Annotated in this window: 52 protein-coding genes and 1 pseudogene (2 of these 53 only partly in view); 29 read left to right on the forward strand and 24 right to left on the reverse strand. The window is 73.1% G+C overall.

Going from position 1 to position 56838, the window contains the following annotated elements:
- Both GCU69_RS16380 and GCU69_RS16385 read left to right on the forward strand, forming a co-directional pair.
- A protein-coding gene (locus GCU69_RS16380) for a cytochrome P450 (protein ID WP_235978515.1) crosses the window boundary here: on the forward strand, positions 1-202 show its end. The gene continues 989 nt to the left of window position 1, outside the view; the window shows 202 of its 1191 coding nt (coding positions 990-1191); its start codon lies off the left edge, out of view; the stop codon is at positions 200-202.
- A 15-nt stretch (positions 203-217) separates the two neighbouring features.
- Positions 218-406: a ferredoxin gene (locus GCU69_RS16385; protein ID WP_156206469.1), complete on the forward strand. Its 189-nt coding sequence runs from the start codon at positions 218-220 to the stop codon at positions 404-406.
- Positions 407-634: 228 nt separating this feature from the next.
- Here the strand turns inward: GCU69_RS16385 and GCU69_RS16390 are convergent, their stop codons facing one another.
- Positions 635-1219, reverse strand: coding sequence for a TetR/AcrR family transcriptional regulator (locus GCU69_RS16390; RefSeq protein ID WP_098750824.1), 585 nt, complete (start codon positions 1217-1219; stop codon positions 635-637).
- A 116-nt stretch (positions 1220-1335) separates the two neighbouring features.
- On the opposite strand from GCU69_RS16390, the gene GCU69_RS16395 reads away from it, so the two are divergent.
- A complete protein-coding gene (locus GCU69_RS16395) occupies positions 1336-2013 on the forward strand; it encodes an NADPH-dependent F420 reductase (RefSeq protein ID WP_098750823.1) in 678 nt (225 codons plus the stop codon).
- A gap of 49 nt (positions 2014-2062) precedes the next feature.
- On the opposite strand, the gene GCU69_RS16400 is transcribed toward GCU69_RS16395, so the two are convergent.
- Entirely contained in the window at positions 2063-2626 is a 564-nt protein-coding gene (locus GCU69_RS16400) for a TetR/AcrR family transcriptional regulator (protein ID WP_098750822.1), read from the reverse strand.
- A 106-nt stretch (positions 2627-2732) separates the two neighbouring features.
- On the opposite strand from GCU69_RS16400, the gene GCU69_RS16405 reads away from it, so the two are divergent.
- Positions 2733-3656 (forward strand): NmrA family NAD(P)-binding protein, encoded by a 924-nt coding sequence (locus GCU69_RS16405; protein ID WP_098750821.1) that lies wholly within the window; start codon positions 2733-2735, stop codon positions 3654-3656.
- 523 nt (positions 3657-4179) lie between these two features.
- On the opposite strand, the gene GCU69_RS16410 is transcribed toward GCU69_RS16405, so the two are convergent.
- The 3 genes from GCU69_RS16410 to GCU69_RS16420 form a co-directional block, all read right to left on the reverse strand.
- On the reverse strand, positions 4180-4887 hold the full coding sequence (locus tag GCU69_RS16410; protein ID WP_156206470.1) for a restriction endonuclease: 708 nt from the start codon (positions 4885-4887) through the stop codon (positions 4180-4182).
- Complete coding sequence (locus GCU69_RS16415) at positions 4887-5087, reverse strand: hypothetical protein (RefSeq protein WP_098750819.1); 201 nt, start codon at positions 5085-5087, stop codon at positions 4887-4889. Before GCU69_RS16415 ends, GCU69_RS16410 begins: the two co-directional genes overlap by 1 nt.
- Positions 5088-5531: 444 nt before the next feature.
- A complete protein-coding gene (locus GCU69_RS16420) occupies positions 5532-6323 on the reverse strand; it encodes an alpha/beta fold hydrolase (RefSeq protein WP_156206471.1) in 792 nt (263 codons plus the stop codon).
- A 302-nt stretch (positions 6324-6625) separates the two neighbouring features.
- Between GCU69_RS16420 and GCU69_RS16425 the strand changes: the two genes are divergently transcribed.
- The 4 genes from GCU69_RS16425 (at position 6626) to GCU69_RS16440 (ending at position 11442) form a co-directional block, all read left to right on the forward strand.
- The gene (locus tag GCU69_RS16425; protein WP_156206472.1) at positions 6626-7405 is read left to right on the forward strand and encodes a class I SAM-dependent methyltransferase; all 780 of its coding nucleotides are present in this window, start codon (positions 6626-6628) and stop codon (positions 7403-7405) included.
- A gap of 557 nt (positions 7406-7962) precedes the next feature.
- Entirely contained in the window at positions 7963-8994 is a 1032-nt protein-coding gene (locus GCU69_RS16430) for a LacI family DNA-binding transcriptional regulator (protein WP_235978516.1), read from the forward strand.
- 548 nt (positions 8995-9542) lie between these two features.
- Entirely contained in the window at positions 9543-10607 is a 1065-nt protein-coding gene (locus tag GCU69_RS16435) for a glycoside hydrolase family 26 protein (RefSeq protein WP_170315868.1), read from the forward strand.
- A 400-nt stretch (positions 10608-11007) separates the two neighbouring features.
- Entirely contained in the window at positions 11008-11442 is a 435-nt protein-coding gene (locus GCU69_RS16440; protein WP_098750814.1) for a VOC family protein, read from the forward strand.
- 101 nt (positions 11443-11543) lie between these two features.
- On the opposite strand, the gene GCU69_RS16445 is transcribed toward GCU69_RS16440, so the two are convergent.
- Positions 11544-12515: an SDR family NAD(P)-dependent oxidoreductase gene (locus GCU69_RS16445; protein WP_156206474.1), complete on the reverse strand. Its 972-nt coding sequence runs from the start codon at positions 12513-12515 to the stop codon at positions 11544-11546.
- Between the two features lie 62 nt (positions 12516-12577).
- On the opposite strand from GCU69_RS16445, the gene GCU69_RS16450 reads away from it, so the two are divergent.
- Entirely contained in the window at positions 12578-13150 is a 573-nt protein-coding gene (locus tag GCU69_RS16450; protein WP_098750813.1) for a TetR/AcrR family transcriptional regulator, read from the forward strand.
- Positions 13151-13371: 221 nt separating this feature from the next.
- Here the strand turns inward: GCU69_RS16450 and GCU69_RS32690 are convergent, their stop codons facing one another.
- The gene (locus GCU69_RS32690; protein WP_170315869.1) at positions 13372-13749 is read right to left on the reverse strand and encodes a nuclear transport factor 2 family protein; all 378 of its coding nucleotides are present in this window, start codon (positions 13747-13749) and stop codon (positions 13372-13374) included.
- A 259-nt stretch (positions 13750-14008) separates the two neighbouring features.
- On the opposite strand from GCU69_RS32690, the pseudogene GCU69_RS16460 reads away from it, so the two are divergent.
- Positions 14009-14401: pseudogene (locus GCU69_RS16460) on the forward strand (hypothetical protein); the annotation flags it as partial.
- A gap of 229 nt (positions 14402-14630) precedes the next feature.
- Here GCU69_RS16460 and GCU69_RS16465 read toward each other — a convergent pair.
- Positions 14631-15581, reverse strand: coding sequence for a GlxA family transcriptional regulator (locus GCU69_RS16465; RefSeq protein ID WP_156206476.1), 951 nt, complete (start codon positions 15579-15581; stop codon positions 14631-14633).
- A gap of 70 nt (positions 15582-15651) precedes the next feature.
- Between GCU69_RS16465 and GCU69_RS16470 the strand changes: the two genes are divergently transcribed.
- The 4 genes from GCU69_RS16470 to GCU69_RS34375 all read left to right on the forward strand — a co-directional run bounded on the left by GCU69_RS16470 (position 15652) and on the right by GCU69_RS34375 (position 19868).
- The gene (locus GCU69_RS16470) at positions 15652-16491 is read left to right on the forward strand and encodes an alpha/beta fold hydrolase (protein ID WP_218037937.1); all 840 of its coding nucleotides are present in this window, start codon (positions 15652-15654) and stop codon (positions 16489-16491) included.
- Between the two features lie 261 nt (positions 16492-16752).
- Positions 16753-17670: an alpha/beta hydrolase gene (locus GCU69_RS16475; RefSeq protein ID WP_156206478.1), complete on the forward strand. Its 918-nt coding sequence runs from the start codon at positions 16753-16755 to the stop codon at positions 17668-17670.
- Positions 17671-17865: 195 nt separating this feature from the next.
- Positions 17866-18546, forward strand: a complete 681-nt coding sequence (locus GCU69_RS16480; protein ID WP_268969311.1) for a response regulator transcription factor — start codon at positions 17866-17868, stop codon at positions 18544-18546.
- Entirely contained in the window at positions 18543-19868 is a 1326-nt protein-coding gene (locus GCU69_RS34375) for a sensor histidine kinase (protein ID WP_268969312.1), read from the forward strand. Before GCU69_RS16480 ends, GCU69_RS34375 begins: the two co-directional genes overlap by 4 nt.
- On the opposite strand, the gene GCU69_RS16490 is transcribed toward GCU69_RS34375, so the two are convergent.
- Complete coding sequence (locus GCU69_RS16490) at positions 19774-21381, reverse strand: aromatic amino acid ammonia-lyase (protein ID WP_156206479.1); 1608 nt, start codon at positions 21379-21381, stop codon at positions 19774-19776. The two genes, GCU69_RS34375 and GCU69_RS16490, sit on opposite strands and share 95 nt — an antisense overlap.
- A 62-nt stretch (positions 21382-21443) precedes the next feature.
- Here GCU69_RS16490 and GCU69_RS16495 point away from each other — a divergent pair, with 62 nt between their 5' ends.
- From GCU69_RS16495 to GCU69_RS16515, 5 genes are read left to right on the forward strand one after another with little or no spacing between them, the layout of a single operon-like run.
- Positions 21444-23030, forward strand: coding sequence for an NAD(P)-binding domain-containing protein (locus tag GCU69_RS16495; protein WP_156206480.1), 1587 nt, complete (start codon positions 21444-21446; stop codon positions 23028-23030).
- Positions 23027-24142 carry an alpha-hydroxy acid oxidase gene (locus GCU69_RS16500; protein WP_408055815.1) on the forward strand — a complete coding sequence of 372 codons (1116 nt, stop codon included), beginning with the start codon at positions 23027-23029 and terminating at the stop codon, positions 24140-24142. The genes GCU69_RS16495 and GCU69_RS16500 overlap by 4 nt, the downstream gene beginning before the upstream one ends.
- Complete coding sequence (locus GCU69_RS16505; RefSeq protein ID WP_156206481.1) at positions 24136-25530, forward strand: cytochrome P450; 1395 nt, start codon at positions 24136-24138, stop codon at positions 25528-25530. Before GCU69_RS16500 ends, GCU69_RS16505 begins: the two co-directional genes overlap by 7 nt.
- Positions 25527-25778 carry a hypothetical protein gene (locus tag GCU69_RS16510; RefSeq protein WP_156206482.1) on the forward strand — a complete coding sequence of 84 codons (252 nt, stop codon included), beginning with the start codon at positions 25527-25529 and terminating at the stop codon, positions 25776-25778. Before GCU69_RS16505 ends, GCU69_RS16510 begins: the two co-directional genes overlap by 4 nt.
- The gene (locus GCU69_RS16515) at positions 25775-27352 is read left to right on the forward strand and encodes an MFS transporter (protein ID WP_098750804.1); all 1578 of its coding nucleotides are present in this window, start codon (positions 25775-25777) and stop codon (positions 27350-27352) included. Before GCU69_RS16510 ends, GCU69_RS16515 begins: the two co-directional genes overlap by 4 nt.
- A gap of 147 nt (positions 27353-27499) precedes the next feature.
- On the opposite strand, the gene GCU69_RS16520 is transcribed toward GCU69_RS16515, so the two are convergent.
- Both GCU69_RS16520 and GCU69_RS16525 read right to left on the reverse strand, forming a co-directional pair.
- Entirely contained in the window at positions 27500-28972 is a 1473-nt protein-coding gene (locus tag GCU69_RS16520) for a class I adenylate-forming enzyme family protein (RefSeq protein ID WP_156206483.1), read from the reverse strand.
- A complete protein-coding gene (locus GCU69_RS16525) occupies positions 28965-30512 on the reverse strand; it encodes an NAD(P)-binding domain-containing protein (RefSeq protein ID WP_098750802.1) in 1548 nt (515 codons plus the stop codon). The genes GCU69_RS16520 and GCU69_RS16525 overlap by 8 nt, the downstream gene beginning before the upstream one ends.
- Positions 30513-30810: 298 nt before the next feature.
- Between GCU69_RS16525 and GCU69_RS16530 the strand changes: the two genes are divergently transcribed.
- The 6 genes from GCU69_RS16530 (at position 30811) to GCU69_RS16555 (ending at position 38232) form a co-directional block, all read left to right on the forward strand.
- The gene (locus GCU69_RS16530; protein ID WP_098750801.1) at positions 30811-31533 is read left to right on the forward strand and encodes a TetR/AcrR family transcriptional regulator; all 723 of its coding nucleotides are present in this window, start codon (positions 30811-30813) and stop codon (positions 31531-31533) included.
- 132 nt (positions 31534-31665) lie between these two features.
- Positions 31666-32220 carry a (2Fe-2S)-binding protein gene (locus GCU69_RS16535; protein ID WP_235978517.1) on the forward strand — a complete coding sequence of 185 codons (555 nt, stop codon included), beginning with the start codon at positions 31666-31668 and terminating at the stop codon, positions 32218-32220.
- The gene (locus GCU69_RS16540) at positions 32220-33212 is read left to right on the forward strand and encodes an FAD binding domain-containing protein (RefSeq protein ID WP_156206486.1); all 993 of its coding nucleotides are present in this window, start codon (positions 32220-32222) and stop codon (positions 33210-33212) included. Before GCU69_RS16535 ends, GCU69_RS16540 begins: the two co-directional genes overlap by 1 nt.
- Positions 33209-35539, forward strand: a complete 2331-nt coding sequence (locus GCU69_RS16545; RefSeq protein ID WP_156206487.1) for a xanthine dehydrogenase family protein molybdopterin-binding subunit — start codon at positions 33209-33211, stop codon at positions 35537-35539. Before GCU69_RS16540 ends, GCU69_RS16545 begins: the two co-directional genes overlap by 4 nt.
- 520 nt (positions 35540-36059) lie before the next feature.
- Positions 36060-37268 carry an NAD(P)/FAD-dependent oxidoreductase gene (locus GCU69_RS16550; RefSeq protein WP_156206488.1) on the forward strand — a complete coding sequence of 403 codons (1209 nt, stop codon included), beginning with the start codon at positions 36060-36062 and terminating at the stop codon, positions 37266-37268.
- 10 nt (positions 37269-37278) lie between these two features.
- Positions 37279-38232 carry a sigma-70 family RNA polymerase sigma factor gene (locus GCU69_RS16555; protein ID WP_176604588.1) on the forward strand — a complete coding sequence of 318 codons (954 nt, stop codon included), beginning with the start codon at positions 37279-37281 and terminating at the stop codon, positions 38230-38232.
- Between the two features lie 188 nt (positions 38233-38420).
- Here GCU69_RS16555 and GCU69_RS16560 read toward each other — a convergent pair whose 3' ends face one another.
- The 5 genes from GCU69_RS16560 to GCU69_RS16580 all read right to left on the reverse strand — a co-directional run bounded on the left by GCU69_RS16560 (position 38421) and on the right by GCU69_RS16580 (position 42998).
- Positions 38421-38687 (reverse strand): DEAD/DEAH box helicase family protein, encoded by a 267-nt coding sequence (locus GCU69_RS16560; protein WP_176604589.1) that lies wholly within the window; start codon positions 38685-38687, stop codon positions 38421-38423.
- 411 nt (positions 38688-39098) lie between these two features.
- Entirely contained in the window at positions 39099-40178 is a 1080-nt protein-coding gene (locus GCU69_RS16565; RefSeq protein ID WP_156206490.1) for a sensor histidine kinase, read from the reverse strand.
- A complete protein-coding gene (locus GCU69_RS16570; protein WP_235978518.1) occupies positions 40171-40983 on the reverse strand; it encodes a response regulator transcription factor in 813 nt (270 codons plus the stop codon). Before GCU69_RS16570 ends, GCU69_RS16565 begins: the two co-directional genes overlap by 8 nt.
- A gap of 67 nt (positions 40984-41050) precedes the next feature.
- Positions 41051-41767 (reverse strand): VanZ family protein, encoded by a 717-nt coding sequence (locus tag GCU69_RS16575; protein ID WP_156206491.1) that lies wholly within the window; start codon positions 41765-41767, stop codon positions 41051-41053.
- Positions 41768-41924: 157 nt separating this feature from the next.
- The gene (locus tag GCU69_RS16580) at positions 41925-42998 is read right to left on the reverse strand and encodes a hypothetical protein (RefSeq protein WP_156206492.1); all 1074 of its coding nucleotides are present in this window, start codon (positions 42996-42998) and stop codon (positions 41925-41927) included.
- Between the two features lie 171 nt (positions 42999-43169).
- Here GCU69_RS16580 and GCU69_RS16585 point away from each other — a divergent pair, with 171 nt between their 5' ends.
- Entirely contained in the window at positions 43170-43826 is a 657-nt protein-coding gene (locus GCU69_RS16585) for a TetR/AcrR family transcriptional regulator (protein WP_235978519.1), read from the forward strand.
- A gap of 33 nt (positions 43827-43859) precedes the next feature.
- On the opposite strand, the gene GCU69_RS16590 is transcribed toward GCU69_RS16585, so the two are convergent.
- The gene (locus GCU69_RS16590) at positions 43860-44285 is read right to left on the reverse strand and encodes a MarR family winged helix-turn-helix transcriptional regulator (RefSeq protein ID WP_098754875.1); all 426 of its coding nucleotides are present in this window, start codon (positions 44283-44285) and stop codon (positions 43860-43862) included.
- Positions 44286-44460: 175 nt separating this feature from the next.
- Here GCU69_RS16590 and eno point away from each other — a divergent pair, with 175 nt between their 5' ends.
- Positions 44461-45768: a phosphopyruvate hydratase gene (eno, locus tag GCU69_RS16595; RefSeq protein ID WP_156206494.1), complete on the forward strand. Its 1308-nt coding sequence runs from the start codon at positions 44461-44463 to the stop codon at positions 45766-45768.
- An 807-nt stretch (positions 45769-46575) separates the two neighbouring features.
- Positions 46576-47319: an SDR family oxidoreductase gene (locus tag GCU69_RS16600; protein WP_156206495.1), complete on the forward strand. Its 744-nt coding sequence runs from the start codon at positions 46576-46578 to the stop codon at positions 47317-47319.
- Between the two features lie 372 nt (positions 47320-47691).
- Here GCU69_RS16600 and GCU69_RS16605 read toward each other — a convergent pair whose 3' ends face one another.
- From GCU69_RS16605 to GCU69_RS16625, 5 genes are all read right to left on the reverse strand, one after another.
- Complete coding sequence (locus GCU69_RS16605; RefSeq protein ID WP_098750482.1) at positions 47692-48198, reverse strand: S26 family signal peptidase; 507 nt, start codon at positions 48196-48198, stop codon at positions 47692-47694.
- Positions 48198-50006 carry an ABC transporter ATP-binding protein gene (locus GCU69_RS16610; protein ID WP_156206496.1) on the reverse strand — a complete coding sequence of 603 codons (1809 nt, stop codon included), beginning with the start codon at positions 50004-50006 and terminating at the stop codon, positions 48198-48200. The genes GCU69_RS16605 and GCU69_RS16610 overlap by 1 nt, the downstream gene beginning before the upstream one ends.
- 4 nt (positions 50007-50010) lie before the next feature.
- Entirely contained in the window at positions 50011-50568 is a 558-nt protein-coding gene (locus tag GCU69_RS16615) for a TlpA family protein disulfide reductase (RefSeq protein ID WP_156206497.1), read from the reverse strand.
- Between the two features lie 14 nt (positions 50569-50582).
- Positions 50583-51104, reverse strand: a complete 522-nt coding sequence (locus tag GCU69_RS16620; RefSeq protein WP_170315870.1) for a MauE/DoxX family redox-associated membrane protein — start codon at positions 51102-51104, stop codon at positions 50583-50585.
- 84 nt (positions 51105-51188) lie between these two features.
- Complete coding sequence (locus GCU69_RS16625; RefSeq protein ID WP_098750486.1) at positions 51189-51410, reverse strand: hypothetical protein; 222 nt, start codon at positions 51408-51410, stop codon at positions 51189-51191.
- Between the two features lie 391 nt (positions 51411-51801).
- Between GCU69_RS16625 and GCU69_RS16630 the strand changes: the two genes are divergently transcribed.
- The gene (locus GCU69_RS16630) at positions 51802-54693 is read left to right on the forward strand and encodes an nSTAND1 domain-containing NTPase (RefSeq protein ID WP_156206499.1); all 2892 of its coding nucleotides are present in this window, start codon (positions 51802-51804) and stop codon (positions 54691-54693) included.
- A 305-nt stretch (positions 54694-54998) separates the two neighbouring features.
- Here the strand turns inward: GCU69_RS16630 and GCU69_RS16635 are convergent, their stop codons facing one another.
- Together GCU69_RS16635 and GCU69_RS16640 are read right to left on the reverse strand one after the other, a co-directional pair.
- Complete coding sequence (locus GCU69_RS16635; RefSeq protein WP_156206500.1) at positions 54999-56129, reverse strand: XdhC family protein; 1131 nt, start codon at positions 56127-56129, stop codon at positions 54999-55001.
- Positions 56122-56838, reverse strand: the 3' end of a protein-coding gene (locus tag GCU69_RS16640) for a xanthine dehydrogenase family protein molybdopterin-binding subunit (RefSeq protein ID WP_156206501.1). Its footprint extends 1431 nt past the window's final position; only the last 717 of its 2148 coding nucleotides appear in the window; the start codon falls outside the window, past its right edge; it ends in the stop codon at positions 56122-56124. Before GCU69_RS16640 ends, GCU69_RS16635 begins: the two co-directional genes overlap by 8 nt.

Raw genomic sequence — 56838 nt, forward strand, 5'->3', positions numbered from 1 at the left:
CGGCTCGCGCCGGCACAACGCGTTCGGCTACGGCGTCCACCAGTGCCTCGGGCAGAATCTCGCGCGCCTCGAACTCCGGGTCGCGCTGCCCCTCCTCTTCGAACGCTTCCCCACCCTGCGGTTCGCCACCCCGGCAGCCGGCTTCGAACCCCGCCGCCCCGATGTGAACCAGGGCCTCGACACCCTGACCGTCACCTGGTGAGACAAGGAGACCACGATGCACGTCACCGCGGACCGGGATGTCTGCGTCGGGGCAGGCCAGTGCGTACGCGCCGCGCCCGACGTATTCGACCAGGACGAGGAGGGAATCGTCCTGGTGCTGCGGCAACAGGCCGGCGACGACCGGCGCGAGATCACCGAGGAAGCGGCAGCCGTCTGCCCGTCGGGTGCGGTCCGCCTCACCTGACCACACACCACGTGCTCCCCGGACGCCGGGTCACCGCGCTTCCGCGGCGCCCGCCCACCGGGCCCGACGCACGCCGGCCTCCTCCGCGTCCGCCCCGGAGATGTCACCGGGGCGGGCGCGGACGGGTTCAGCCGGCTGTTCGGTGCGGGCTTCTCCCAGCCGGACCCGGCGCCCGTCCGGTGGCCCGGTGCCCCTGCCCCGCACCTCGGAAGACTCCGGCCGTTGCGCTCACTTACGGGCCTTGATGCCGTCCAAGGCCATGGCGAGCACCCGGTCCTGCTGTGCCTCCTGGACGAAATTCGCCCCGCTGACGCCGTTGACCAGGAAGAGCACATCGTCGAAGCTCACATCGGCCCGGGCCCGGCCGGCGCTCTGCGCGCGTTCGAGAAGCGGACGGCCGGCCGCATGGATCATCTCGCGGCCGGTCACGAACATCTCGGCGCGGTGCGCGATGGCGTCGTAGAGGGCCTTCTTGGTGGTCGCGTAGCTGACGAACTGGCGCAGCCAGCTCTCCAGGGCGTCCCAGGGTTCGAGGCTGTCCAGATCGGCCGCCATCCGGGCCAGGGCTTCGACCTCGTCCAGGTAGACGGCCTCGAACAAGTGCTGGCGTGTGGGGAAGTTGCGGTAGAGCGTCGCGATGTTGACCCCGGCCCGACGGGCGATTCCCTCCAGCGAGGCACCGGCCCCCTCGGCGGCGAACACCTCACGAGCGGCATCAAGCAGGGCGTCGAAGTTGCGGCGTGCGTCGGCGCGCGCCGGCCGGCTCACGGTGAAACCGGTTTCGGCTCGCCCGCCGGACTCGGTGGTGGCCATGACGCATCCTCCTGATCTGCCAATCCCGAGAAACGAAGGGGGTCCTGCGCTAAAGTCAAGGCATGCCTGCGATTACGCGCAGGCATGCCTACCTTATTCGGAACGGGCAGGAGACCATGACCACCATCGGCTTCATCGGCAGCGGCAACCTCGGCAGCACGCTCGCCCGCCTCGCGGTCGACGCCGGCCACGACGTCGTCCTCAGCAACAGCCGCGGCCCGCAAACCCTGCAGGGACTGGTCGCGCGACTCGGCCCGCGCGCCCGCGCAGCGACCCCCGTCGGGGCCGCGGCCGCCGGCGACCTCGTGGTGGTGACCATTCCGGTCAGGGCCCACCGGCAGGTCCCCGCCGAACCCCTCCACGGCAAGACCGTCATCGACACCCTCAACTACGACCCCGCCCGCCAGGGCCGCGTCCCCGGGATCGACGCCGGCGACACCCCGGCCCACCTCCTTCTTGCCGCGCACCTGACCCGCTCGCACGTCGTCAAGGCATTCAGCAGCATCTTCTTCAAACACCTGGCCACCCTGGGGCGCCCGGCCGGCGCCCCGGACCGCAGCGCGCTTCCCGTGGCCGGCGACGACGCCACCGCCAAGAAGACAGTCGCCACCCTGATCGATTCGCTCGGCTACGACGCGTACGACGTGGGCCCCCTCGCCGAGAGCCGCCGGTTCGCGCCCGGCACGCCCGCGCAGCTCGCCCATCTCGACCCGGCCGGGATGTTCGCGGCCCCCGGACGGCCCGTGTCCGCGGAGCGTCTCGCCAAGCTTCTCGAGGCACAGGAAACGCCATGACCGGCACGTACCGCCCTCCCCGCGCCGCGGGGAGCACCGACGGGCATGCTCAGGTGCCGGGGGCACCGAGGCCCGCGACGACGAGTTGGAAGGCGCGGTCCGCCGGAGCCGCCGGGACGGTGTGATTCTCGGTGGCCAGGGCGATTCCGACGATCAGTACGAGCAGATCGTCGATGGTGACGTCTGCGCGGACAGCATGGTCGTCAATGGCCTTGCGCAGCAGCAAGGCGCCAGCCGCACCGATGACTGCCGCACAGGACTCCTGGGCCGCCTCGTCCTCGAGGGGCTGATAGGAGAGGACGTCTGCCAGACCACGTGCGGCGAGCGAGTAGGCGAGCAGCTCGCGCAGCCACTCCACCAGCGCGGCGCGGCTGTCGCGCTCGCCGCAGAGCGTACGAGCGCGATCGCACAGGGCATGGACGCGCTGTTCGAAGACGGCTTCGAGCAGGGCTTTGCGGGTCGGGAAGTGGCGCCGCACGGTGGCTGATCCGACGCCTGCGATGCGGGCGATCCGCTCCAGCGAGGCATGGGCCCCCTGTGCCGCCACCTCGGCCTCGGCCACCGCGAGGATGTGCGCGTAGTTGCGCCGGGCATCCGAGCGCTGGCCGGTCATGATCTCTCCAGTGTTGATAAGTGGCGGGCCCCGCCATATTGTAGCGAAGCAAGAAACGGCGGGCCCCGCCGTTTTGGTGTGCGTGACCGCTCGAGGGGATGTGCTCATGGCCTCTGCCGCAACACCGGTTCTCGTCACCGGTGCCACTGGCCGACAAGGCGGCGCCACCGCCCGCACCCTGCTGGCGCAGGGAACACCCGTGCGGGCCCTGGTGCGCGACCGGAGTACGCCGCGCGCACGGGCCGTCGAAGAACTCGGTGCCGACCTGTTCGTGGGCGATCTCACCGAACCTGCGACCCTCGAGGCGGCCATGGACGGCGTGCGGGCCGTCTTCTCGGTGCAGATGCCCGCGTACACCGAGCAGGGGTTCGACTTCGCCGGCGAGATCAGCCAGGCGTACAACCTCATGACGACTGCGCGGGCTGCCGGTGTGGAGCAGTTCGTCCAGTCCTCCACCAGCGGCGTGGGGCAGCACGTCGAGGCTCCGGGCTGGGCCGAAGGACGCTGGGCGGTGATGGAGGCCCCGCTCGGCACGAAGGCTGCCGTCCAGGACCGGCTGCGCGAACTCGACTTTCCCTACTGGACGTTGCTCAAGCCGTCGTTCTTCATGGAGAACTTCGAGCCGTCCATGCGGTTCTACTTCCCCCGCGGCGTCGAAGGAGGTCTGGTCACCGTCGTCAAACCGGGCACGCACCTGGCACTCGTAGCGGCGAAAGACGTGGGCCGAGCCGCGGCAGCCGCCCTGTCCGCCCCCGCCGGCTTCCACCGAGTGGAACTGGAACTCAGCAGCGATTACCTGACCATGACCGAGATCGCCGAGATCCTTTCCCGCGCCCTGGGCGTCGCGCTGACGGCCCCGGACATGACGGAGGAACAGGCCCGCGCCGCCGGCATGGGAGACATGGGGGCCACACACGCGTTCATGGAGGTGGTCGGCCAGCCGGCCCGGCCACAGTTCGCTCGTGCGCTGGGCATCGACCTGACCAGTTTCGAAGAGTGGGCACACGAGCACCTGCGGACCGCCGTCTGAACAGGGAGACATGAGTTTCAGCCGCAGCGGTCCCGGCGCCCCCGGCACCCGGCCGGCGGGTGAGCGAGGAACTCCGGCGCGCCCGGTCTTGTACGAGAGCCCTCACCGGCTGCGCCGACGAGGACCTGAGGACCTCCTGTCCTTCGGCAGCTCGCTTCCGCAGGCGGGAACGCCGGTGGTCCGGCTGTCGAATCGGCAGGCAGCAGAGGTCGCCGTGGGCCGGTGCCGGACAGCATGTGGCGATCAGAGCCGACGGCACGGCCCACCTGGTCCCGGCCCTCGGTGAAACGCCGCTTCTGGTGCACGAGAGAGAACAGCGTCACCGGATGGTGACGAGCGCCGACCACCCACCACGGACGTCCGCTGACCCGCACCGGACATCCGTCGTGATCCACTGTGCGACGTCCTCGGTGCGCCGGCGCCACAGCGTCCTGGCCGCCCCCGGCGCGACGATGCCCCGGAGCACCTTCAGCCACGGGCCGGACGACTCGCGTCTTCATACACCCGGCCCTCCTCCCCCGGTTCAGCCGGACAGCGTGCGTGCGCGGACGGCCGCACGCCGGACGGGTGCTGCCCTGCCCGGCCGGGCGGGCAGGCGGAGCAGCTGGTGCACGGGGAGTCCCTGCTCGGCCCACGTGCGGAGCCGGTCCCGGTCGATCCAGTGGACGCCGTGCCGCTCACCCCACGCCTTGGCGTCGCGGGTGAAGGAGCCGTTGGTGACCACGACCGCGGTGTCGGCGCGGTGCACCGGCCCCGCGGTGCCCTTGACCTGGTACATGACCGAGGAGCCGACTTTTCCGCCGGTGCGGGTGTGTTTGGCCTGCAGCACGATCCGTCCCCGCTGCGGGTGGTGCCCGATGACGTCAGCGGCCTGGTCCCCCTGCCGTCCCACATGCCGGGCCGACCAGCCGTCCCGGATCAGCAGATCGCGCAGCGCCGTCTCGAATGCCTGGTCGGTCAGGGCGTCGAGGTGCGCAAGCGTCAGGCGCAACGCCGCCAGTGCCCGCCAACGGCTGCGCCGGGCGCGGAGCCGGTGCAGCGTCACTGCGATGCCGTAACAGGCACCGGCAGCCGCCGCGGCGCTCCACACCGGCCAGGCGCGGGCCAGTTCGTCGAGCGCGGCCAGCGCCATCTGCCCCAGCAAGGTCGCGGCGGCAACGCCGACGACGGCGGCCGCGAGATACTCGCCCCTCCCCCGCGGACGGCGCAGCCCGATACGGCGACGGGCCATCACGGGGCCGCCGGCGCCGATACCGACGGTTGCGGACGGACCGGCTGCTCGCCGGAGGTGTCGCTGAAACCGAAGACCTGCCCCCACAGCCAGACCCCGGCGACCAGCGCGGCGATCGTCCAACCGCTCATCTTCTTCGAACCCGGCCGCGGATTGCGCCGGTAGTGGCTGCGAACGACGTGGTATCCCTGCGGTGCCATGCCCGCCCCTTCCCTCTCCCGCGGGCCGCCCGCGCGACCCGCTTCCCTGGGAACGGGTTTAGCAGCGCCTACCGACAAAAACCGGTGGATCATGGCCGCAAACGGGATGTCCACGACAACAACCGGCCACCGGGTGAAAGGCCCGTACCGGCCCATTGGTGCAGGTCAGCCGCCCACCGGCACGGTGCCGCACCGGCGATTTGCGGACGTCCTGAACCCAGCAGGACGAAAGCCGCGCCGATACGCCAACGGGCAAGGCCCGCCGCGGAGTCCGCGCACCCGCACAGGCCCGGCCGCCACACCTCCGACGGCCGGAGCGGGCGTGACGTCACCCGCACTCAACCGCTCCGGTGACCGGCCCTGGGCCCCGTCCCGGCCGGCCTGCTGGCTCGCGCCGCTCGCGGCCTCGATGTGGGCGAGCTGGGCGGCGAGGCTGCCGCGCCGCTACGGCCGGGTCGACGTGCTGGTGAGGAAGTCCAGGACCAGGGGGCCGGCGTGGCCGCGGGCTTCCTCGAAGTAGGCGTGGCGGGCGCCGGGGATCAGGTGGAGCCGGGCGCCGGGGATGCGGTCGGCGAGCAGGGCGGCGTTGGCGGTGGGGTTGAGCAGGTCGTCGGTTCCGTGGAGGACGAGGGTGGGTGCGCTGATGCCGGGCAGGAGGTCCCAGGCGTTGTGCCGGTCGCTGGCCGCGAGGTGGCGGCGCCGGGAGTGGGCGGGCATGCGGGGGTCGCCGAGGGTGTGGTACGGGCCGGGGTGGCCGGCGAGCCAGCGGGGCGTGTACATCAGCTCCAGCAGGGCTTGCCGCGCGGCTCCGGGCTGAGGCTGCGCCAGCGCCCGGCGGACGTCGTCGCCGCGTTCGATGCCGTACGGGCCGCCGGGTGAGGTGCAGCCGAGGACCAGGGCGCCGACCCGGTGCGGGTGGCGGGCGGCGAGTTGCTGGGCCACACGGCCGCCCATGGACGTGCCGTAGATGTCGGCCCGGTCGATGCCGAGGTCGTCGAGGACGGCGATGACGTCCTGGGCGAACAGTTCGGTGCTGTGGGGGGTGTCGGGCTTGTCGCTGTCGCCGGTGCCGCGGTAGTCGAGGGTGAGAGTGCTCCGGGCCGGGTGGAAGTCGGCGCGGACCCGGTCCCACCAGTGGTGGTTGTTCGCCTGGCCCGCCAGCAGGACGAGGGGCGGCCCGTCGCCTTGGAACTGGTGGGCGATGCGAGTCCCGTCGGGTGTCGTCGTGTACGTCATCGGCTGGTTTCCTCAACTCCGGTGTGGGCGGGCACGGTACTCCGTCCGGGCCCTGAGCGGCCGTGAACTGCGGGAGGCCACGGGCGCGGGGGAAGCCGTAGCGGGAGATCAGCACCGCCCGTCCGCGGGAGCACGCCGGCGCCCGCCGGCCGGGCGGCGGTCGGCCTGTCGGAGAGCGGACATGTTCCGGCTCCCATGACGCCGGCCTTCGGTGGTCAGCAGCACACGGGGTCGCGGCGGCGGTGGACGGGCGCGGCGCGGGCGGGTAGCAGCGGCGGTTTGGTCACGGCTAACGTAACCGCATGGACCGGGGCGAACGGCAACTTCACAGCTCGTCGTTCGGCGCGGCGGCGGCCGCATACGCCGAGCACCGCCCGGATTACGCACAGGCCGCGGTGCGCTGGGCGCTCGAGCCCGCGCCGGGCCCGCGTGTGCTCGACCTCGGAGCGGGAACCGGCAAACTGACCGCCACGCTGGTCGCGACGGGCTCCGACGTCACCGCGGTCGAGCCCGACCCTGCGATGCTGACCGAGCTGTGCTGCGCGCTGCCCGCTGTCCGTGCCCTGCAGGGCAGCGCCGAGGCGATACCGCTGCCGGACGCGTCCGTCGACGCGGTGCTGGCCGGCAACGCCATGCACTGGTTCGACATGGCCGTCGCGGGAGCCGAGATCGCCAGGGTCCTCACGCCCGGCGGCATCCTGGCGGGGCTGTGGAATGTCATGGACGACCGGGTCGAGTGGGTCGCCGAACTCGCCCGGGTCAGCGGGAGCGCGGCCGTCGGGCCGCGTGACACGCCCGCCGGCTGGCGCGCCGAGACGGCCGGCATGCACCTTCCGAAGACCGGCGGGGCCGCCCGGTTCGGCTCGCCGGAGCAAGCCGAGTTCCCGCACGGTCAGCGCCGCACCGCCGGCTCTCTCGTCGCGACCCTCGCGACGCGCGCGGGGGTCCTGGTCATGCCGGAACAGGAACGCCAGCACACGCTCGGCCGGATCCGCGCATTCCTTGCGAGCAGGCCGGAGACCGCCGACGGCGAGTTCACCCTCCCGATGCTGACGGCCGTACTGCGCGTGCGGCGGCTGTGAGAGCCGTCGACCACCTGATCTTCCTGCCGGCGAGCCGCGGCCCGGCGACGAGTGTCCGCGCGACCGGCGCCGTCCTCCCGGCCCCGGCCCGGCCCTGCCCGACCCCTCCGTACGGATCACCGGAACGACGCCCGGTGACGCGCCCGACTGCGCTCGACACCTGCGAGACGCCCGGCAATCCAAACTCCCGGGCGCCCGGACGGTGAACCGCTCCCCCGCCCGGCCGGCCCCACGCCCAACGCGAAATCAGCGGCGACACGGCCTGCCCCGGGCTTCCGGTTCCGGATCGTGGAGGAGAGCCCGCGCCGGGCACGGGAACGCCACACCGGACAACGACCGCAGCGAAGGTGCGGACCGCGGGCGCGAGAGTGCCGCACTCGGCCGGACGTCGCACCGGGCTCCCGGCCGGGCCGGCTGACGGCCGTCCCTCTGCCGTCACTCCGGGCCCGACTCGCGGACTGGGACGGCAGTTCTTGGCCGTTCTCCCGGTGGCGCGGTCGTGTCAGCCTGCTGCAGCGGCCGGTTGAGGGGTTCGACGGCCACGTAGACTTCCGGGTGTGGGAGATCGAGTGGTGCGGGGGCGGGGAGAGATCGGTGTCTCCCAGATCGCCGACCTGGCCGGGGTGTCGGCATCGACGGTGTCGAAGGTGATCCACGGCCGCGCGGGGGTGGGAACGGAAACGCGGCAGCGGATCGAGCGGCTGATTCGCGACCACGGTTTCCAGAAGCACGAGAACTCCGAGACCGTTCCGATCGTCGAAGTGGTGTTCCAGGCCCTCGACAGCCTGTGGGCGCTCCAGATCATCCGGGGCGTCGAACAGGCGGTGCGGCCTCATGGGCTGGCCGTGACACTGACCGAGATGCGGGGCAGCCACACACCGGAGAGCACCTGGGCGCGTCAGATGCTGGCTCGCCGCCCACGGGGAGTGATCGCGGTTTCGGCGGAGTTCAGTGAAGCGCAGTTGGCGCAGCTGGCCAGCCGGTCCATTCCGCTCGTCGCGCTGGATCCCACGGGGGAACCGGCTCACCCGATCCCGTCGGTGGGCGCGACGAACTGGAATGGTGGCCTGGTCGCCACGCGTCACCTGCTGGAACTGGGGCACCGGCGCATCGCGATGGTCAGCGGCCCCGACGAGCTGTTGTGCTGCCGTGCCCGGCTCGACGGCTACCGGGCGGCGCTGGACGCGGCGGGTGTGACACAGGCTCCGGAGCTGGTGCGGGCAGCTCCCCTGTACTTCGAGGGCGGCAGGGACGCCGCGGCCGCACTGCTGGCGGTGCCCGACCGGCCGACAGCGGTTTTCACAGCCAACGATCTCCAGGCCCTGGGGGTCTACAACGCCGCGCGCGCGGCCGGCTTGCGCATTCCGCAGGACCTGAGCGTGGTCGGGTTCGACGACCTGGCGTTCACACAGTGGTCGGACCCGCCGCTGACCACGGTCCATCAGCCCATGATGCGGATGGGGGCCACGGCGGCGGAGTTCCTGCTCGAGCTGGCGGCCGGGCGGGAGTTGGGAGAGGACCGGTTCGAGGTGCCCACCAAACTGGTGGTGCGCGGCAGCACCGGGCCGCCCGACGGCACCGCCGGATAGGGCCCGCCGGATAGGGCCCGCCGCCGGACGGTTCCCCGGTCGGGTCAGGCCGCGGGAGCAGCGCGGCGGCAGGCCGAAGGTGCCGTTCGGGCGGAAGGCGGCCTCCCCGGCTCGGCCGGACCCCGGCCTCACCGCGACGAACGCAGCGGACGGACCGTCACCACCGGGCTGGGTCGGCCTCGGAACGAAAATTTCTTGAGCATGCACGAACGTTGACCCGGCCCATGAGTGCCCATCAAGATGGCTTCGCACAGCCCAGACACCTCCCGTTGGGGATGCCTCCGAGTGGGAGCGCTCCCACCTCTGCCTGGGGCCCATCTTTTGTCGCTCTGCTCCAAGAAACTTTCGCCGGAGAGGCAGGAGGCCGGAAGGAGGTCTCGTACCCGCTCATCGTCGGCTCGCTCCGACGACGCCCGCCGACGACGGCGGACGGCGTGGCGTGCCGAGTCCGTGGAAGTGAACCGATCGCCCCCGATGCGAGCGCGACCGATCGCGTCAAGAGCTATGGAGGACAGATGAAACGCCGGATCGAGTTCGGGAGCCTCCGAATGGCGACCATCCTCGCCGTCGGTCTCCTGCTGTGCGCGGCGCTGACCGTTCCGACCGCCGGCACCGCCTCCGCAGAGGCATCAGCCGGCCGTGCGGACACAACCAAGTACCTCGGCGTGTTCCGCCAGACGAGTCCCGCCGAGATCCCGTCGGGAACGGAGAGCCGGTACGGGGCCACCCCGGCGAGCGTCCTGTGGTTCGACAGCTGGGCGACCGGCAACGCCTTCGACGCAGCCGGAGCCAGGGACCTGTGGGAGCAGGGCGTCATGATGCATTACACCTGGGAGCCGTGGAACACGGAGCTGAGCGCGACCGACCCGGACCAGATCCATCTCCAGGACATCATCGACGGCGAGTGGGACAGCTACATCAAAGCCCGCGGTGCGGAGTTCGCATCGGTCGGTGCGCCGATCATGGTGCGGTGGGGTCACGAGTTCAACGGTGACTGGTACCCATGGGGAATCGTCAACAACAACAGTGATCCCGACCTCTACATCAAGGCCTACCGGCATGTGCACGACCTCGTCGTCGCCGCCGGAGCCACCAACGTCCAGTGGATATGGTGCTTCAACAACGGCTCCACCCCCGATGCCTCCTTCAACGACCCTGCCCGGTCCTACCCCGGTGACGCATACGTCGACTGGGTGGGCATCGACGGCTACAACTGGGGCCACGGTCCGTCCTGGGACCCGGACGGCGACCATTGGACGAGCTTCGAGTCGATGTTCACCGGCGCCTACGCCAAGGCGCGCGCCATCGCACCGACGCGTCCGGTGATGATCGGCGAAATCGGCTCCAGCGAGGACGGGGGCGACAAGGCCCAGTGGATCAACGACATGTCCGCTGATCTGCGGTCCGGGCGTTACCCCGATCTGAAGATGACCGTCTACTTCGATCAGGACAAGGAGGAGAAGTGGTCGGGAACATCGTCACCGGCCGCCCAAGCCGCCTTCACCTCCTGGGTCAGCCAGCCTTATATGCAGGGCACTGGAAAGGAACTGGCGGAGGTCGCCGCACAGTACAGCGAAAAGACCAAGCCGCCGCGCCGGCCCGCGAATCCATAGGGATCCGGCGCCTGCTTCGAGCCGGGTGACCGGCCTGCGCCCGGGCGAGATGTCCGAGGGCGTCCGCCGGACGCACCGAGGACTCCCCCGCCCCGCCGCGGACGTCCGGACGCGTTCCGCGCGGCCGCCCGTGGCCGAGAGCGCGACCAGCCACGACGAAGATCCCTGCCGCTGAGCGGCCGGGACCTTCGTTTCGGCTGGTAAACCCGGTGCGGACGGTACGCAAGCCCGTGCGGACGGTACGAGAGCCGTACTCATGAGAGCGTTTCAGTCGTCGGTGACGGGGCTCGGATTCCCCGGGGTGGGGGCAGTCGCGGGCGGACAGCAGAGGCCGCCCACCCCGCAACGTGCGGATCAACCCACCCTGCTGGACGAGCAAGACCCCTGTTATCGTGCGCCGATGTCAACGATCAAGCAGTTCCAAGTGACCTTCGACTGCGCGGAACCCGCGCGTCTCGCCGGCTTCTGGTGTGAGGTGCTGGGGTACGTCCTGCCTCCGGTCCCGGCGGGGTTCGCGACCTGGGAGGACTACCACCGCTCACTGCCGCCCGGGGAACAGGTGGACTACTTTGCATGCAGTGATCCCTCGGGTGTGGGTCCGCGCCTGCTCTTCCAGCGTGTTCCCGAAGGGAAGGTCGTCAAGAACCGGGTGCATCTCGACGTGCGGGCCGGCATCGGGCTCGTGGGCGACGAGCGCCTGGCCACGCTGGAAGCCGAATGCGCACGGCTGGTCGCGCTGGGCGCGGTACATGTGCGAACCATGCGTGCCGACGGCGAGAACGAGTCCTGCATCGTGATGCAGGACATCGAGGGCAACGAGTTCTGTCTCGACTGAGGATCCCTCCGACTCGGCGAGGTGGGAAGCTGGGAACCGTCCTCTCTGGTCTTGTATGCGGCGGGAATCCTCCGGAGCCCCGCTTGCCTTTGCGCGAGAGGTCAGCCGCGGAGCAGGCCGGTCGAGACGTTCCAGAGGCGCTCGGCGGTGGCGGGGTCGAGCGCCCATTCCTTGACACCGTGCGGGTGCTGCGCGAGGTCGGCGTCGTCCGGCACGGTGTAGGCCTCTTGTGCGTCGTCGAGGTAGTGGCCGCCGGAATGGGCGAACTCGGGGGCGACGGCCGCGACGACGCTGGTGGCGGCCCCCTGCTCAACCGTCTTGTACGTGAAGACTCCGGCGGCCTCGGCCGCGTCGAGCGACGCCTTCTGTTCCGGCGTGAAGTTCCGCTGCAGTCCCGTCGCGATACCGCCGGGATTCACCGCGTTGGCGACGATGCCGTCGGACGCCCACAGGCGGGTCGCCTCGACGGCGAAGAGGGAGTTCGCCGTTTTCGACCGGGCGTAGGCGATCTGCGGGTCGTAGCCGCGGCGCTCGAAGTGGAGGTCGTCGAAGTCGATGCCGGACCGCATGTGTGCCGTCGAGCTGACCGAGACGATCCGTGCCCCGTCGCGGTCGGCTGCTCCCCGGGCCATGGCGTGGTGAAGGCCGGTGGCGAGCGCGAAGTGGCCGAGATGATGTGTCGCGAATTGCAGCTCCCAGCCCTCCTGCGTCCGTTCGAGGCCACCGGTGACCACGCCGGCGTTGTTGATCAGCAGATGAAGCGGGCCGCCCCACGCCTCGACGAACCGGGTGACGGAAGCCCTGTCGGCAAGGTCGAGCCGGACGACGCGGGGCCGGATGCTTCCGGTCGACCTCTCGATCGTCTCGGCGGCAACGTCTCCCGCGGTCGTGTTCCGGACGGCCAGCGTCACTTCCGCCCCGGCAGCGGCCAGTGCGCGAGCCGTCTCGGTCCCGAGCCCGGAGGACGCTCCCGTCACAATCGCGCGTACGCCGGTGAGGTCGACGCCCCGCAGCACGTCATCCGCAGTACTGGAGGAGGTGAAGGGCGTGGAGATGAGTTTGCGAGTGTCCACGGCGCGACTATACATACTGAACATGATTTGTATAGCTTGCTTCCCCCTCGTATGCTCGCCCCATGAGCAGTCCCGACGCCGGCCGCCCGCCGTCGACAGTCACTGACACCGATCGCCGGACCATGGTTCTGGAGTCCGCCATGGCCACGTTCGCGCGATTCGGTTACCGGAAGACCTCGATGGAGGAGGTGGCGCGGGCGGCGCACATCTCCCGGCCCGGGCTCTACTTCCTCTTTTCCTCCAAGGAGACCCTGTTCCGTGCCGCGGTCACCCAGGCCCTGGGCCGCGACATCACCGCTGTCGAACGGGTCCTGGCCGACAGCGGCCGACCGCTTCCGGAGCGCCTCCTCGAAGCGTTCGACCAGTGGACGGGCCGCTACATCGGCCCGCTGGCGCGCGATATCGCGGCAGTTGTCGAGGACAACCCCGACCTCCTCGGTGAGATCATCGAGACCACACCGCGACGCTTCGAGGAACTGATCACCGACGCGATCGCCGTCGGGCCGGGACGGGAGGGGGCCCTCCCTGTCGCCCAGACGATGATCAGCGCATCGATCGGCCTCAAGCACCAGGTCGCGTCACGGGAGTCCTACCTCGAACGGCTGGCCGTCGCCATCCGTCTCCTGGTGCGCTGAAAACGCTCGCGGTGGACGGCCGCTCCATGCGTTGACGCACTTGAGCCGCGGCCACACGGTCCGCCGAGCGCCCGTACGTCTTCCACGGCACCGCCGCCCGACCCCCGCCCACAAACTCCGGCCCCGGCTTCACTCATGACCTGTTGGGCAGACCGCGGAGCGGACAGGTCGAGGTGCACCGGCAACTGCCGCCCGCCCGGCTCGCCCCTCACCCCGTCGCTTCACACGGCCGGAAGAACGTAGCTGCGAACCTCGGCGACCTTCGCGGTCCTGGCCGCCCCGGGGAAGCGCAGTACATGGCAGAAGGCATACCGCGTGCCGTCAGCCGCCTCGATCGTGCCGTCAACGCCCGCCTCCCTGCCGTGAGTGATCAGGGAACCGAAGGCGACCTCCTTGGCCTCGGGCAGGTCGGCCGCCCAGGCGCGCACGGCTTCGCGTCCGCGGAGGACGGTGTCGCCCACCAGATTCCCTTCCACGTCCTCGCCGACCAGCGCGGCCACCGTCTCGTCGTCCCCTTCGGCGAGGGCGACGACGAAGTCGCGGAGGACTTCCTTACGGGGAGCGTTGCCGCTCTCCGGTGCGGATCGGATCGTCACCATGTGCCGAGTCCATGACCGCCCGACGACACGGACCGGGCTCGCCGTGCGCTGCGACTGCGCCGCCGGGAACCCCTGCAGGGCCCGCTCTGCGGCGCGGTTTCGCCCGGCATGATCCGCCGGACGGGCTTCGCCGCCGTCGCCCAGTTTCGCGAGCGCTCCCACAAAGCCCTCTGTACGACCGTCAGTCCGGGCGGGATGCTGATCCGGCATCCGCGGGAATGCCAGGACCCGCCAGGTCTCCCCCACGGCCCCACGCTGTCTCGACTCCGGGGGCGCTCCTCAGTGCGCGCCCGAATGCGGACGCTTCTTCCACCAGGACAACGACTACTCCCGGTGCCCCGGCGGTGAGGCCCGCCACTACGACCAGTCCCTGTGGCTGACCGACGGCTTCGCGGGCGGCGCGGGCGGCGACTGGGGCCAGCGGATGGGCACCGAGTACTACACCGGTGCGCTCGGGCAGGAGAACATCCACATCCTTCTCCACGCGATGGGCCACACCCTGGGTCTGGACGACTTCTACGACTGGACCCCCACCGGCGCGGGCGGCTTCCTGATGAAGGCAGGCGCCGCCGACCACGTCACCGAGTTCGACACCTGGATGGCCCGCGACTTCTGGCGCCACCTCAAGAGCCGCTACGGCATCCCGGCCTGACGGGGGCGCAGCCCCGCCGGTCCGGGCCCACGCACGGGGACCGACCGGGCCACGGGATCCGTACCGGCCGGAGTCCCGGCCCGGACGCCCGGGAGGCGGCGGTCCGCCGGCAGCTTCCGCGGCTCGCGGCTCGCCGGTTCCGTTCCCCTGCCGTGGTGTCGCATCCGCGCCACGACCGCGCGTCCGCCCGCGCGCGCGTCCGCCCGCGCGGGAACACCCGGCCGCGCCGTCAAATTTCGCCGAAGGCCCGCCGGTAGGCGCCGGGTGTGGTGCCCAGATGTGCCCGGAAACGGCGACGCAGGTTGACCGCCGAGGCCAGTCCGACCCGGGAGGCGATGGTCTCCACCGGGAGGTCGGTCTGTTCCAGCAGTATCCGTGCCGCATCGAGGCGCCGGCCGAGCAGCCACTGTCCCGGGCTGGTGCCGAGCTGCTCGGTGAACCGCCGGGCGAGGGTGCGGCTGGACAGTCCGGCGCGTTCGGCGAGGTGGTCGAGAGTCAGCCGGGACCCGAGGCGGGAGGCGGCCCACTCCAGCAGTGGCGCCAACGACTCGTCCGCCCTGGCCGGTGCGGGCTGTTCGGCGTACTGGAGCTGGCTGCCCTCCCGGTGCGGCGGCAGGACCATGCGCCGGGCGATCTGGGCGGCGTACGCCGCGCCGTGGTCGGACCGCACCAGGTGCAGGCACAGGTCGATGCCCGCGCCGGTCCCGGCGCTGGTCGCCACGTCACCGTGGTCCACGAAGAGCACGTCCGGATCCACCCGCACCTCGGGGAAGGCGGCGGCGAGCCGGGCGGTGCTGTGCCAGTGCGTGGTGGCGCGGCGGCCGTCGAGCAGTCCGGCCTGAGCGACGACGAACGCGCCCGTGCAGAGGGCGACGATCCTCGCCCCGCGCCGGTGGGCGTCCCGCAGGGCCTCGGTGACCTCCGGCGGCACGGCCGCGTCGGGCGGCTGCCGGCCGGGGACGACCACGGTGTCCGCCTCCCGCAGTGCGGCCGGCCCTGCCTCGACGAGCATCGCGTAGCCGGCGGTGGTCCGCAGGGGTCCGGGACGCTCGGCGCAGACCCGGAAGCTGTAGCGGGGCGGGGTGTCCTGCGGGACGGTACCGAAGACCTCGGAGGCACAGGCCAGTTCGAAGGGCGACTGCGGCGGAGTGAGCAGGGCCACCACCCGGTGAAGGGCCATGGCAGGAATGTACCCGAGGGTGTCGTTCCAGACTCTCGGCGGGAGGCCGGCCCCCGGTCACAGTGGACCCATGAGTGACATCACCGAAACCACAGTGCTGCGGACCGGTATTGAGGTCGATGGCGAGACGGCCCGCTACCTGACCGTGGAACGGGACGGCCCGGCCGTGTTGCTGTTGCACGGAACGTACTGGAGCCGCGTCTGGCTTCCGGTGCTGGGCCGTCTCGCCGACGCGGGGCTGCGACCCGTCGCGGTCGACCTCCCCGGGCTCGGGCGCTCGGGAGGCGAACTCACGCCGGAGACGGCCACGGTCCCGGCCCTCGCGGCTTGGGTGGCACGCTTCGCCTCCGCGCTGAAGCTCTCCGGTCCGGTCGCCGTAGCGGGTCACGACATCGGCGGCGGCGTCGCCCAGCACCTCCTGGTCCGCGGCCCACTGGACGTGTCCCGGCTGGCCCTGGTCAACTCGGTCACCTACGACTCCTGGCCGGTGCCCGGCGTGGCCCGGTTCCGGGACCCGCAGGTCGTCGCCGCGACCACGGCCGACGAGATGCTCGCCGCCCGCCGGAAAGCCGTAACGGCGGCACTGGCCGGTGCCGCCACCGAGCAGCGGATCGCGGACTATCTGGATCCGTGGACCGATGCGCGGGTTCGCCGCTCCTGGATGGCCATGGCGGGCGCGGCCGACAGCCGCTACACCCTCGACGCCGTGCCCGCGCTGCGGCGGAACACCACACCCAAGCTGCTGGTCTGGGGCGAGGACGACGGCTTCCAGAAGGTCGGGTACGCCGAGCGGTTCGCCTCGGAGATCCTGCACACCACACTCGTACGCGTCCCGGACGCGGGGCACATCCCCACGGAGAACGCGCCCGGCCGGATCGCCCGCGCACTGGCTGACTTCTTCACGGCGTAGCGGCCGAGCGGGCGGTACCCGGGCTGTCGCCGCCTTTTCGGTCACATCGCCGCCGACGAGTGGGCACGGCGGCGCGAGCGCGGCGTTCGGAAGGCCGCAGCCGCACAGGACACTGCGTTCACCGCGTGCACGCCACCACCAGCGCGGTGACCTGCACGGCAGGGCACAGCAGAGGTGTTTCGCGGGATGCGGCGGAATCCGGCGCCGCGTCCCGGCACCAGCGTGGGGCGCGATCCGAGTGAAGAGTGAAGAGGAGGGCGCGTGCGATTCGCGCTGGACGCTCTGTTCGCCGATGTGCCCGCGGAGCAGGTCGACGAAGCCCGTGACTTCTACCGGTCGAGGGCGGCAGGCCGCGGACCGGGCACACTGGCGGAACTCCAGGAGGCACGAGCACGGCGGTCCGCTCCGGCCGCCGCCGATCCGCCTGCCGTCGAAGAGACGGCCGAAGGCGCGGAAGCACGCGTGCCGGTCAGGGTCTTCACACCGGCCGGCGGCCGGCCGCGGGGCGTCTACCTGGACATCCACGGCGGCGGCTTCTACATGGACTCCGCGGCGCGAGGGGACGGACGCAACCGCGAGATCGCAGACACCCTGCACCTCGCCGTCGTCAGCGTCGACTACCGGCTGGCGCCCGAGCACCCCTGGCCGGCGGCCACCGACGACTGTGAAGCAGCGGCGCTCTGGCTCGTGGCAGAAGCAGGTGCACGCTTCGGAACGTCCCGGCTCGCGATCGGCGGAAGCTCCGCGGGAGCCACACTCGCCCTGGCGACCCTGCTCCGGCTGCGGGACAGGGGTGCCGTCGGCCGCTTCACCGGCGCCGCACTCCAATTCGGCACCTACGACCTGAGCGCACGCACCCCGGCCGGCCGCCGCATCGCGGACGAATACTTCATCCAGGCGTACGCCGGTCATGTGGACGACCGCGCCCTTCCCGACCTCTCCCCCGTCTACGGCGACCTCGGCGGGCTTCCCCCGGTGCTGCTGGTCGTCGGAAGCGCGGACGTACTGCTGGAGGACAACCTGGCGCTGGCCGGCCGGTTGTCGGCGGCCGGCAACGACGTCGAGCTGCGGGTCTATCCCGAGGCGCCCCACGGCTTCACGGGCCACCCCACGGCCATGGCCAGGACGGCGCTCAGCGGCGTCGACTCCTGGCTGCGCGACCGGATCACGCGATCGTAGGGACCTGGGGAGCGGCGCCCCGAAGCTGCGTACGGGCGGATGCGGTGCCGCGGCACGACGCTCCCGGCGTGCCGGGGCGTGCGTGGCCTGATCTCTGCGGTCGGGCGCCCGGTCCGCGGTTTTCTTGTTGCTCCGTGAACTTCCCGTCCCGCTGTGTCGTTGACTGGGGTTGCGGGGGGTGAGGAGTGTGCCACGGTGAGACATGAGCGTGCGCAAGATCCCTGGCGGCTGTTGCTGGTCGAGGACGACCGGGAGCTGTCCGCGATGCTCTCCGGCGTGCTGCATGAGGAGGGGTATGCGGTCGACGTCGCGGCCGACGGTCACCGGGGGCTGCATTTCGGCCTCTCCCGGCATTACGACGTCCTCGTCGTCGACCGGCGCCTGCCGGTGCTGGACGGCCTCGACCTGCTCGGCCGGCTGCGGTCCCGCGCGGTCCGCACGCCGGTGCTGCTGCTGACCGGGATGGGGACCGTGCCCGACCGGGTCGACGGGCTGGACGCCGGCGCCGACGACTATCTGGTGAAGCCGTTCGACCTCGGCGAACTCAGCGCCCGATTACGGGCCTTGTGCCGCCGGGCGCTCGACGGCACCGATGTGCTCAGGATCGGCTCGGGCCGGCTGTACGTCGGCCAGCGCGAGGTGTGGCTGGCCGGCGGCGAGCGGATCCCCCTGGCCGCACGGGAGTTCGAGCTGCTGTGGGCGCTCGCCTCGCGCCCGGACACCGTGCACACGCGCGGCGAGCTGCGACGGATGGTGTTCCCGGAGGCCTCCGCCTCGTCCATCGTCGACACCTACGTCTACTATCTGCGCCGCAAGCTCGGCCGGAAGGCCGTGCGCACGGTCCGCGGGCTCGGCTACCGGCTGGGGGCCCTGTGAGGACGGCGGCGCACGCGGAGTGGGCGGCGGTGCGCCGGGCCCGGCTGCGGATCGCCGTGATCACCGGAGGGATCATCACCCTGCTGATCGCGGTCGTCGGCGGGGTCGCGCACACGGTGATGGTGCACGCGCAGGACGAGCAGGTGTGGCGGGAGCTGCGCTACGGCGCGGCGTCGGGCGACCTGTCGAGCCCGCCGGTGTGCACCTGGCTGTTCGCGCCCGGTGTGGCGCCGCTGGCGAACGCCCCGGCGGGGTTCCCCGTGCGGGCCGACGTGGACCGGGCGCGCCGCACCCAGGAGCCCGTGGAGCGCACCGTACGGCGTGACGGGACGCTGTATCTGGTGCGTACGGAGGTCAGGGGGGACGGGGTCCCCGTGCAGGCGGTGTTCGACATGCGGTTCCAGCTGGCCGACCGGGACCACCTGTGGTTCGCGCTGGGTGTCGCCGAGCTGGTGGGCCTGCTCGCCGCGGCCGTGACCGGGGTGGTGCTCGGCCGCCGGGCGGTGGCGCCGCTGGCCGAGGCGCTCGCCCGGCAGCGGCGGTTCGTCACCGACGCCAGTCACGAGCTGCGCACCCCGCTCACCCAGGTGTACACCCGGGCCCAGGTGCTGGCGCGGCAGGCGGACGCCGAGGATCTGCCGGACGCGCACCGGGACGGGCTGTCCCGGCTGGTCGGTTCGGTCGGCCGGCTCGGTGACGTGCTGGACGACCTGCTGCTGTCCGCCAGCCTCGCCGCGGGCCCGGCACGGCGGGCCGAGCACCGGCCGGTCGATCTGGTGGCGCTGGCCCGGTCCGTGGTCGCCGAGGAGTCCGAGCGGATACGGGACCGCCGCCTCGCCGTCGCCGTGGAGAGCCCGCCGCATCCGCTGTTCGTCGACGGTGTCGAAACCGCGCTGCGCCGCGCCGTCGGCGAGCTGCTGTCCAACGCGATCAGCCACACCCCGGGGGGCGGGCGGATCGATGTGGCCCTGTCGCGCTCCTGCGGCACGGTGGTGCTGACCGTCTCGGACACCGGGTGCGGTTTTGAAGCCGCGGAGGCGGAGCGGCTGTTCCAGCGTTTCCACCACGGTGACGGCGGCGGCCGGTACGGGCTGGGGCTGGCGCTGCTGCGGGAGGTCGTCACGCGCCACGGCGGGACGGTGGCCGCCAGCGGCCGTCCGGGGCTCGGCGCCCGGTTCACCCTGACGTTCCCGGAGCGCGGTCCCGCCCCCACAGCGGTGCGTCCGGTCACGGCCCGCCGCGTGTGGCGAGCAGCCGTGCCGCGGCGCGGACATCCGCGTCCAGTGGGCGGTCCGGGTCGACCGGGGGGATCGCGTGGCTGAGGGCGTCGAGCAGTCCGGCGCAGCCGGGCGCGGTGGGGCGGCGGGCGCCGACATGGACGGCCTGGCGCAGCCCGAGGGCCAGTGACCCGCAGAGCAGGCCGAGCAGCTCCGCCATGTCGTAGGAGCGCAGGGCCGCCTGGGTGCCGAACGGGACGACGTCCTGGTTGTGGAGGTTGGTCGGCAGGCTCTGCATGCCGGCCGGTGCCGCGGCGCGGCGGATCTCCGCGACGAACGCGGTGGTGGCCAGCTGCACGCCCTGGAGGCCGTGCTGGATGCCGGGTGTGGTGGCGAGCATCGGGGGCAGTCCCCCGTTGCGGGCGGGGTCCGTCAGCAGGTCGAGCTGGCGTTCGGCGAGGTTGCCCAGTTGGGCGGTGACGGACGCGAGCAGGTCGGCCGCGAACGCGGCGGGCTGCCCGAAGAAGTTGCCGCCGTGCACCACCCTGCCCGGCGCCGCGGCCCCGTCCGCGGTGTCCTTCGCCGGCCCCTCCCCTGCGCCGCCCCCGTCGCCTCGGCCGCCGCCGTCACCCGGACCGCCGCCGTCACCGCCGTCGCCGCCGGGGAAGAACAGCGGGTTGTCGCTGACGCCGCCGAGATCCGCGGCGACCACGCCGTCGACGTAGCGCAGTGCGTCCTCGGCCGCGCCGAGCAGCTGCGGGGCGCAGCGGATGCTGTAGGGCTCCTGGAGCGGCCGGGTGCCGGACGGCGCGGTGCCGGTGAGCGTCCGCCGCATGCGCGCGCCCACCTCGATCGCGCCGGGGTGGTTGTGGGCGCGCAGCAGGTCCTCGTCGAGGAATCCGGGGTCGCAGCCGAGGAGGTCGGCCAGCAGACAGGTGAGTTCCGTGAGCGCGCGGTGGGACGCGCGTACGGAGTCGCGGGCCAGGGCCGTGGCCGCGGTGGTGACGGAGGTGCCGTTGACGAGGGCGAGCGCGTCGCGGCCGTCCAGGGCGAGCGGGCGCAGGCCGGCGGCGGTCAGTGCCTCGGCGGCGGGCATGCGGCGGCCCGCGACGTACGCGTGTCCCCGGCCGCGGAGCGCCTGGGTGGCGTAGGCGAGCGGGATCAGGTCGCCGCTGGCCCCGACGGAGCCGTAGCGGGGGACGGCGGGTGAGAAGGTCGTCGCGAACATCGCGGCGAGCCGGTCGACGACCTCGGCGGACACCCCGGACAGTCCCTGGGCGAGGGACCAGGTGCGCAGCAGCAGGGCGGCGCGGCTGATCTCGGGCGGCAGGTCCGGTCCCTGGCCGGCGCCGAGGTGGGCCAGGGTGTTGTCGCACTGGTCGGCGGGGTCGGGGCGGCCGGCGTACCCGGCGAGGGCGCCGAAGCCGGTGGTGGCGCCGTAGATCCGGGGGGCCTCGCCGCCGGTGCCCTGCCGCAGGTCGCGGAAGAGGCGGCGGCCGTGGTCCAGGCGTGCGCGGGCCCGGTGGTCGACGGTGACGGTGAGCGGGGCCGCCGCGCGGCGCAGGGCGGCGGAGTCCAGGGGGCCGGTGAGGGAGACGGTGTCCGTGGTCGTCAGCACGCCTGGAAACGTAGGCGGGGAATCTCAGAGCGCTCTGAAATCCGGTGGATAGCTTCCCGGCCATGGCTCACGACTATCTGATCATCGGAGCGGGGCCCGCGGGGCTGCAGCTCGCCGCCCTTCTGGAGCGTGACGGTGCGGACTACGTCGTCCTGGAGCGCGGCAGCGGTCCGGGCGCGTTCTTCACCCGCTTCCCCCGCCACCGCCAACTGATCTCGACCAACAAGGTGCACACCGGGTACGAGGATCCGGAGCTGCGGCTGCGGATGGACTGGAACTCCCTGCTGAGCGACGATCCGGAACTGCTGTTCACCCGCTACAGCCGGCGCTACTTCCCGCCGGCCGACGACATGGTGCGCTATCTCGCGGACTTCGCCGCCCGGACCGGGGCGCGCGTCCGGTACGACACCGCGGTGGAGAAGGTCTCCCGCGACGCCGGGGGCTTCACCGTCACCGGCCGCGGCGGACAGGAGTGGCGGGCGCGGCGGGTGATCGTCGCCACCGGCGTGCCGCTGCCGCACCTGCCGTCCGTCCCCGGCATCGAACTGGCCGAACGCTACGACACGTTCGATCCCGCTCCGGAGTCCTTCACCGGTCAGCGGGTGCTCATCATCGGGCGGGGCAACTCCGCCTTCGAGACGGCCGACTCGCTGATGGAAACGGCGGCGGTCATCCATGTCGTCGGCTCCGGGTCGCTGCGGCTGGCCTGGCAGTCGCACTACGTCGGCCACCTGCGGGCGGTGAACAACAACTTCCTGGACAGCTACCAGCTGAAGTCGCAGAACGCGCTCCTCGACGGCCGGGTGCTCGCCGTCCGGCGCGAGCCGGACGGCTATCACGTGCCGGTCGCCTTCGAGCGGGTCGACGAAGTGGTGAAGGACCTCCGCTACGACCGGGTGATCGTCGCGACCGGTTTCCGCTTCGACCCCTCGATCTTCGACGGCACCTGTGTGCCGGACCGGATCGTCGACGGCCGTTTCCCGGCCGTGACGGCCGCCGACGAATCGGTCAACGTGCCCGGCCTGTACTTCGCCGGGACGCTGACGCAGGGCCGTGACTTCCGCAAGGCCACGACCGGCTTCATCCACGGGTTCCGCTACTCGGTCCGCGCCCTGTACCGCGTGCTGCGGCAGCGCCACGACGGAGTGCCGTGGCCGGTGACGGAACTGGGGGACGCCACGGAGCGGGCCGTCGACGCGGTGATCACCCGCGTCAACCGGTCCTCCGCGCTGTGGCAGCAGTTCGGCGTCCTCGGCGACCTGCTGCTGCTCGCCCCGGACGGGTCGATGGCCTACGCCGAGGAGGTGCCGGTCGGCCATGTTCCCGAAGCGGTGGACGCCGGGGACTTCGGCCCGGTCGACGCCCACGCGGTGATCACCCTGGAGTACGGGGCGGACCACGACCGGGTGGATCCCTTCGACGTCTCCGCGGGCCGCAAGTCCCAGCAGGACGTGGCCGGCCTGGACGGCCGCTATCTGCATCCGGTCGTCCGCTGGTACCGGCACGGCGCGTTCACCGCCGAGCACCACCTCACGGAGAACCTGGAGAACGAGTGGGACAGCGAGGAGTTCCACCGCGCCCCGCTGGCCGCTTTCCTCGACGCGCAGCGGAGCCCGGCCGGCGACGTCGGCGCCCCGGTGGCACCGTGACGCTCCCCGGGCCCGCGCTCCGCGGGACTGCCCTCCCCGGGACTGCCCTGCGCGCACTGCACGAGACGGCGCGCAAGACGCTCGATCCGGTCCGCTACGACTACGTGGCGGGCGGCGCGGGCGAGGAACGCGTCCTCGCCGACAACGAGCGGGCGTTCGACCGGTACGCGCTGCTGCCCAGGGTGCTGCGCGGCAGCGGGACACGCGACACCTCCGCCGCACTGCCGGGCGCCCCGCGGACGGCACCGGTTCTCGTCGCACCGACCGCCTTCCACCGGCTGGTGCACCGGGACGGCGAGCGGGCCACGGCGCGTGCCGCCGCGGCCGAGGGCGCCGTCCTGGTGACGGGCACGGCCGCGACCACCGCGGTGCGCGACGTGGTCGCGGCGGCCCGGGAAGCGGCCCCCGACCCGGCGGTGTGGTTCCAGCTGTATCCGCACCCCCGCCGGGAGGTCACCGCCGCACTGGTCCGGCGCGCCGAGGACGCGGGCTGCACGGCCCTGGTGGTCACCGTCGACTCGCCGGTGTTCGGCCGGCACACCAGGGACCTGCGCAACGGCTTCACCGACCTGCCGCCCGGATACGCCGCGGAGAACATGCGCGGGCTGCCCGGCACCGGGCCGGACGCGCTCACCGACATCCCCATGTCCCCGGCGGCCCGCTGGCCCGACCTCACCGAGACCCTGCGCGGCACCTCGCTCCCCGTACTGCTCAAGGGAGTCCTGCACCCGGACGACGCCCGGCTGGCCGTCGAGCACGGCGCCGCCGGGGTGATCGTCTCCAACCACGGGGGCCGCCAGTGCGACGCGGTCCCCGCGGCCCTCGACTGCCTGCCCGCGGTCGCCGGTGCGGTCGCGGGCCGGGTGCCGGTCCTGCTCGACGGCGGGGTGCGCCGGGGCAGCGACGTCGCCGTGGCGCTCGCCCTGGGCGCGGCCGCCGCCGGTGTGGGACGCCCGGTGGTGTGGGGCCTGGCCGCCGAGGGGGAGACCGGGGTGCGGCGGGTCCTGGCGGCGTTGCGCGAGGAGTACGACCACACGCTCGCCCTCTGCGGCGGGCGCCGGAACGCCGATCTGACGGCCGACATGGTCGTCCGGAAGGGTGGGACGTGGTGAAAAGCCGGCCGGAGACGGCCACCTGGTGGCTGCCGCGCGGCGTGGTGGCGCTGCGCGTGCGCATCTTCGAGAAGGTCAACGGCGACCGGGCGGTGACCCTGCCGAGCGCCGAACACGGACCGGAGGTGTTCGAGCGGGTCTACGCCCACCCGGCCGCGAACGGCCGCAGCGAGGGCGCGGGCCTGTCCGACCTGTTCTGGTACTGGCTGGCGCCGGGCCCGGAGGTGCACCAGGAGCACCTGGAGCCCGGCGAGCGCTACGAGGACGTGGCCGCGGCGACCCGCCGCATCGTCGCGGGCAGCTCGGCCGGCCTCACGGCGGCGGCCGTTCGCGCCGTCGCCGGTGTGCTCGACACGCTGCCGGACTCCCGGATCAGCCTGGTACGGCTGCGGGACCTGGTGATGCCGGCGTGGGCGGCGTTCGCGTACGAGCTGGTCTTCCGGGAGCCGTGTCCGCCGCACGCCAGGGACCTGATCACGGCGCACGCCGACGACGTGATCACCGCCCTGAAGTGCACCGGGTTGCGGCACCCGCGGCGGCGGGCCCGGCTGACGGCCTATCTGCACGAGCGGGTCGCGGCCGGCGACGTACCGCACCGGCTGCCTGAGTCCCTGTCGCTGCCGGAGCAGGTGCACTACCTGCAGGGCACCTTCTTCAACACCGCGGTCGTACAGCTGTCCGAGGCGACCGCGCACGTCCTGCTCGCCCTCGCCCGCCACCCGGAAGTGCAGCACCGCCTGGCGTCGGCCCCCGAGGACGACCGGTACCTCAACCGGGTGCTCGACGAGACCATGCGGCTGTACCCGCTGTTCGGCATCGCCCACCGCATCACCACCGGCGCGATCCCGCTCGGCGACGGCGGCAGCGACGGCGAGGGCGACGCGACCGTGCTGCCGGCAGGCTCCGTGGTGTGCTTCAGCTACCCCGGCTACCACGCCACCGGGTACGAACGGCCCGAGGTGTTCGACCCCGACCGCTGGGCCGCGCCGGCCGCCAAGGACGCCCACCACATCCCGTACGGCGTGGCGGCGAACCGGCCCTGCCCGGCCTGGCGGCTGTCGCCGATCGCGCTGCGCGCCGCGGTCCGCGAGGTACTGGGCCGGTTCCGGCTGGACTCCACGGCCTCGCACACCCGCTCCAGTCCGCACCGGGCGCCGTGCCTGCTGATCCCGCGCGGCCTGCCCCCCGCGCCGCGCCGCCTGCGCGCGCTGCGGAGGTTCGTCCGGCTGCGGGACGGGGTGGAGGACGTCACCCGGGGCGTGCGCCAGCTGGTGCTCGGCACGGTCATGGTGCTGCACGCCCGCCGGCTGCGTCCGGCGGCACGCCACTTCGAGGACCAGCGGGCCGGGCGCTGCCCGGTCCCCCACCCGGAAAGAGGAAACGGATGACACCCACGGAGCCCGGCCCCGCGTTGTTCCCCGGGGCCGTGGTGGTCCCGGTGGTCCGCCGGGGTGTGAACGGGCGGCCGCGACCGGACGGGCGGCCGCCCGTCGTCGGCGAGCTGCCCGCGGGCGCGGCGCCGGACCTGTCGGTGGCGGGCCCGTCGGTGGCGGGCCTGTCGGTGGCGGACCCGTCGGTGGCGGACCCGTCGGTGGCGGACCCATCGGTGGCGGACCCGTCGGCGGTGGGGACTTGACCGTTCCCGCGCGGCCGGCCGCGCTGATACCCCGGCCCCTGATGTTCTGGACCGGTGTCGCCCTGACCTGCGCCGGCGTCGCCCAGCACCTGTGGATGTTCGTCGAGTCGGCGTCCATGGGCTTCCACATGGCCATGATGGGCACGTCCGGGGTGATGTGGGCCGCCATGGCCGCCATCGTCGTGGGCGTCGTGATCTCCGGGTTCGCGGTCGTGCAGCCTCCCGGGGCGGGTCCCGCGGCCGCTCCCGCTCCGGCAGCCCGGACGGCCACGGCGCACCGGCACCGCCTCATCGCCATTCTGAGCTTCGCGCTGATGGTCGACCAGATGAAGCCCGCCACTCTGGCGTTCATCCAGCCCGGCATGCGCACCGAGTTCCATCTCGGCGCCGCCGAGGTCGCGTGGCTGCCCACGGTGGCACTGAGCGGCACGGTCGTGGGCTCACTGGTCGGGGGCCGCGCCGCGGACCACATCGGCCGCAGGGCCACGATCCTCATCGCGTCCCTGCTCTTCCTCGGTACGACCGTGTGCGGAGCCATGCCCACTTTCGGCGGCATCCTCGTGATGTGCGCCCTGATGGGAATGGCCGCCGGAGGCATGCTGCCCGTCGTCTACGCCCTGATGACCGAGAGCCTGCCGCCCGGCCGGCGCGCCGCCATCATGGTGCTCCAGGCCGGCCTGACCACCACGGGCGGCTACATGGCGGCCGCCGGACTGGCCGCGGTGCTCGTCCCGCTGACCGGGTGGCGCGTCCTGTGGTTCGCCCAGCTTCCGCTGGTCCTGGTCCTGATCGCGCTGAACCGCTGGATCCCGGAATCGGCCGCCTTCACGGCCCTGCGCTCACAAGCCGGGCGCGTCCCCGCCGCCACCCTGTTCCAACGCCCCCAGGCGGCCAAGACGCTGGTCGTCAGCGGCTACGCACTGGCGTGGGGCCTCGTCTACTGGGGCTTCATCACCTTCCTGCCCAGCCAGCTGGAGTCCTCCGGCCGGGGCGGCATGTCCGCCGCCACCCTGCTGTTCGTCTCGTCCCTGTTGTCCATCCCCACCTGCGTGGTGGCCGCCTGGCTCTACATGCGCTGGTCGGCGCGGGGCACCATGGTCCTCTACGCGGGCCTCACCGTCGCGGCGCTGCTCGCTCTGGCCGCCGTCGGGACGGACGGCAGCCGGCCCGTGCTCCTGACCGCCGTGATGCTGCTGTTCGCCGGCACGGCCGGGGTGATCGCACTCATCGGCCCCTACACGGCCGAGATCTACCCCCTGGCCATCCGGGGGACCGCCGGCGGCTGGGCCGCGGCGGTCGGCAAATCCGGCGGGGCCTTCGGGCCGCCCCTCATCGCACTGGTCCTCTCCGCGCCGGGAGGCATGCGCACCGCCGCGGTGTTCGTCGCGCTCCCCATGGCCGTCGCGGGGGTCGCCGTCGCCGTCCGGGGCAGCAACCCGCGGGCCGCTGCCGGGCATCCCGGAAACACCGCCCGGCTGAACGCCGAACTCGACGATCTGGTGCGCGGCGAAGCCGTTCCCGCCGAGAAGACCACCACGGCAACGCCCGCACCGGGCACGGAGGACACGGCATGAGCGGCGGCGTCAACGGCGCGTCACTCGCCACCGGTTCCGCGGCCGGGTCGGACACGGTCGCGCTGCCCGTCGCGGCCGACAGCCACTGAAGGGACCGGTGCCACCCCGCGGGCCCGGGATGGCACCGGTCCCCCGGCGCGCGATCCGCTAGCCGCCTGCGGCGAGGCGCCGTTTGTCGGGCTTCCCGGCGGGGGTCAGCGGCACCTCGTCGAGCAGCGTGAGGCGGGTCGGGGCGCAGGCCTCCCCCAGTTCCGCCGCCGCCAGGGCCCGCAGCTCGGCGAGTTCCGGGGTGTGCCCCTCCGTGGGCACCACGAACGCGTGGACGGCCTCGCCCGTGCTGTCGTCGGGGACGGCGACGACATACGCCTCGGCCACCGACGGATGGCCGGCGAGCAGCCGCTCGACGGGGCCCGTGTAGTGCACGTTGGCGTTCACGATGACGACGTCACGGGTCCGGCCGGTGAGCCACAGCCGTCCCGAGCCGTCGAGGCGGCCGAGATCGCGGGTGCGCACCCAGCCGTCGGTGAACACCTCGGCGGTGAGCTGCGGTTCCCGCCAGTAGCCGCAGCTCTGCGCCGGGGTCCGGACGAACAGCTCGCCGTCCGTGCCGGGCGGCACCGGACGGCCGGAGGCGTCCCGGACCTCCAGTTCGACGGGCGGCACCCCGAGGGAACCGGGCGGGTCCTCCGGGGTGGCCATGGAGATCATGCCGGTCTCGGTCTGTCCGTAGCCGTGGAAGACGACCGGGCCGAGCACTTCGGCGGCCTCCCGGAAGCGCCCCGGCTCCAGCGGCGACCCGGAGACCATGAGCGCGCGCAGACCGCCGAGGTCCGCGGGCGACTCGCGCACGCTCGCCACCAGCTTCACCAGCCGGGCCACCGGCATGACGCACGCGGTCGCCCGGTGCCGCACGAGGGCGTCGGGGAAGACCGGCGGGTCCGCCGTGACGAGGGTGCCGCCGGCGGCGAGGGCCAGCAGCCCGTACTCCATCATCACCTGGCTGGCCAGCGTGCCGGACACCAGGAAGCGGTCCAGGCGTCCGGCGAGTTCGCGGACGGCGGGCGGCCAGGCGTCCGGCCGGTGCGCCCAGCCCGCGGTCATCGCCGCGTAGGTCTGGGCGCATGCCTTGGGGACTCCGGTGCTGCCACTGGTGTGGATGAGGCGGGCGACGTCCTCCGGGCGGGCGGTGACGCGCGGCCGGGTGCCGTCGTCCGGCGCCGACAGCAGGTCGTCCAGCGCGAGGACACGCCCGGCCCGGCGGCCCCCCGTACCGCCGGGCGGGGCGGTGGAAATGGCACCGGGCCTGTCGGTGACCGTGATCCGGACGTCCCGCAGCAGGTGGTCCCGCTGGCGTTCGGTCAGCCCCGGCCGCACGCCGACGACGCGGGCCCCGGTGACATGGGCGGCGACGACGGCGGCGAACGCCTCCGGGCCGGCCCCCAGCAGCAGGGCGACGCCGTCGCCGGGTCCGGCGCCGTGCTGCCGCAGGCCGTTCGCCGCGCGCCGCACCGTGCCGAGCAGTCCGGCTCCCGTGACGGTCCGGCCGGCGTGCTCGAACACCGGGCGGCCGCCGGCCGCTTCGAGGATGTCCAGCACGCCGCCGGGAAACTGCTCAGCCAAGGCACTCCTTCACGAACGCGGTGAGCGGCTGCCGGTGGACCCCGGGGATGTCCCAGTCGTTCTCCAGGTTCTCCGCCAGATGGTGGGTGCCGGCGAGCACACCGTCCCGGTAGTGGCGGACGACGGGATGGAGATACGTGGCGTCCATGGCGTGGTCGACGTCGTTCTCGACGACGCGCGGCACGCTGACGTCGAACGGGTCGGCGTGGTCGTGCCCGGGTCCGTACTCCAGATCGGTGACGAACCGGTGCGGGCAGGGCCCGAGGCCGCCGTCGGTGACGTAGTCGAGCGGCACCTCCTCCTGGTACAGGGCCCGGTGGCCGTCTACGCCGACCACGTCGCCGAGGAACCCGAAACCCTGCCAGAGGCCCGAGGAGCGGTTGACCCGCTCGATGACGGCGTCGGCGATCGACCCGGGATCGGCGGTGAGCTGCCGGGCGGGCCAGGGCGTGCCGTCGTGGCGGGAGCCGAGGATGCGGTGCAGGGCGCGCGCTCCGTAGCGGTAGCCGTGGATGAAACCGTTGGTGGACTTCTTGAAGTCCCGCTGCTGCGTCAGCGTGCCGGCGAAGTAGAGGCCCGGTACGTTGACCGACTCGAAGGCGGAGGTCTGCTCGGGGAACCGGTCGTCGATGACGAGCGCGGGGCGGCAGGTCTCGTCGAAGACGGACGCGTCGAAGCGGAAGCCGGCGCACAGGATGACGCGGTCGTAGCGCAGTTCGCGGAGCCGCTCCGTGGTCCGGGCGTAGCGGAACATCACCCGGAAGCCGCCGCCCTCCCCGGCCTTCTCCACGCTCTCCACGGTGCCGTCGAGAACGGCGTTCTGCGACTTGAGCTGGTAGCTGTCGAGGAAGTTGTTGTTGACGGCGCGCAGATGCCCGACGAAGTGGGTCTGCCAGGCGAATTTCACCGAGTGCGGGCCGGCGACGTGGATGACCGCGGCCTTCTCCATGAGGGCGTCGGCGGTCTCGAACGCGGAGTTCCCCTTGCCGATGACCAGCACCCGCTGGTCGGTGAAGGACGCCGGGTCGGTGTCGAAGGTGTCGTACCGCTCGGCGAGTTCGATGCCGGGGATCGGCGGCTCGTTGAGCCGGGAGACGCCGGTCGCCACGATCAGCCGCCGGGCGCGCCACGTGCGTCCGGCGGCGTCGAGGACGGTGAAGGCGTCGTCCTCGCGGGAGATGCGGACGGCCTCCGTGTCGTACTCGGCGCGGACACCGGTGCGCTCCGCGAACTCGGCCAGATAGCGCACCAGGTCGTCGGCCTGCGGGAAGTAGCGTTCGGTGCGGCGGGTGAAGGTCAGCTCCGGTACGTCGCTGAGCAGGGAGTTCCAGTCCATCCGGAGGTTGAGTTCCGGATCGGTGCAACCGGTGTGCACCTTGTTGATCGATATCAGCTGCCGATGCCGGGGAAAGCGGGTGAAGAACGTCCCCGGTCCGCTCCCCCGTTCCAGGACGACGTAGTCGCGCCCGTCGCGCTCCAGCAGAGCGGCAAGTTGTAGTCCGGCCGGTCCGGCCCCGATGACGATGTAGTCACGCACCATGGGCCGGACGCTAGCGGCGCAAACTCAGAGGGCTCTGAGATTGCCGGCCGGGCTCACTCCGGTCGGGCGGGGACGGTTGGGGCGGCGGCTTCGGCGAACTCGGCGTCGTCGCACGCCCCCTTGCCGTCCGCGCCGCCGAGCCGGGGCGGGGCGGGGCGGGCCCGGCGACCGCCCCGGCACCGGGCTCCTCCTGGCCCGGACCGATCCCCCCGGACTCCTCCTGGCCCGGACCGGCCCCGGCCCGGAACCGGCCCGGGGCTTCCCGCCCGGCCCCGCGGGCTACAGTTGCGCCGTGAGTATGAAAGGCGCCGCTTTCGTCCGCGCACGTCAGCCCGCGCAGAAGCAGCAGCGGTACCGCGCCATCCTGGACGCCGCCCGTGAGCTGGCCGAGCGGGACGGGGTCGGCGAGGTGTCCCTGGGGGACATCGCCGGCCGGGTCGGCATGCACAAGTCGGCGCTGCTGAAGTACTTCGGCACCCGCGAGGAGATCTTCCTGCGGCTGGCCGAGGAGGAGTGGCAGGTCTGGGCCCCCCGGGTGGTGGAGCGGCTGGACGCGCTGCGGGAGCCGGACGGCGCCGGGCGGCTCGGCGAGGACCTGGTGGCGGAGACGGTCGTGGACTCGATCGCCGAGCGGCCCCTGCTGTGCCAGCTGCTGGCCTACGCGCCCCTCATCCTGGAGCGCAACGTCTCGCTCGACGCCGCGCGCAGCTTCAAGAAGGCCACCTGGCGGGCGATCGACGACGTGGCCGACGCTCTGCACCGGGTGCTGCGGACGGTGAGCCGGGACGACTGCGCCGAACTGCTGACGGCGGGCGGCATCGCGGCGGCCGGGCTGTGGCAGGCGGCCCACCCGCCGCCCGTGCTCGTGCGGCTCTACGGCGAACGGCCCCTGCCCGGCCGGGCCGACCGTTTCTGTGCCGTCGATTTCAGCGCGGCCCTGCGCCGGTTCCTCCAGGTGCATCTCACCGGGCTGCGGCACCGTCACGGTGCGCCGGAGTCCGGCGGGGACCCGCTCGGCTGACGAGCCGTCCGGCTCGCTCCCCGTCCTCCCGGGCAAGAACACGAAACCATAGGGCAACACCGTTCTCTTTTTATGAGAACGGTGTTCTCCTATCTCCGTGGGCGAATCCACACCCCCCAGATCGGAGACCTCGTGGCCGTCATTGACCTGCACGTGAACGGGACACCGCACCGGGTCGGGCTCGATCCGCGGACGAGCCTGCTCGACGCGCTGCGCGAACAACTCGGCCTGACCGGCACCAAGAAGGGCTGCAACCAAGGCGCCTGCGGGGCGTGCACCGTACTCGCCGACGGCGAGCGCATCGTGGCCTGTCTGGCGCTGGCCGTGCAGTACGACGGCCGCCGGATCACCACCATCGAGGGCATCGGCACACCGGAGGAACCGCACCCGCTCCAGCGGGCGTTCGTGCGCTTCGACGGATTCCAGTGCGGCTACTGCACCTCCGGGCAGATCTGCTCCGCGCTCGGCATGCTGGCCGAACACCGCGCGGGCGCACCGAGCGCGGCCACCCCGCGCCACGCGGCCGCCGGCCCGCGGATCGCACTGTCCGACCCCGAGATCAAGGAGCGGATGAGCGGCAACCTCTGCCGCTGCGGCGCCTACGAGGGCATCGCCGACGCGATCCGGGACGCCGCCGCGGCCACCGGGACGGCCGGGGCCGCGGACGCGTCCGAGGCGGTGCTGTGATGCGGCCGTTCACCTATGTGCGCCCGCCCGACGTCGACGCGAGCCTGCGCGCGATCGCGGAGCGGCCCGGTGCCCGGTTCCTCGGCGGCGGCACCAACCTCGTGGACCTGATGCGCCAGGACGTCGAGCGCCCCGCGGCGCTCATCGACATCTTCGGGCTCCCCCTGGACACCGTCGAGGAACTGCCCGGAGGCGGCCTGCGGATCGGCGCGCTCGTCCGCAACAGCCGCCTCGCGGTGCACCCGCTGGTCCGCGAACGGTGGCCGGTGCTGTCGCAGGCACTGCTCGCGGGCGCGTCCGGGCAGGTCCGCAACATGGCCACGGTCGGCGGCAACCTGCTGCAGCGCACCCGCTGCCTGTACTTCACCGACCACACCGCCGGGTGCAACAAGCGGGAGCCGGGCACCGGCTGCGACGCGATCGGCGGATTCCACCGCAACGCCGCGGTACTCGGCGCCGGTGAGCACTGTGTCGCGACACACCCCTCCGACATGGCCGTCGCGCTCGTCGCGCTGGACGCCGTCGCCGACGTACGGAGCGTGCGCGGCAGCCGCCGGATCCCGCTCGCCGAGCTGCACCGGCTGCCCGGCGAGACCCCGCAGCGGGACACGGTGCTGGCGGCGGACGAGCTGATCACCGCGGTGGAGCTGCCGCCGTCCGCGGTCGCCGCCGCCTCCGCGTACCGCAAGGTGCGGGACCGGGCCTCCTTCGCGTTCGCGCTGGTCTCGGTCGCCGCGGCGATCGAGGTCACCGACGGGGTCGTCAGCGGCGTCCGGATCGCGCTCGGCGGTGTCGCACCGAAGCCGTGGCGGGCCCGGGAGGCGGAACGGGTGCTGACCGGCGCGCCCGCCGGTGAGGAGTCCTTCCGCGCGGCGGCCGCCGCCGAACTCGCGCCCGCCGTGGGCCTTCCGCAGAACACGTTCAAGATCGAGCTGGCGCGGCGCGCGGTCGTCGCGGCCCTGCGCGGGCTCACCGAGGGGAGTACGGCATGACACAGGCTCCGGAGACGAGGCGCCCCCGGCAGCGGCCGGCGGACGACGGGACGCAGACCGGCGCGGGGCCCGCCGTCGGCCGCCCGGTGGACCGGGTCGACGGCGCCGCCAAGACCTCCGGCGCCGTCCGCTACGCCGCCGAGCACCCGCACCCGCGGCTCGCCCACGGGACACTGGTCCACGCGACGATCGCCCGCGGCCGCATCACGGCCGTCGACACCGGCGCCGCCGAGGCCGCCGACGGGGTGATCGCCGTCCTCACCCACCTCAACGCCCCGCGGATGACGCCGCCCCGCCCGGTGAGCATGCTGGACCTCAGCACCCTGGTGCCCGGCACGTCCGTGAACTACCTGGGCACCGACGAGGTCGCGTGGAACGGCCAGCCCGTCGCCGTCGTCATCGCCGAGACCCTCGAGGCCGCGCAGGCCGCCGCTCGGCTCGTCGAGTTCCGTTACCGGGAAACCCCGGCCGTGACGGATTTCGCCGCCGCGCAGGACAGCGCCGAACCGCTGCCGAAGTCCTTCATCGCCCCCGGCGACGCCCGCAAGGGCGACGCGGAGGGCGCGCTCGCCACCGCCCCGGTCACGGTGGACCGGCGCTACACCACGCCCGCCCAGAACCACAACGCCATCGAGCCGCACGCCACCACGGCGGTGTGGGACGGCGACCGGCTGACGGTGCACGACAGTTCCCAGAGCCTGGACTGGACCCGGCGCCATCTCGCCCGGTGCTTCGGCGTGCCGCCGAGCGGGATTCGGGTGCTGGCCGAGCATGTCGGCGGCGGCTTCGGCGGCAAGGGCTCGGTGTGGGCCGGGACCCTGCTCACCGTCCTCGCGGCCCGGGCCACCGGGCGCGCGGTACGGATGGCGCTGACCCGCGAGAGCGTCTACCGCACCGTCGGCGGCCGCACCCCGACCGTCCAGCGCGTCGCCCTCGGAGCCGGCCGCGACGGGACGCTCACCACGCTCGTTCACACCGGCGTCTCCCGGACCGGCCGGGCGGGCGGCACCACGGAGCCCTTCAGCTCCCAGTCGCGGCACCTGTACGCGACCCCGAACCTGCTGGTCGGCCACAAGGCCGCCACCCTCGACGTCGTGCCCAACACGTTCATGCGGGCGCCGGGCGAGGCGGTCGGCAGCTTCGCCGTCGAGTCCGCGATGGACGAGCTGGCCGTGGAACTCGGCATGGACCCCGTCGAGCTGAGAATGCGCAACGAACCCGACCGCGACCCGCTCGGCGGAAAGCCCTTCTCCCGCCGCGACCTGCGCGGCGCCTACGCCCTGGGCGCGGAGCGGTTCGGCTGGGCGCGCCGCGACGCCGAGCCGCGCTCGATGCGCGACGGGCGCTTCCTCGTCGGCTGGGGCGTCGCCACCGCGTTCCACATGCCCGCCCGGTTCCCCGCGGACGTGTCCGTACGGCTGCGCTCGGACGGCAGCGTGCTGCTGCGCTGCGCCTTCCACGAAGTCGGGGTGGGCGCCTCCACCGCGCAGAGCCAGATCGTGGCGGACGCGCTCGGCGTACCGGTGTCGGCCGTCACCGTCGAGCACGGTGACACGGACTTCCGGACCGGGCCCATGGCCGGCGGATCGGGGCAGACCGCGAGCGTCGCCGCCGCGGTGCTGGCCGCCTGCGAGGACGTGAAGCGCTCCGTGCTCCGGCTCGCGCGCCGCGACGCCGCCTCTCCACTGCACCGGCACCGGTTCCGCGACGTACGGGCCGGCCGGGGCCGGCTCTTCCCGGCCGGCGCACCGGACGGCGGCGAGACGTACGCCGCGATCCTGACCCGGGCCGGCGTGCCCGAGGTCGAGGGCCGCACCGGTGCGGACTCACGGGCCGGGCGGGCCCTGGGGCAGGCCAGGTTCATGACCGGCATGCTGCGGGACCGCCGCCGCTGGGTGCGCGCCGCCACCGGTGCGCACTTCTGCGAGGTCCGCGTCGATTCCGACACCGGCGAGACGCGCGTGACGCGCTGGCTCGGCGTGTTCGACGTGGGCCGGGTCATCAACGCCAAGACCGCCCGCAGCCAGTTGCGCGGAGGCATCATCATGGGCATCGGCGCGGCACTGTCCGAGGAGACCCTGGTCGATCCCCGCACCGGCCGCGTCATGAACCCGGGCCTCGGCGAATACCAGATCCCCGTGCACGCCGACATCCCCCCGATCGGGATCGAGTACCTCGACGAACCCGACCCGACCACACCGCTCGGGCTCCTCGGTCTGGGCGAGGTCGGCATCACCGGCGTGGCGGCGGCCGTGGCCAACGCCGTTCACCACGCCACGGGCGTCCGGGTCCGGGACCTGCCGCTGACACCGGACCGGCTGCTCTGAGCAGCCCCCGGCCCGGCCCGTACGACGCCCCCCGTGCCCGGCCCCGGCCCCGCGTCCCCGGACGACGCGCCCCGGGACCGGCCGGAGCGTCGTCGGGCGCCGTCGGGCCGGGCGGTGTCAGCGCCTGAACGGTCCTGCTGCGAACGTGTGGCCGACGACAGGCGACCCGGAAGTCCCTGACCGTGCACCGGCTGCTGCCGAGCGGCAGCGCATGGGCATGCAGAAGCGTCGCCATGCTCCGCGCGCGAGATTCCCCGGCAGTTGGACGATACCGACGCGATCCTCTCCGGCTCGCCCACCTGCTGGAAAACGGTCCCCTGAGCCAACCAGAACCGTCCGACGGCTGTCCGTGGAGGCAGAGCGACCACTCGGTCTGCCGCTGCGCCGCCTCGGCGTCGCGAGCACCGCCGGGCGGCATCCCTGCCACCTGTGACGCAGACCACATGCCGTTCCTGTCAGGGATCGGGGCGCTGTCCCGCTCAACTCACGAAGAGCGGAGCGAACCGACAGGAGCGACACCATGAAGCACCGCATCGTCGTCCTCGGCGCCGGCTATGCCGGGGCCTACGCGGCCGGGAACCTGGCCCGCCGGCTGTCCCCGGCCGACACCGAGATCACCGTGGTCAACGCCGTGCCCGACTTCGTCCAGCGGCTGCGGCTGCACCAGCTGGCGGCCGGCCGGGACATCGAGGCACCGCAGCTCGTCGACGTCTTCGCGGGCACGGGGATCCAAGTGCGCGTGGCCCGTGTCACCGCCGTCGACCCCGAGCGCCGGGCCGTCGCCATCGCCGACGCGGCCGGCGGCGGCGAACTCGGTTACGACACGCTTCTCTACGCGCTCGGCAGCCGCGGCGCCTCCCACAGCGTCCCCGGCGCAGCGGAGCACGCCTTCGACGTCGCAGCCCGGCCCTCGGCGCTGGGTCTGCGCGAACGCCTGGACGGGCTGGGCGGGCGGGGCGGAGGCGGGAGTGTGGTGGTCGTCGGCGACGGGCTGACCGGCATCGAGACCGCCACCGAGATCGCCGAGTCCCGGCCCGGCCTGTCGGTGACGCTGATCGCCCGCGACGAGCTGGGCGCCCGGCTCTCCGCCGGAGCCCGCGGCCACCTGCGCCGGGCGTGCGACCGCCTCGGCATCACCGTCCTGGAGCACACCGGCGTCGAGGCCGTCGAAGCGGCGCGGGTGCTCTGCGCCGACGGCAGCGCCCTTGCCTCCGACGCGACCGTGTGGACGGGCGGGTTCGCGGTCGGCCCCGTCGCGGCCGCCGGCGGGCTGGAGGTCACCGGCAGCGGCCGGATCGTCGTGGACCGCACCATGCGGTCCGTCTCGCACCCGGACGTCTACGCCATCGGCGACAGTGTCCACGCTGTCGGGGACAACGGCCGCCCGCTGCCGATGTCCTGCGGCTCGGCCGGTTTTACGGGCCGGCAGGCCGTCGAGGCGATCGTGGGGCGCCTGACCGGCCGCGAGATCGCGAACGTCAAGCTGGTCCACCGGCACAACGCCGTCAGCCTCGGGCGGCGGGACGGGCTGTGGCAGTCGTTCGACGGCACAGGGCAGCCGAAGCCGAAGTACCTGGGCGGGCGGAAGGCCGCGCGGATCAAGGCGGCCATCGAGAAGGGGTCGCTGTGGGGCACCTCGCACCCGACCTTCGGCCTGCCCCAGCGCAAGCGCCGCCTGGCAGCCGCGCCGGATGCGTCCGCTGAGAACAGCGGTCGCGCAGCCGCCTAAGGTGATCCCCGTGGACAGCACCGCCACCGATCGCTTCGACACCAGCCGGTTCGAGGCCAGCCGGAACCGGCTGGCCTCGCTGGCCTACCGGCTGCTGGGCTCGGCCGCCGACGCCGAGGACGCCGTACAGGACGCGTTCCTGCACTGGCAGGCCGCCGACCGGCAGCGGATCAAGCTGCCGGAGGCCTGGCTGACCAAGGTCGTCACCAACCTGTGCCTGGACCGGCTTCGCTCGGCACGGGCCCGCCGGGAACGCACCGTCGGCACCTGGCTGCCCGAACCGCTCCTCGACGGCGACCCGATGCTCGGCCCGGCCGGCACCGCCGAGCAGCGCGAATCGGTCTCCCTGGCCCTGCTGACGCTCATGGAGCGCCTGTCACCCGTGGAACGGGCCGTCTACGTCCTGCGCGAAGCGTTCTCCGACAGCCACTCCGAGATCGCCGGGATCCTCGACATCACCGAGTCCGCGAGCCAGCAGCACCTCCACCGGGCCCGGCGCCGCATCACCGCCGCCCGCCGCCACGGCGGCGAAGCCGACGCGGCAGCCGCCCGCAAGGTCGTCGAGGAGTTCCTCGAAGCCGCCTCCTCGGGCCGCACCGAACGCCTGGTGGCGCTGCTCACCGACGACGCGACCGCGGTCTCCGACGGCGCGGGCCGGACCAGGACACTGCTGCGGTACGACACTCCGCGTCGCATCGCCGCCGTCGTACGGGCGGGCTTCAAGCCCACACCCGCCAAGCGGCGGTTCGCGGGCGGCACACCCGCGGTGCACTACGAGTGCGTCAACGGCGCCCCCGCCCTCCTCTTCGTGATCGGCGACCAGGTCATCGGCGCCGTCACGTTCGACATCGCGGGCGGCAAGATCGCGACCGTACGCAGCATCGCCGCCCCCGCCCGCCTCGTCCGCCTCACCGAAGCCTGGCGGCAGCACGAGCCGGACGCGCCGCTCATCAGCCAGTGGTGAAACGGCCCGCGGGACGGGTCCACGACGGGCGCGGTGGGGGTTTCGGAAAACGGGGGTTCCGGAAAGGGGGTTGGGGAAACGGGGCTTCCGGAATCGAGGTGTCCGAGGCGAGGTCGCCCTTGAGGCCCCTGCCGCGTCCGGCCCGAGGGGGCACCTCCCGGTACCGGGTACGGCTGTTGGGACACGCGTCACGCGAGCCGCGAGATGGTGTCCGCGATCATCGCCGCCCGGACGGCCACTTCACCGGCCGGGACGTCGACGCGTTCGTAGCCGAACCGCCGACAGCTCTGTTCGTGGACCCGCTCGAACGCCGGCGACTCCTGGAAGCTGATCCGTCGGGCAGCGGCGGGCTGACAGAACCCGATGTTGCGGACGAAGAAGACCTGTGGCGTGAGGCGGGGGCTCCGGTCGCCCCGGGCGTGGCGGGCCCGCCTGCGTGCGGCGCGGACAGACACATCCAGCAGCCCGGCCCGGACCGGCGGGATGGTTCGGCGGCGAGTGCGATGAGGGCTGCTGTCCGCGGCCGCCCGGTCTGGTGCCGCGGCGCGGGAGCCGGTCGTTGAACGCCCTGCGGCGGCGGGGACGGCCGGCGGCACGCCGGGGAACAGCCACGGAATTCCTGCGCTGCGCCGCGCACTCGCGGGACAGTCCCCGGTCGTCCGGCACGGCCGGGCGGCGGGAGGGACGGGAGCGCGGAAGGGGCCCTCGGCGAGCCGGTGAAGGAGTCCGGCCGGGCGGGGCGCGGTCAGCCGGCTGTTTCCGGACCGGAGCAGCACCCTGTCCGAGGTCCCGTGTGCCGACCGGCCGGCCGTGTCATACGGACGGTTGCGCCCGGCCGGCTGCTGGACGGGTTCCGGGAACGATGCCTACGGCGTGCCGGGAAGCCGGACCGTGACGCGGAGGCCGCCGGCAGGGCGGGGGGCCAGCCCGAGGGTCCCGTCGTGGGCGTGGACGACGCTGCGCACGATGGCCAGGCCGAGGCCCGCGCCGGCGTGCTCGTCGGTGCGTACCCGTTCCGTTCCGCGCCGGAAGGGTTCGGTGAGCGTCGGGACCATCTCCGCCGGGAGCGGGCAGCCCGTGTTCTCGACCCGCAGCACACTCGTGTCGCCCCGCGCCTCGGTGTGGACCACCACGGTGCCGCCGGCGGGGATGTTGTGGACGATCGCGTTCTGGACGAGGTTCGTCACCATCCGCAGCAGGAGTTCCGCGGAGCCGCTGGTCCGTGTCGGCCCGCCCGTGACGTCGAGCGTGATCCGGCGCTGTTCGGCGAGGGGCAGCAGGGTTTCGGCGGCTTCCTCGGCGATCAGGGAGAGGTCGACGCTCTCGCGGGCGAAGTTCCCGCGGTCGCTGCGGCTGAGCAGCAGGAGGGCCTCGGTGAGGTCGATCGCCCGCGTATTGACCGCCCGCAGGCGTTCGACGAACTCCTCCCGGTCCCGCCCGGGGTCCTCGCGGGCGACGTCGAGCAGCGTCCGCGAGATGGCCAGCGGGGTGCGCAGTTCGTGGGAGGCGTTCGCCGCGAACCTCTGATGCTCGGCGACGTGCGACTCGAGTTGTTCCAGCATCGCGTCGAACGTGTCGGCGAGTTCGCGGAATTCGTCCCGGCGGCCCGTCATACGGATCCGGTGGGACAGCGACCCGTCGCCGGCCATCCGTGCCGCGTCCGTGACCTGGGTGAGCGGTGCGAGCATCCGGCCGGCGAGGATCCATCCTCCCACGAGGCCGAACACGAGCAGGCCGAGCATCGCCACGGCCGCGGCGGGGGCGAAGATGCGCACCAGGAGGTAGCGGTTGGGCGCGATTCCGAGGAGGCCCTTGGGGTTGTCGGGTACGTAGCGCAGCAGGAACACCCACACCACGGCCAGCAGGAGAGCACCGGCGACGGCGAGGAACCCGGCGTAACTGAGGGTGAGTTTCAGCCGGGCGCTGAGCCCCGGGCGCCTATGCACGCGCGCCGCCGGGGCCGGCCGCGTCTCTGCCGGGGGCGGCGGCCTCCCTGCCGGGGCTTGCGACGTCTCTGCCCGGGGCTGTCACGTCTCCGCCAGGGGCGGTCACCTCCCTGCCGGGGCCGGGGCCGGGGCCGGTGGCCTCCCCGCCGGTGTCGATCCGGTAGCCGACGCCGGGGACCGTGGCGATGATCCATGGTTCGCCGAGCCGCTTGCGCAGCGCGGAGACGGTGATGCGCACGGCGTTGGTGAGCGGGTCGGCGTTCTCGTCCCAGGCTCGTTCCAGCAGCTCTTCGGCGCTCACGACCCCGCCCTCGGCGGCGACGAGGACCTCCAGCACGGCGAACTGTTTGCGGGTGAGCGCGACATAGCGCCCGTCGCGGAAGACCTCCCGGCGGAAGGGATCGAGCCGCAGGCCGGCGATCTCGCGGACCGGCGGCCGGGCGTACGCGCGCCTGCGGTCGAGCGCCCGCAGCCGCAGGACGAGTTCCCGCAGGTCGAACGGTTTGGTGAGGTAGTCGTCGGCGCCGAGGCCGAACCCGGAAGCCTTGTCGTCGATGCGGTCGGCAGCGGTGAGCATGAGGATCGGGATGCCGCTGCCGGAGGCGACGATGCGCCGGGCGACGTCGTCGCCGGAGGGGCCGGGGATGTCGCGGTCGAGGACCGCGAGGTCGTAGGAGTTGACGCCGAGCAGTTCCAGGGCGCAGTCGCCGTCGCCGGCGATGTCGGCGGCGATGGCCTCCAGCCGCAGGCCGTCACGGACGGCTTCGGCCAGGTAGGGCTCGTCCTCCACGATCAGTACGCGCATGTCCGAAGCCTAAGCAGCACCACATATCGCCGACGTATGCGAGACGCGTGCACACCGGACACACGACTCAGCCTGCCGGTGCGGGTGCGGGGCGAGGCCGGTCCGACGGCGCTCGGGCCGCGGTGCGCCACCAGCGGCGCGACGCGAGGGCGGCCAGCGCGGCGCCCGCGGCGTTGACCAGTACGTCGTCCACGGAGGACACCCGGTCCAGCCGCAGGACGTACTGTGCGGTTTCGACCAGGACCGAGCAGCCCGCCCCCAGCGCCAGGATCCGCGGCAGGGACGCCACCGCGGCGAACCGGACCGGGGCGAAGAATCCCAGCGCGGCGAAGACCAGCAGGTTCCCGGCGATCCCGAGCGGCCCCATCGTCAGCAGGTCCCGCAGCGGCACCAGGCTCACCCCGCCGGAGACGGTGCCGGCCTCGGCTCCCGGCATCATGGTCATCCACACGAAGGGCACCGTGCCGTGGACCATGCCCACCTCGGCCAGCGACATCCGCCACGCCGACGCGCCCCCGGCGGCACGCCGGCGGCGGGCCAGGGCCCACGCCGCCAGCGCGGCCGGCGGCAGCGCGGCCAGCGTCATGAGCACCACCCCGTTGAACGTGCCGAAGCAGCCCTGCCACCGCCCGGCCATGCACATCGGTGCGGACATCAGGAGTGGCCGGCGCAGGGCGAACACGGCGCCCGCCAGGGCGAGGACTCCCAGGCCGAGGAGCGTCGCGCGCCCGCGCGTACGGCGACGGGGCGGTGACGGCGGCGGCGAGGACGCGTTGTGGTTCATGCCCCCATGGGAGACGGCGGGCCGTTGCGGGGGCGTATGCGGTTTTCGATACGCCCGCGATACGCGGACCGCCGCGCCGGAGTGCGGCCGGGCCCGCGCCGGCTCGCGATCGAGCGGTGCGCCGGGGCTGCCGACGCGGACGGCGGCCGCCCCGGCCTCACCCCGCCGCGGAGTCACCCGCCGCGGCCGGGCCGGAGTTCGCGCGGGGCCGGCCGCGGCCGTACTCCGCCAGCGCGTGGAAAGCGGCTTTCGGCTCCCACGGCAGGCCCGGGTACGCCGTACCGGTGCGGCCGCCGCCGAGCACCTTGACCACGCCGAAGGACGCCTTGTCGAAATCGCGGTCGTCGTCGGTGCTCGTGTGCGGCAGGTCGTAGCGGGCGAAGGTGTTGACGAAGGCCGCGTCGACGGCGGACCGGTCGAAGGCGCGGAGGAGATCACGCAGGTAGCCGGCTTGTTCCTGTTCGTCACGGGTGACGGGGCCGGTGAAGCGCGCCGGACGGGCGAGGTCGTCCCACTCGACCACCGCGTCGCCCCGGCCTCCGGCGTCGGCGGCACCCCGGTAGGTGGTGCAGCCGAACTCCGTGACCGCGGCCGGCTTGCCGTGCGCGGTGAGCGCCCGCAGGCCGTCGGCGAGCCGGCCGGCGGTCCGCGCGTCGCGGTAGCCGGCGTCGGTGGCGACCACGTCGAACGGCGTCCAGTCAACGCCCTCGAACGGAAGTGAGGCATACCCGATCCGGCCGCCGAACCGGGTCCGCACCGCGGTGACCGCCTCGCCGAGGACGGCGTTGACCCGGGCCGGAAGACCGGGCAGTGCGGCGCGCAGCTGCTGCGGGTCGGTGAGGACCGCGGCGCGTTCCTCGAAGGTGTCGCCGGGGAGCAGGCCGACGGTGAAGAGGGAGATCTCCGAGCCGGTGAGGAAGACGACCTCGGCGCCTGAACGGCGCAGTCGTTCGGCACGTCCGGCGCTGTCGGCGAGAAAGTCGAGGAGTTCCGCGGTGGTGAGGCCGTTGGTGAACGGTGAGTACCAGACCTCCAGTTGTGCGTCGGCCGCGTGCCGCGCGGCGGTCTCGAGCCGGTCGCGGTCGCCGCCGGTGACGCGAACGGCGTCACAGCCCAGCTCGTCGCGGATGATCCGCATCTCGCGGCGGACGACGGCGGGGTCGAAGGGTTCGCGGGTGGTGGTTCCCGCGGTGGTGAAGCCGGTGTCGTAAGTGATGCCGAAGACGCGCACGACGGTGCTCTCCTCACGCTCTGCGGTACGTGCCGTACCTTATACGGTACTCACCGTACCCTGTGTGCGCACAGGAACGGGCAGGCGGGATTGCGGAACGAGACTTGCGGCATGGCGGAAAGTACGATGCGTACCGTAGATCCAGCTGTGCGGGGCGAGAGGGGACGGCCGGTGGCACGAGCCGGGAGGGAACCGGGGCAGGCCGCGTCGACGCGGCGGCGCGGGGCCGCGCTGGAGGAGGCCATCCTGCGGGCGGCCGCCGAGGTGCTGAGGGAGTCCGGCGTCCCGGGCCTGACGATGGACGAGGTGGCCCGGCGGGCCGGGACGAACAAGAACGCGCTGTACCGGCGCTGGCCGAACCGCGTCGCGCTCGGCGTGGCTGCGTACCGCCGGCTGGCCGCCGCCCGGACCGCGCCGCCGGACACCGGCTCGCTGCGCGGCGACACCCTGGAGATGCTGCGCCGCGCGAACAGCACCTGGTCGTCACCGTACGGCGAGATCCTGCGCGGCCTGATCGCGGCGGCCGGCGGCACTCCGGAACTCCTGGCCCAGCTGCGCGACCCGGCCGCGGACGGCGCGCATGAGGCGGCATGGCTGACCCTGCTCGGCCGGGCGGTGGCCCGCGGCGAAGCCGCGCCGGAGGCACTGCACCCCCGGGTCGCGTACGTGCCGATGGCGCTGCTCCGCAACGAGTACGTGACGCTCGGCACCCCGGCCGTTGCGGACGCCGTCCTCACCGAGATCGCCGACGAGGTCTTCCTGCCGCTGGTCCGCGGACGCGGCCCGCAGGGCGGCACACCGGCCCCCCAGGCCCCGCCCCGGGCGTGATCACGCAACGGCCGGAGGCCGCGCACCGGGACCCTAGTGGCGCGCGGCGAGCCTCTCCAGCAGGGCGGCGCTCCGCGCCAGCAACGCCCGTTCCTCGTCCGTGAGTTCGTCCTCGATGGCCTGCGCGAGCCAGCCGACCCTGCGGCCGCGCTCCGCCTCGAGCGCGTCCCGGCCCGCGTCCGTCAGCTCGACCAGCGACTTGCGGCCGTCCGTGGGGTGCGCCCGGCGCGTGATCAGGCCTTGCTCCATGAGCAGCCCCACCGCCCGGGCCATCGACTGCGGGCGCACGCGCTGATCGGCGGCGAGGTCGCTGGTGGTCATGGCGCCGTCGCGGTCGAGTACGCCGAGCACGGCGACCTGGCCGAGCGGGATCCGGTCCTCGTGTTTGACGCGCCGGGTGAGCTTGCTCATCGCGGCGCGCAGTCCGGCGGCGATGGCGGCGGCTTCCGAGGTGGGCATAGGGCACTTTACCTCGCTGCTCAACACGGCCGGCAGCTGACCTGCACAGCAATGCTGCACAGCCACACTGCACAGCAAAACTGGTCAGCATTGCTGTAGGGTTTGCCGTTGTCGGGCTCAGCGCCAGCGTTGTCGCAGCCGGGGCCGCGGCACACGACAACGGGAAGGACCTCCCATGTCCGCAAAGGCAGTCGGAACCGTCGACGCCGCCATCGAGACCGTCACCGCCCGCCCCGTCATCGACAGCCGGGGCAACCCCACCGTCGAGGTCGACGTCGTCCTGGCGGACGGGTCCCTGGGACGCGCGGCCGTCCCCTCCGGCGCCTCCACCGGCGCCCGGGAGGCCGTGGAACTGCGCGACGCGGACCCCACGCGCTGGCACGGCAAGGGCGTCGACCGCGCGGTGGCCCACGTCAACGGAGAGATCGCGACGTCCGTGCGCGGCCGGGACGCGGCGGACCAGGAGGGCCTCGACGCCGCGCTGGTCGCCCTCGACGGCACCGCCACGAAGTCCCGGCTCGGCGCCAACGCGATCCTCGGCGTGTCCCTCGCCACCGCCAAGGCCGCCGCGGCGGCCCACCGCCGGCCCCTCTACCGCCACCTCGGCGGCGCCGGCGCCCGCCTCCTGCCGCTGCCGATGATGAACATCGTCAACGGCGGCGCCCACGCCGACAACCCGCTGGACTACCAGGAGTTCATGATCGCGCCCGTGGGCGCGGACACCTTCGCCGAAGCCGTCCGGATGGGCAGCGAGATCTTCCACACCCTGCGCCGCGATCTGCTGGACGCCGGGCATTCCACGGCCGTCGGCGACGAGGGGGGCTTCGCGCCCGCGCTGCGCACCGCTGAGGAGGCGCTCGACTTCGTGACGGCCGCGATCGAGCGCACCGGCTACCGCCCCGGTACGGACGTCGGCCTGGTCATGGACCCGGCGTCGTCGGAGTTCTTCCGCGACGGGATGTACGACTACGCGGGCGAGGGCGTGCGCCGCACCCCGTCCGAGCACGCCGACCACCTGGCCGGGCTCATCGACACCTACCCGATCGTCTCCGTCGAGGACCCGATGGCCGAGAACGACCTGGACGGCTGGCGCGAGCTGACCGCCCGCGTCGGCGACCGCTGCCAGCTCACCGGCGACGACGTGTTCTGCACCAACGAGACGCTGCTGCGCGAAGGCATCCGCACCGGCGTCGGCAACTCCGTCCTGGTCAAGGTCAATCAGATCGGGACCCTGACCGAGGCGCTGGCCGCGGTGGACACGGCCCACCGGGCGGGCTGGACCGCCGTCATGTCGCACCGCTCGGGCGAGACGGAGGACACGACCATCGCGGATCTGGCGGTCGCGACCGGCTGCGGCCAGATCAAGACCGGCTCGCTCTCCCGCTCCGACCGCACCGCGAAGTACAACCAACTCATGCGGATCGAGGAGGAGCTGGGCGCCTCGGCGCGCTTCGCGGGCCGCTCCGCACTGCGCCGGGCGTGACAGCGGGCGGAAGGCGGAGACCACGCGGGCGGGCCCCGGTCACTGGCCGGAGGCCCGCCCGCCTGCCGGGCAGCCCCGGACCGTCCACCCTTGCGGACCACGCCTCCCCCGGGGACGACCGGCCGGTCCGGGGTCCGGTCCGGGGTCCGGGTCCGGGGTCCGGCCGGCGCCATAGGCGTTCCCTATAGCGCCCGATGACATTTCGTCTTTGCCTTCCGTTGCGTTCCGTACCTACCGTGAAACAGCTCGACGAGGCGCGCACCGCGGTTTCTCGGAGACCGGCGACGTTTCCCGGAGACGGACGCCGGGCGCGCGTCGGTTCTTCTTCCGTCGAGCGGACCGGAACGTGAACGGAAGGGCCACTGGCATGACCACAATCGAGCACGGGCCGGAAACTCGGGAAATCGAGCACGGGCCGGAAACGCGGGAACCCGCGGGAAAACGGACCCTGGTCACGATGGTTCGCGCGGTACCGGCGCGGCCGTCGTGACGCGCCGGCGCCTGGGCGCGGGCACCGGCGTGCCCATGCCCTCCGGGGCGGCGACGACCACGGTGCCGGAGGGGCCGACGTCGTGACGGCCGACGTACGGACACGGGCCGGAGCCGAGGCACTCGCCGAGGGGTGTTCCGGCCGGCCGAGCCGGCCGACCGGGAGCAAGCCCGTCGTGGACGGCGGCGAACTCCCCCGGCGCTGACACGGGCGGAATTCCGGAACGCTTTTTCGAACCGCATGCGTCTTCCGGCCCGCAGCGCCGGCGGAAACCGGGCACATCACCGATTTTTCAGAGAAGAGCAAGGAATTCTGGCATGGGTGAATACACCGAAAAGAACGCAGTGATCACGGGCGGCGGCAGCGGCATCGGGTTCGCGGTGGCGAAGCTTCTGGTGGACGGCGGAGCCCGGGTGGTGATCACCGGCCGTTCCGGGGCCACGCTCGACGCCGCGCGGGAGCGGCTCGGACCGAACGCGGTGGCCGTCCCGGGCAATGTGGCCTCGCTGTCCGACCTGGACGCCCTGGCCGGCCGGGTGAAGGACGAACTCGGCTCGGTCGAGGGCCTGTTCGTCAACGCCGGCATCGCAGGCCCCACGCCCTTCGAGTCGACGACGGAGGAGATGTACGACGAACTGTTCGCGATCAACGTCAAGGGCGCCTACTTCACTGTGCAGAAGCTCGCCCCGCTGCTGAGCCCGGGCGCCGGAGTCGTCCTCACCACCTCGGCCGCGAACGTCATCGGCCTGCTGGAGACCAGTGTCTACGCGGCCGGCAAAGCGGCGCTGCGCTCGATGGCCCGCAGCCTCTCCCGGGAGCTGCTTCCGCGCGGAATCCGGGTCAACGCGATCAGCCCGGGTCCCGTCGACACGGGCGCTCTGGACCGGACGATGACCGCGGAGGCCGCCGAGCAGTTCAAGGCGGACCGTGTCGCGGACAATCCCATGCACCGGTTCGGCACCCCCGGCGAAGTCGCCAGGGCGGCCGCGTTCCTGGCCTTCGACGCCACGTACACCACCGGCGCCGAGTTCCCCGTGGACGGAGGCGTCACCCAGCTCTGATCTCGTGCTGCTGTCACGCCAGGGACGGCCGCGGCGCTGCGGAGCGCGCGGGGAGGCAGGCGAGAAGGGCGGGGAGCCGGGACGGGTGGAGCGGCGGAGAGGCGCGGAGGGCGGAGCGGCAGAGAGACGGGAAGGGCGGAGCGGCGCGGAGCGGCGGCGAGAGGGGGTTGCGCGGCAGGGGCACAGGGCTCGGCGTGTGCGGCGCCGGTGGGGACGCGGTGCCGGGAGTTCACGGCTCCTGCCCCGCCTCCGGCTCCGGCTTCGCCCCCTGCTCCGGCTCGGCCCCTGCTTCACCTCCGGCTCCGGCTCCCCGCCTGCCCCACCTCCGGCTCCGCCCCCTGCTTCGCCCCCTGCTCCGGCTCCGCCCCTGCTTCACCTCCGGCTCCGGCTCCGCCCCTGCTTCACCTCCGGCTGCGTCCTGAGTTTCCGTACCACTCTGCCCTCCACCGTGTCGAGGGACAGCAGGCCGTAGTCCCGGGAGTCGACGCTCTGCTCCGGGTTGTCCCCGAGCACCAGGAGACATCCGGCCGGCACGGTGCCGGGCAGCGCTTCCGGGGCCGGCAGCCGGGTCCGGATCGCTTCCGGGACGGGGTCGCCGGGAAGCGCGGCCACCCGCTTGATGACGGGAAGGTGCCGTACGGCGGACCCTGTCGTCATACGAAGGCCCGTCGCCGTGTGCAACACGGCCACATCACCGGTGCGCAGCGCCGACGCGTGAACGCGGCGGGCGATCACCTTGTCACCCTCACGGAGCACCGGGCGCATGCTGGGGCCGACCACCCGTACGACCGTGATGTTGCGACGTATCCAGCGCAGGGCGGCCACCGCTGTCACGAGAGCCGTCAGGAGCAGCGCGCCGGTCACCTCCGCGGGGCCCATCACCGCACCTCGGCGGGCTCGCCGCGGTAGCCCCGGGCCTGCGCCTCGAACATCACGGAATACCGTCCCGCCTTCGCCATGAGCTGTTCGTGGCTTCCCCGCTCGATCACCCGGCCGTCCTCGATCACCAGCAGCATGTCCGCGGCACGCAGGGAACCGAGCCGGTGGGAGATGAGCACGCTGGTACGCCCTTGCCGGTAGCGGGTCAGGCCCTGGTGGATCTCCGCCTCGGCCTCCGCGTCGAGCCCGGAACTCGGTTCGTCGAGGATCAGCAGATCCCGGTCCCCGCGGAGATAGGCGCGGGCGATGGCAAGGCGTTGCCACTGACCGCCCGACAGGGTGACCCCTCGCGTGGCCTGCGCGTCGTCGCCGTGGAAGAAGATGCGCGAGAGCAGGGTGTCGTAGCGCCCGGGCAGCTCCGTGACGAAGCTGTGGGCACCCGCCTCGGCGGAGGCGGCGGTGATCCGTTCCGGGGAGGCGCCGGGCAGGTCTCCCAGCGCGATGTTCTCCGAGACGGTCAGGTCGTACTTCATGAAGTCCTGGAATACGGCGCCGGTCCGCCGGCGCAGTTGGGCGGGGTCCATCTCGCGGATGTCGACCCCGTCCCAGAGGATCGCCCCCCGCTCGACGTCGTACATCCGGCACAGGAGCTTGATGACGGTGCTCTTGCCGGCGCCGTTGCGGCCGACCAGTCCGAGCACCTGACCGCGGTGCACGGTGAAGCTCACGCCGCGCAGCGCCCAGGGCTGTTCGGGCGAGTAGCGGAACCACACGTCGCGGAACTCGATGCCGCGGACCAGTGGCGGGACGGACGCCGGGGACGGGTGCAGGGCCAGGTCGGGTTCGCTGTCGACGACGGCGAGGAAGTGCCGGAACATCAGCAGTTGGTGGTGCGAGCGGGCGATGTCGCGCATCATGCCGGCGCCGGCCGACTGCACGCCGACGACCGAGGCGATGAGCAGGGACACATCGCCGATGCTGATGCGGCCCTCCGCCGCCGCCACGGCCGCCCAGAGCACTGTCAGCCCCGCGCATCCGGCCGTGGCGAATCCGGCGAGTGACTGGGCCAAAAGCTCGCGCCGGTCCAGGCGGGCCCGTCCGTCGTTGATCTTGCGGCGCTCGGAAGTCATTCGGTCCCGCAGATGGCCGCCGATGCCGAACAGCCGTATCTCCTTGGCCGCCTGCAGGTTCGTCAGCAGTTCCCGGTAGAAGAACTCGCGGCGTTCGGTGGGGCCGAGCCGCCAGTGGGTTTCGGCGCGGCGCTTGGCCAGCCACAGCTCCACGGCCAGCACCGGGGCCACGGAGACGGCGATCACGACCGGCAGCCACCAGGCCAGCAGCGCGAGGGAACCGAGGAAACCCAGCGCCATGACGACGGCCCGCACGACGGAGAGGACCGCCGAGACCACGACACCCGGGGTCGCACCGCCGTGTTGCTGGGCCAGCCGCAGCCGGTCGAGGAAGACGGGGTCCTCCAGCCGTCCCAGCCCGACGAAGCGGCCGGTGGCCTCGTACAGCCGCTGCTGGGCCAGCAGGCCCACGCGGCGCTCCACTTCCTTGGTGGCGTACTGGACGGAGTGCGGCAGCAGCCCGCCCACGACACCGGCGGCGGCGAGCGCGGCTCCCAGCGGGACGACCCGGTCGACGGAGCCGTCGCGCTCGTGGGCGACCACGTCGATGAGCAGCTTGGTCAGCCAGGTGGTCAGGACCGGAACGAGGGCACTGAGGAGGTTGAGGACCACCAGGGTGCAGGTGTGCTTTCTGGCGGCCCGCCAGGTCAGGCCCAGCGCCCGGAGGATGCCACGCACCGGTTCACACGCTCTCGGTGACGGCGGCGCTCAGGCTGTCGATGCCCGGGCCCGAGGCGCGGACGGTGCCGCCCGCGTCGATCACTGCCAGCGCCGGGTACGCCTTGACGCCGAGCGCCCGCGCCACCGTCCCCCGGCGCCCCTCGACGACCACCGTGGCCACCGGGTCCAGCTGCCGCACGTCGTCCGCGAGTTCGGCGGGCCGGCCCACCAGGGTCACCAGGACCCGGTCACGGCTGTAGCCCTCGGACTCGATGAGGGAGAGAAAGCCGGGAAGGAGTTCATGGCAGGCCGAGCAGCCGTGGGCGAACACCCCGGCCAGCACCGGGCCCCGCGAAAGGAACCGCTCGGAGACGGTCTCGCCGCGCACCGTCACGCTCTCGAACGCCTCCACCTGCCCGCCTGCGGTACGCATGACGGCCGGCAGGCCGGCTGGTGGAGCGGTGACGGGGGACGGCCCGGCGTCCATGCCCCGGATCCGCCGTACGAGGCCGACGGTGAGGACGATGTTGAAAAGGGACAGTGCCCCGAAGAGGACCGTGAGTGCGATGACGAATGCCATGGGTGTCTCCCCCGTCAGTCGAGCGGTCGGAACAGGTGGGCGATGTCGTCGGTGAACGACGTCATGACGGCGACGGCGACGCCGGTCGCCAGCGCCGTGAGAACGACCTCGGCTCGCAGGCCGGTGGCCGTGCCGCCGAGCGCTGCCGCGAGACCGGACGCGGCCGCGGCGAGAAGCACCCCGTTACGGACCAGGTGGGCCGCGCCGACCGGCGCCGAGGACGCGCCGAAACACTGGCACGCCACCCGCCGGTCCTTGGCCACGGCGGCGCCGATGGCCGCGGTGAACGCGGCCAGAAGCCCCAGCGCCACCACGAATCCCGGGGCGGCGGACTCCGTGCGGAGCAGCAGTACGACGACGGCCGCCTCGGCGGCGATGACGGCGGGCGCCACCCCGCGCGCCGGCAGGCCCGGTGCGAGGCCGCGTACGGCGGTGACGAAATCGGTGTACCTCCGGCGTCCGCGGATCTTTCCCACGGCGGACAGCAGGAAGACCGTGCCGATCAGGGCACGACAGGAAATCAGTACGTAGTCCATCAGGCTCATCCCCGGGACGAACGGGGCCGTGCCTCCTCCGGGAGGGCGGAGACACGGCCCGTCACTCACTGTGTGTGGTACGGGTCAGCAGTCGTCGGAGTCGGTGCAGCCGGTCTCGGTCGTGAACCGGTAGCCGTCGTCGCACCGCCAGTAGGAGACTTCCTTCCAGTACCAGAAGGGGCAGTTCGGGTCGCAGACGGTCTGCTCGATCCAGCAGGCCTGCGCCCCGGACGCCTGTGCCTGGGCACTCCGGTTGGGGGCCAGGACGCCGAGCAGCCGGTCGCCCAGCAGCGAAATGCTCTGCATGTTCTTTCTCCCTCGTGGGTCGGATGTGGACAGAGCCTGTCTAGCCCGCCCCCGGTTGTCCGGTGTCACAGCGCGTGCCGTGAACAGACAAAGCGGAACAACACCGACCGGGCGGAAAGCCGTCGTCACCGGTGCTGAGCTGGGACTTGCCGGCGGGCAGGGGTGCCGGGCGGCGCAGGACCGCCGGGGGATGTCAGGCGCCGGTCCGCGGACGGTGAAAAATCACCGCCGGACAACGGGCCGCCGCGTGCGGCGCGGCTCCGGGCGACGGGCCGCTCCCGACGCCTGCGGAGAAGCGGGCTGCCATCACGTCCATTACGGGCATGGAGGTGAAGACGGGTGAAATGCGTCCTCCAGGGGGACACCGGGTACAACGGGGGAACGGGGAGACATGCCACGCAAAGAGCTGCCCCTCGCCGAGGGAGACGGCACCGTACTGAAGTTCGCCGCCGATCTGCGCGCACTGCGTGACGCCTCGGGGAGCCCGCCGTACCGGGCCATGGCGGCACGGGCGCACTACTCGGTGGCCACCCTGTCGAGCGCGGCGGCGGGCCGGAAGCTGCCCTCCTTGGAGGTGACACTGGCCTACGTCCGCGCGTGCGGCGGCAACACCCAGTGGTGGGAGGCCCGCTGGCACAGCGCCACCACGGAACTGTCCGACAGCGAAGCCGCGCGGACACCGGCGGACGCCCCCGGTGAACGGGCGCCGTATCCCGGACTCGCCGCCTATCAACGCGACGACAGCCAGTGGTTCTTCGGCCGCGAACGAGTCGTCGAAGACCTGCTGCGGCGGTTGGCCGAGGACCGGTTCATCGCCGTCTTCGGGGCCTCGGGGGCCGGCAAGTCCTCTCTGCTGCGGGCCGGTCTGCTGCCCCGGCTGCGATCCGGGCCCCGGCACACCGTGGTCTTCACGCCGGGCGTCAGCCCGCTGGAGGAACTGGCCGTCCGTCTGGCGGAGCCGGCGAACACCACGCCCGGCCATCTGTTCCAGGAGTTCCAGGCCGCGCCGGAGAACCTGCACCGCACACTGCGCCGGATCGTGGCCGGCGACAGCCCGCAGACGGACGTCGTCCTGGTGGTGGACCAGTTCGAGGAGGTGTTCACGCTCTGCGGCGACCGCGACGAACAGCGGCAGTTCATCGCGGCCCTCGTCCACGCCGCACGCGCGAGCAGCAGCAGATGCCGGATCGTGCTGGGCGTCAGAGCCGACTTCTACGCGCACTGCGCCGAACACGCCGACCTGGTCGACGCCCTGCGGGACGCGATGGTCACGCTCGGCCCGATGAGCGCCGAGGAACTGCACCGCGCCATCACCCAGCCCGCCATCCGTGCGAACTGCCGGGTCGAGGGGCGGCTCGTCGTCCATCTGACGGCCGAGGCCCACCAGCACGCCGGCGTCCTGCCGCTGCTCTCCCACACGCTGCTGGAAACCTGGAAACGCCGGCGCGGCAACGTGCTCACGCTGGCGGCGTGCCAGGCGGCCGGCTCCCTCGAAGGTGCGCTCAGCCGCACCGCGGAGCAGTTCTACGAGGGCCTCGGTCCGAGCCGGCAACGCATCGCCTGCCAGCTCTTCCTCAGGCTCACCAGCCCCGGCGAGGGCACGGAGGACACCAAGCGCCGTATCGACCGGAGCGAAGCCGGCCAGGACGCCGACACCACGGCGGTCATCGAACGCGCCACCGCCGCACGCCTCATCACGGTCGACGGACCGCGGCTGGAAATCACCCACGAGGCCCTCATCCGGGGCTGGCCCCGGTTCCGGCGGTGGCTGTCGGAGAACCGTCAGCAGCTGCGCGTCCACCGTCAGCTGACCGAGGCCGCCGCGGCCTGGGAACTTCTCGGCGAGGACAGGGGTGCGCTCTACCGCGGCGCACGGCTGGACGAAGCGCGTCCGCTGGCGGACGGGGACAAGGCCGGACTCACGGCGCGGGAGAGAGCCTTCCTCGAGGCGAGCCTCGCGGCCGAGGCCACCGAGACCGCGGCGGCCGCCCGTCGGCGGACCGGCCGGCGGCTGCTGACCGTCGTGATCACGGTGCTGCTGCTGGCGACCACGGTGACGAGCGTCCTCGCCGCACGCGCCAACCGGCAGCTGACGACGCAGCGGAACGCCGCCGTGGCGCTCAACGTCAGCTCGGAAGCGTCCCGGCTGTACCCGACGGCGCCGGGTCTGGCCATGCAGCTGAGCCTCACGGCGTATCGCCTGAGACCGGAGCGCGGCAGCCGTGACGTGCTCCTCAGCACCCTCACGACCATGTGGACGGGCCACAACGCCCAGATGTACGCGTTGGGCGTCAGCCCGGACGGGAGAACCCTCGCCACCGGCAGCCGGGACCGCACGGTCCGGCTGTGGGACATCACCGACCCCCGGCGCCCCCTGAGCCTCGCGACCATCAGCGGACACGACAGCGCGGTGGTGGCGATCGCCATGCGACCGACGGGAGGGGCCCTGGCCACGGCGGACACCGGCGGGACGGTGCGGCTGTGGGACATCACCGATCCCCGGAAGCCGAGGCCGCTGTCCTCCGTCAAGGCCCACACGGACGCTGTGCGCGCGCTGGCCTTCAGCCCGTCCGGTGACACGCTGGTGAGCGCGGGCAACGACCGCAAGGCCGTGCTGTGGAAGGCGGGCGACCTCCAGGCACCGGAGCGGGGAGCCACCCTGCGCGCCCATTCCGACGCGATCCGTTCGGTCGCCTTCAACCGGGACGGAAGGCTGCTCGCGACGGCGGGTGGTGACGACGAGCGCGTCATCGTGTGGGACCTGGAGTCCACGGAGCGGCCGGCGAAGCGCGCGACGTGGCGCGCGCACACCGACAGCACGTTCTCCGTCGCCTTCAGCCCGCGCGCGGATGTGCTGGCCACGTCCGGCGCCGGGCCGCACCCGGTGAAGCTGTGGCGCGTCGGCGTCGGGGACCGGCCCGGGGAACTGGCCCGGTTGGACGGCCAGTCCGACGCCGTCGGCGATGTGACCTTCAGCGCCGACGGCCGCACCCTCGCTGCGGGGAGCGACGACCGTACGGCACGGATGTGGACCGTGGACGTCCCCGAGAGGCCGGTGCTGCGGGCCGTGCTCACGGGCTACAGCACGGCGGTGCTCGCCCTGCGGTTCACGCCCGACGGCCGGTCGCTGGTGTCCGGCGCCTTCGACGGGAGGCTGCGGGTGCTGCCCACCGACTTCTCCCGGCTGATCAGCGGTGCCTGCGACGCCGCGGGGCCTCCGCTGTCCCGGGAGCAGTGGGCCCGGTACTTGGGCGGCATCCCGTACAAGCCTCCCTGCGGCTGACAGGTGCCGGGCGCCCCCCGCGGCGTCCGGCGCGGACCGCGAACCCGCCGCCGGCGGCACGGAGCGGGATTTCCGCGCCCGCGGCGCACCGGGGTTGCGGACCTGCCACCGGCGCGTCCGGCGGACCGCTTCCGGCCGTCGGCCGCGCGCCCCCCGGCCGTTTCCGCGGCACGCCGCCGCCGGCGGTCACGGGGCCCTCCGCTGCTCACGCCTCCGCCGAAGGCCCGGGGGGACGAACGGGGTGCGGTTCGCACGCCGGCGGGGCGGTCCCCAGCCCGCGCCGGGCACGGGACCGCCCGGCCGTCTCAGGCCGCCGCCCCCGTCAGGTCCCGGTGGATCGGGGAGGCGCCGCCCGTCAGGGGTACGCCCGTGCCGCCGCGGCGGGTGGCGACGATCTCCGCCGCGATGGACAGCGCCGTCTCCTCGGGGGTGCGGGCGCCGAGGTCCAGGCCGATCGGTGAGCGCAGCCGGGACAGCTCACGTTCGGTCAGACCGGCCTCGCGCAGCCGCCGGTCGCGGTCCGCGTGGGTGCGGCGCGAGCCCATCGCCCCGACGAACGCGGCCGGCATCCGCAGCGCCTCCGTCAGCAGCGGTACGTCGAACTTGGCGTCGTGGGTGAGCACGCACAGCACCGTTCGTTCGTCCGTCCGGGTCTCCCGCAGATAGCGGTGCGGCCAGTCGGCGACGACCTCGTCGGCCTCGGGGAAGCGGGCCCGGGTGGCGAAGACGGGCCGGGCGTCGCACACGGTGACGTGGTGGCCGAGGAACTTGCCGGCCCGCACGAGGGCCGCGGCGAAGTCGACCGCCCCGAAGACGATCATGCGGGGCGGCGGCACGCTGGACTCGACGAGCAACGTGAGCCCGCCGGGGCAGTGCGAGCCGTCCGCGGAGAGACGGACCGTGCCGGTGCGGCCGGCGTCCAGCAGGGCCCGGGCCTCGGCCACCGCCGTGCGGTCCAGGTCCGGGTGGCCGCCGAGACCGCCTTCGTGCGCGCCGTCCGGGTGGACGAGCAGCGCCCGGCCCAGGAGTCCGGCCGGCCCCTCGACGACGCGGGCGAGGGCCGCGGTCCCGCCCCGGGCGGCGGTCGCCAGCGCCGCCCGGAACACCTCCCGCCCCGACGCCTCCGCGCCGACCGGTGTGACCATCACGTCGATGGTGCCGCCGCAGGTCAGTCCGACGGCGAAGGCGTCCTCGTCGCTGTAGCCGAACCGTTCGCGCACCGTCTCGCCGCTGCGCAGGGCGGCGGCGCACAGCTCGTACACCGCGCCCTCGACACAGCCGCCGGAGACCGAGCCGATCACGGTGCCGCCGCTGTCGACGGCGAGGGCGGCGCCGGGTCCGCGCGGCGCGCTGCCGCCGACGGAGACGACCGTGGCGACGGCGAACTCCCGGCCGTCGGCGAGCCAGCAGTCCAGCTCTCCGGCGATGTCAAGCACCGGCCGCTCCCGTCCTCGCGGCCGCGGCCGACAGCACCCGGTCCGGCCGGATCGGCAGGTGGCGGTGGCGCACGCCGGTCGCGTGCGCCACGGCGTTGGCGACGGCCGCCGCGGCGCCCACGATGCCGATCTCGCCGACCCCCTTGATGCCGACCGGGTCGTCCGGGTCGGGGTCGTCCACCCAGTCCGCCCGGATGTCGCCCACGTCGGCGTTGGTGGCCACGTGGTAGCCGGCGAGGTCGGGGGCGTAGAGGCCGCCGCTCGCCCGGTCCCGTACCGCCTCCTCGTGCAGGGCCATGGAGATGCCCCAGACCATGCCGCCCACGAGCTGGTTGCGGGCGGTGAGCGGGTTGACGATCCGGCCTGCCGCGAAGATGCCCAGCATGCGGCGCACCCTGACCTCTCCGGTGGCGGTGTCGACGGCGACCTCGGCGAACTGCGCCCCGAAGGAATGCCGTTCCTTCTGGGCGAGGGCGCCGACCAGGGCGGTGGTGTCGGACCGTACGGTGATGCCCTCCGGCGGGATCGCCGTGCCCGGAGCCAGCCGCTCCCGCAGTTCGCGGCCCGCCTCCGTGACCGCCCAGGCCCAGGAACGGGTGCCCATCGAGCCGCCCGCGATCGTGGCGGGGCCGAAGTCGCTGTCGCCGATCCGGACCCGGACCCGGTCGGGCGCGACCTCCAGGGCGTCGGCGGCGACCAGGGTGAGTGC

The sequence above is a fragment of the Streptomyces lycii genome, from assembly GCF_009735685.1.
Classification (GTDB): Bacteria; Actinomycetota; Actinomycetes; order Streptomycetales; family Streptomycetaceae; genus Streptomyces; species Streptomyces lycii.

Bases quoted from the DNA above. Each gene is read 5' to 3' on its own strand.
- GCU69_RS16590 (WP_098754875.1), bottom strand. From the start codon at position 44,285: ATGCCCACCTCGGAAGCCGCCGCCATCGCCGCCGGACTGCGCGCCGCG.
- GCU69_RS16495 (WP_156206480.1), top strand. From the start codon at position 21,444: ATGGCTCACGACTATCTGATCATCGGAGCGGGGCCCGCGGGGCTGCAG.
- GCU69_RS16550 (WP_156206488.1), top strand. From the start codon at position 36,060: ATGAAGCACCGCATCGTCGTCCTCGGCGCCGGCTATGCCGGGGCCTAC.
- GCU69_RS16605 (WP_098750482.1), bottom strand. From the start codon at position 48,198: ATGGGCCCCGCGGAGGTGACCGGCGCGCTGCTCCTGACGGCTCTCGTG.
- GCU69_RS16525 (WP_098750802.1), bottom strand. From the start codon at position 30,512: ATGGTGCGTGACTACATCGTCATCGGGGCCGGACCGGCCGGACTACAA.
- GCU69_RS16420 (WP_156206471.1), bottom strand. From the start codon at position 6,323: ATGACGTACACGACGACACCCGACGGGACTCGCATCGCCCACCAGTTC.
- GCU69_RS16385 (WP_156206469.1), top strand. From the start codon at position 218: ATGCACGTCACCGCGGACCGGGATGTCTGCGTCGGGGCAGGCCAGTGC.
- GCU69_RS16530 (WP_098750801.1), top strand. From the start codon at position 30,811: ATGAAAGGCGCCGCTTTCGTCCGCGCACGTCAGCCCGCGCAGAAGCAG.
- GCU69_RS16450 (WP_098750813.1), top strand. From the start codon at position 12,578: ATGAGCAGTCCCGACGCCGGCCGCCCGCCGTCGACAGTCACTGACACC.
- GCU69_RS16405 (WP_098750821.1), top strand. From the start codon at position 2,733: ATGGCCTCTGCCGCAACACCGGTTCTCGTCACCGGTGCCACTGGCCGA.
- GCU69_RS16470 (WP_218037937.1), top strand. From the start codon at position 15,652: ATGAGTGACATCACCGAAACCACAGTGCTGCGGACCGGTATTGAGGTC.
- GCU69_RS16400 (WP_098750822.1), bottom strand. From the start codon at position 2,626: ATGACCGGCCAGCGCTCGGATGCCCGGCGCAACTACGCGCACATCCTC.
- GCU69_RS16425 (WP_156206472.1), top strand. From the start codon at position 6,626: ATGGACCGGGGCGAACGGCAACTTCACAGCTCGTCGTTCGGCGCGGCG.
- GCU69_RS16600 (WP_156206495.1), top strand. From the start codon at position 46,576: ATGGGTGAATACACCGAAAAGAACGCAGTGATCACGGGCGGCGGCAGC.
- GCU69_RS16575 (WP_156206491.1), bottom strand. From the start codon at position 41,767: ATGAACCACAACGCGTCCTCGCCGCCGCCGTCACCGCCCCGTCGCCGT.
- GCU69_RS16630 (WP_156206499.1), top strand. From the start codon at position 51,802: ATGCCACGCAAAGAGCTGCCCCTCGCCGAGGGAGACGGCACCGTACTG.
- GCU69_RS16435 (WP_170315868.1), top strand. From the start codon at position 9,543: ATGGCGACCATCCTCGCCGTCGGTCTCCTGCTGTGCGCGGCGCTGACC.
- GCU69_RS16410 (WP_156206470.1), bottom strand. From the start codon at position 4,887: ATGGCCCGTCGCCGTATCGGGCTGCGCCGTCCGCGGGGGAGGGGCGAG.
- GCU69_RS16615 (WP_156206497.1), bottom strand. From the start codon at position 50,568: ATGGCATTCGTCATCGCACTCACGGTCCTCTTCGGGGCACTGTCCCTT.
- GCU69_RS16440 (WP_098750814.1), top strand. From the start codon at position 11,008: ATGTCAACGATCAAGCAGTTCCAAGTGACCTTCGACTGCGCGGAACCC.
- GCU69_RS16570 (WP_235978518.1), bottom strand. From the start codon at position 40,983: ATGCGCGTACTGATCGTGGAGGACGAGCCCTACCTGGCCGAAGCCGTC.
- GCU69_RS16415 (WP_098750819.1), bottom strand. From the start codon at position 5,087: ATGGCACCGCAGGGATACCACGTCGTTCGCAGCCACTACCGGCGCAAT.
- GCU69_RS16390 (WP_098750824.1), bottom strand. From the start codon at position 1,219: ATGGCCACCACCGAGTCCGGCGGGCGAGCCGAAACCGGTTTCACCGTG.
- GCU69_RS32690 (WP_170315869.1), bottom strand. From the start codon at position 13,749: ATGGTGACGATCCGATCCGCACCGGAGAGCGGCAACGCTCCCCGTAAG.
- GCU69_RS16395 (WP_098750823.1), top strand. From the start codon at position 1,336: ATGACCACCATCGGCTTCATCGGCAGCGGCAACCTCGGCAGCACGCTC.
- GCU69_RS16625 (WP_098750486.1), bottom strand. From the start codon at position 51,410: ATGCAGAGCATTTCGCTGCTGGGCGACCGGCTGCTCGGCGTCCTGGCC.
- GCU69_RS16540 (WP_156206486.1), top strand. From the start codon at position 32,220: ATGCGGCCGTTCACCTATGTGCGCCCGCCCGACGTCGACGCGAGCCTG.
- GCU69_RS16465 (WP_156206476.1), bottom strand. From the start codon at position 15,581: ATGGCCCTTCACCGGGTGGTGGCCCTGCTCACTCCGCCGCAGTCGCCC.
- eno (WP_156206494.1), top strand. From the start codon at position 44,461: ATGTCCGCAAAGGCAGTCGGAACCGTCGACGCCGCCATCGAGACCGTC.
- GCU69_RS16510 (WP_156206482.1), top strand. From the start codon at position 25,527: ATGACACCCACGGAGCCCGGCCCCGCGTTGTTCCCCGGGGCCGTGGTG.
- GCU69_RS16620 (WP_170315870.1), bottom strand. From the start codon at position 51,104: ATGGACTACGTACTGATTTCCTGTCGTGCCCTGATCGGCACGGTCTTC.
- GCU69_RS16545 (WP_156206487.1), top strand. From the start codon at position 33,209: ATGACACAGGCTCCGGAGACGAGGCGCCCCCGGCAGCGGCCGGCGGAC.